Consider the following 57,671-nt stretch of genomic DNA (forward strand, 5'->3'; position numbering starts at 1 on the left):
CTTGTCGTCCCGGCCCTTCTTGTCCTTACCGTCCCAGTCCTTCTTGTCCTTGTCGTCCCGGCCCTTCTTGTCCTTGGCCTCCCAGACCTTCTTGTCCCAGCTCTCCTTCTCCCAGCGAATCTTGGTCCAGTGCTCCTTGACGACGTGCTTGGTGACGTGCTTGTCCTTCGGGCCGTCGTGACCATCGAAGGCCAACGCGCTCGTGGCCGCGGGCCCCGCGGCGACGACCAGAGCCGCCGTCGTGGACAGAGCGACAACTGCGGCTTTTCTCCTTGCGGAACTTCCCATGATTCCCCCATGGCTAATAGAAAATGACCAAATACTGCCGGCGGTGGAGGCCATTTCGGCCAGCGAGAACCGAAATTGGATCACCGGCCGAGCTCGAGCGATCCGCACTCAGGCTGATTTCCGCGGAGAAACGCGCTTCCACGTAAGTGACACAGCCCGCCCCGGGATCCTGGGATCTTCCCCTCCCGGCACCTCCGACTACGGAGAGTAGCGTCGCCGTTGCCAATAGGTGGGAGGCGCGCATGATCGACTCGGGTGAGTCCATCCGGGTGGCTCCAGCGGAGTCCTCGACGGCGACACCACCTGACGGATCATCTGACAGCCCCACGATGGGGCGCCGATCGGGAGGCATCGGCATCAGCCGGCCCGTTCGTGGCGGGGTTACTGTTCGCTGGCTGTTCCGATCGGCATCGAAAAACTGGTAGAAATTGCACCCGCCGACTCGCCGATCATGATCGACCGGTAATTGACCGATATTCCTGGCGGCGGCGCGACAACCTCCCTAGGCTGCCTTCATGACGGGTTACCATCTGGCCCAGGTGAACATCGCCCGACTGCTCGCGCCGCCCGGCTCCTCCGCGCTGACCGACTTCGTCGCCGGTCTCACCCCCACCAACACGCTCGGCGACCGGCAGTCTGGTGTCGTCTGGCGCCCGCGGCCCGAGGATGGCGACACCGCCGTGCGCACGTTCGTGTGGGAGGGCGACGGCGACCATGCGATCATCGTGAACCTGACCGTGTGGGAGTCGGTGGAGGCACTGGCCAACTTCGTCTTCCATAGCGGCCACGGGGCGTTCCTACACCGTCGGCGCGAGTGGTTTCATCCCATCCAGCGGACGACCAACGCCCTGTGGTGGGTACCCGCCGGGCATCGGCCGGGGACGGACGAGGCCGAGGACCGGGTTCGTCACCTGCGGGCCCACGGCCCGACCGCCACCGCCTTCACGTTCCGGCTGACGTTTCCACCGCCGGACCGGCGGATCTCCCTGGTCCCGGGAAACGGCCCGGAGAACACCGCCGAGCAGCCGGGCCGAGCGGCACCGAGAAACGCGGCAGCCGGAGGCTGATCCGGCGCGACAGGCTCCCGTGCCGAGGACGTGAAAAAAATATGTCGGGAAGATATACGGAAAACACGCATGAAACCCTTTTCAGGGGACGGCCGGGTCGGTGTGGTCGATCCAGTCGGACAGAATGGCACCGAAGACGGCCGGATCCTCCGCACGGTTCCAGAACGCGGTGGCGGCCTGGACCGCGGTGGCCCCGGCCAGCAGGTAGTCGGCGACGTCACGACCGCCGGTCACACCCCCAACCCCGATGATGTCCACACTCTCCGGGAGCAGGCGGCGTAGCTGGCGCACCTGACCGAGCCCGACGGGCTTGAGCGCCGGCCCGCTCATACCGGCGAGCTCGACGTCGACGACTGGTCGGTGCGCATCGTCAACGGCGAAGGCGTTGGGGAAGGTGTTCACCGCCGTGACAAACCGCGGGCCACCGGGACGCGCGGCAACCTCATCGATCACCGTTGCGAGCTCCACCAGGGCCGACGGATCGGAGAACGGCGAGATCTTGACTCCGTAGGGGACGCGTCGGGCCGGATCGGCACCAGCCTGCGCCACCAGCGTGTCGCCCACCGCCGTGCAGATCGTCGCGGTGTGCCCGGGATCGAAGCAGGCGATGCGTTTCTGCGTTCCGCCGTCCCAGACGTTCGGGCAGGCCAGGTTCAGTTCGATCAGGTCGACCCCGGTCCGCGCCACGACCGCGGAGATCTCGCGGTACTCGTCAACACCGAACCCGGCGACGCTGACGGTCAACGGCTTGCCCGCCCGGTGAGCGCGCCGCACCATACCGGGCAGATGCGCGGCATAGTAGTCCAGCCCGCGGTTGGGAAGCCCGAGCGCGTTCAACGAGTAGACCCGGCCGGGCCAGTAGACGTTGCCGGAGTTACCTGACCGCGGTTCCCGGGTAATCGAACCAACGACGATCATCGAGACCGCCGACCGGGCGAACGTCTCGACATCCTCGGCGGTCTTGCAGGTGCCAGCCGCGTTCATGATCGGATGTTCCAGGGAGACACCGCACAGACCGCTCATGACCCTACCCTAGGGTTTTCGCCTGGATCAGGTTCGTGACCGGCAATCGATGATCCGGGTCGCTACCCTCATGCCACGGCGGAGGTTTTTCCGTGGCGCGCCCGCAAACGGTCGATGGCCTTCTGGTAGACCTTCTCCCGCAGGGCGGCGATACGCAGCGGCTCGAGCTCGGCGGTGCCGACCCGACCGCGGGCACCCACCGTCTCCGCGAGCTCCGGGTCGGTGAGGAAAGGTTCCAGGGCGTCGGCGAGTGCGGGGGCGTCCTCCGGCGGAACGACCGTGCCGCCCTTCCATTTCGCCACCCAGGTGGCCACCCCGGTCGTCGCGGTCGCGACGACCGGGCGTCCCGAGGCCATTCCTTCGAGACCCGCGATGGAGAAGCTCTCGAACCGGCTCGGCACGACGACCACCCGTGCCTCCTCATAGGCCTTGACCAGCTCGGGACGGGTCAGGTGGCCGGCGAAACGGCAGGTGACGCCGAGTTTGACCGCCTGCTGCTCCAGCCAGGTCCCGGTCGCCACGCCCTCGATCGTGCCCGAGGACTGACCGGCGAAGACCACCGTTACCTCGACACCCCGTTTCTTCAGCAGCGCGGCCGCCTCGATCAGGACGTCCAGCCCCTTGCGCCATTCGAGCCGTCCGACGACGAGCAACGTCGGGTCGGTGTGCCGGGGCGAAGCCACCTCCATGTACGGGGACCGGTCGAACGGGTAAGGAATGACGTCCGCGTCGGTGTCCTTATCCAGCCAGCCGAAACCGCGCAGCGTGGTGACGATCAGCTCGGAGGGAGCGGTGCGCGCGTCGGCGCGCAGCGCGGAGAACCGGTCGATCCGGTCGGCCACCGCGCCCCTGCCGTGCAGCCGGCCGTCCCGCAGACGCACGTCCATCATCGTCGGGGTGTGCAGGTGGATCACGAGGGGAATATCGCGGCGCAGGGCGGTACGCAGGCCCCGGGTCTCGCCGTCCTGAGTCTCGATCACGTCGGGACGCAGACCGAGACGACGCAGCCAAAAAGCATAGGAGACCGCGAGAACGAACCGCAGGGAGAGCGAATCGCGAGGATGGTTCTCCCCCTGAAACGACCGGCCGAGCGGACCGAGAAACCTGGTGACGGGCAACCGCAGGAGCGGCCGCCGGTGCACCATCACTCCGTCATGATCTTCGTCCGTGCGGTAGCGCCCCTGGGCGCAAAGGATATGAACCCGATGACCGAGCGCGACCAGGGCGTGAGCGATGTCGTGTGTGTAGACTCCCGCCCCGTCCCAGATGATCGGCGGATACTGCTCGCACAAGAAGACGATCTCCATACCCAATCCCCCACCGCGAGCGAACTTCGGTCGGCTCACCTTATCGCTACGATAACCGGTCGCTGCGGGGGGTTTTGGATTTGCGGCCACTCGCGCCACGTCGACCCACATATAGGGGCATAGCGGTCCCCCTCACGGCCCGGCTCGCGAGGGAGATCGCCGGGATACCTGCTCCGGGGCGTGGGCTACGGGGAGGACTGACCGCTCAGCCGCGCAGCGGCATGGACCGACCGGTCCTGGAACCGTGCGCCGGGGGAACCCCGGTGCCATACAGCCGCGGACCCGACAACCCTCCCGAACCCGAACCCGGACCAGTGGCCGGCCCTGGCCCGGCACCCGTCGGCCGGGTGACCTTCGGTTCGATCCGGCGCAGCATGACGGCAGTGAGGATCAGTGCCACGACACCGATCAGCACGCAGATCACGATGTCGAGGACCCAGATCGTCACGCTGTGCTTCCACAGCCCGTCGGTCGGGTCGGTCCGCAGGGTCTCGTTACCGAACTTGCTGACGTCGTTGAGATCGTCCGTGGACGCCAGGGCCGCGAACCCCCAGCGAGCCGGGACGAGCAGGCTGATCTGCGCCAGCACGGGACGCCCGACCAGCGAGGTCAGTCCCCCGGAGAACACCAGCTGACCCATCGTGACCAGGACCAGGATCGGCATGGTCTTGTCCGCGTTGTCGATCAGCGTCGAGACCAGCAGACCGATCATCATCGAGGCGAGCGCCGCGACCCCCACCGCAATCAGACACTCCAGCACCGGCGAGCCGAGCACGACCGCCCTCGGCGGGGTCCGGCCCACCAGCCCGATCAGGGTGAAGACAAGACACTGGGCGGTGGTGATCCCGGTCAGCAGAATGATCTTCGATCCAAGGTAGGCGGTGCGGGACAGCCCGATCGTGCGTTCCCGCCGGTAGATCGGCCGCTCCTTGACGATCTCCCGGACCGAGTTGGCCATGCCCATGAAACAGGCACACAGCACCAGAACGAGGAGGACCTTCGTCGCGTCGGTGTTCGGTGCCTGGGGTAACGCACGCAGCCCGTCCGGGGCGCGGATCACCTGCGGGACGACGCCGAGCAGGAACGGGAAGGCGATGATCAGCCGTAAGTACGACCGGTCGGCGAGCACGACCCGCCAGTACCGTCGAGTCAGCGTCGCGAGCTGGGCCCGGACCGGCTGCTGGCGCACGCTGGGCAGCTCCGGCGGTGCCTTGCGCACCGCGGGCGCCACGATCGCGGAGGGTACGAAGAACTCCGAGTCCCGGAACCGCTCCGCCATCTCCTCGCCCGGAGTGGCCTCGAGCTCGCGGAACACCGCCGCGAACTCGCGGAAGTCCTCCTTGCCGAAGAAGCGCAGCGCCCCATCCGCCGGCCCGAAGTAGGCCACGTGCCCGCCGGGCGCGAGCACGAGGATGAAGTCGCACAGGTCCAGGAACAGCACACTGTGGGTGACGACGATGACGGTCCGGCCGGTCTCGTCGCCGGAGCCGGCGCCGCCGCCCTTCGCCAGGCCCCGCAGGGTTTCCATCACGGACTGGTCATTGGCCGGGTCCAGACCGGAGGTCGGCTCGTCCAGGAACAGCAAAGAGGGCCGGGTGAGCAGCTCCAGCGCGACGCTGGTGCGCTTCTTCTGGCCGCCGGAGAGCCGGGAGACCGGTGTGTCGGCGTGCGCGGTCAGTCCAAGCTGGCCGATGACCTCCTCCACCCGGGCCCGCCGCTCCTTGGCGGTGGTGTCGGCGGGGAAACGCAGTTCCGAGCCGTATACCAGAGCCTCACGCACGGTCAGCTGGTCATGCAGCGGGTCGGCCTGCGGCACGTACCCGATCCGGCGTCGCAACTCGTCGTACTCGGCGTAGAGGTCACGTCCCGCGTAGATCACCGATCCCTGGTCCGCCGGTCGGAAGCCGGTGAGAGCGTTGAGCAGCGTGGACTTGCCGGCCCCGCTCGGTCCGACGACACCGAGCAGGGAACGGCCCGGCAGCCGGAAGGTCATGTCGTGCATGAGCTGCTTGGTGCCGGCCCACACCGACAGCGCCTGCGCCTCGAAGGCCACGTCACCGGAGTCGACGTATTCGACGAGCGAGTTTCCCTCGAGCTGGAACAGATGATGGCCGATGGCGATGATGTCGCGTTGTATCACCCGTGCCCGGGTGACCCGGTGGCCGTTGACGAAGGTGCCGTTGGCGGAGGCGAGGTCGATGAGCTCGACGCCGGCCACCGAGATATGCAGCTCGGCGTGATGGCGGGAGGCAAGCAGGTCGCCCACGTTGATGTCGTTGTCGCGGGAGCGGCCCATCCGCACCCGTCCGATCGTCAGCGGATACACGCGCCGCCGGTCGTGCACCATCGTCGCCTGCCCCACGGCCGGGTCGGGCCCGCCCGACTGCGCGGGCGCCGACGGGACGGGCGCCGACGCAGCGCCCGGCGCCGGTTCGGACCACCATTCCATGCCCGGCACCGCCGCGCCCGGCGGCGATGGCAGCGACGGCGACGGCCAAGACGAGGGCGACGGGCCGGCAAGGGGGATGGGCGCCCCGCCCGGGCTGTGGGTCGGCGCGGTCGGCGGGATCATCGGCGGGGCCGGACGCGGAACGAGCACCACCTCGGGTCCGTCCACCGCGCCGAGCCGGAGCCGAAGCTCCCCGGAGACGGCGAGACCGCCCACACGGCAGCCATCCCGCCACAGACCGTTGGCGCTGATGTCCTCGATCCGCCATCCGCCGACGTCGGGATGCAGCACCAGATGCCGGCGCGACACCCGGCCATCGTTGATCACAATGTCGGCCGCACGGGCCCGCCCCACCACGACCGGCTTGTCTCCGGTGAGCGTCACCTCCCCCGCGGGGGTGGTGACATGAAGCGGGGTCGGAACCACCAGCACTCTCCCTCGCTCCTTCGATCGCCAGACGCACCATAGTGTGCCTGTACAGAGGGAATTTTCCTGCCCCTTCCGCAACATGTCCGAAAGCTGACGGCCATGAGACGGGCCACGACGGGTTGGAGCGTGCTGGACCCGGACACCGACCGGTCCGGGGAACGAGGAAATGTGGTGGGCGGGTGGTGGAAATCGAATCAGTTCCAGCGGGCCGCACGGGTGCCGCCGTCGGGCAGGCGGGCGGAACCGACGGCCTGACCGCGGTTGTTGACCGCCGTCGCCAGGCTGCCGCGGCCGCCCAGCGTCCCAAGATCGATGATCCTCCGACCCCGCCAGACGACCGCGTGCATCGTCCGATCGGCGGCCTGGGCCCAGCCGACGACGTCCCCGCGATGGGGGCGAAAGCCTGCCACCTGGCCGGCGTTGCTGATCCGCGCCGGCCCGGAAGCGATCGAGCCGCCGGACCACGGCGCTTAGTGAGACGTCGGTGCCAGATACCGAAGAAAAACCACATCGTCGAGTTGTCGGACCTCGGCAAGGCGAAGGGGCGAGTGGACGTCGTTGGGGAAGACCCCCGGTCCCACGAAGGTCGGCGCATCGCGCTCGCCGACGAAGAACGGGGCGACGGTGAGATGCAGCTCGTCGACCAGGCCGGCGGTGAGGAAGGCCGTATGCAGCGAGGTACCACCCTCCACCAGCAGCCGACGGACGCCACGCCGGGCGAGATCGGTCAGGATGGCGGCGACCTCGACCCGGGGCCGACCGGGGAGTTCGACCAGGATGACGCGCGCGGCGCGGGTAGCGGGCGCGGTGCGGATCGCAGCCGGCGCCGATTGCGGCGTCGACGGCTCGGGAGACGAGGTCGGCTCGGGAGACGAGGTCGGCTCGGCGATCGCCAACGATGATCCAGCCCGACGGTAGATGATCGTCTCGACCGGGTCGGCGGTGAACAGCCGAGCGCTCGGATCGAGGTCTCCCCCGCCGGACAGCACGACCTTGATCGGCGTGGGCGGGCGTCCGGCCGCCTCTCGCGCCACCCGACGGTGCTGCGCGCGCACGGCGAGACGGGGATTGTCCCGCCGGACAGTGGCCGCGCCGACGAGGATCGCGTCACAGCCGGCACGCACCTCGTCCACCCGGTCGAGATCGGCGGCACTGGAGAGGATCATCCGCTCAGCCGAGCTGTCGTCGATGTGCCCATCCAACGACATCGCGCAGCTGCAGATGACGTACGGCCGGCCAGCAACAGCGCCTTGGCCCACAGTGTCATTGTCGACGATGACACTGTCGACAGTGTCATCGTCGACACGCCGGCTCATTCCCATGACGACCATCATCCCAGACCCGACATGCCCGGCAGACCTGTCGGACCGTGGGACTACCGTCAACAGATGTGCGGATCGCAACGTGGAACATCAACTCTGCGAAGGCTCGGCAGGCCCGCCTGATCGAATGGCTCGACCGGGCCGAGCCGGATGTGGTGTGCCTGCAGGAGACGAAGCTGGCGGACGACGCCTTCCTGGAGCTGTTCGACGAGGATCTGTTTCGCCGGGGCTACCGGGTCGCCCATCACGGCGACGGCCGGTGGAACGGCGTGGCGATTCTGTCGCGGGATACCCTCGACGACGTCGCGCGGGGTCTTCCGGGCGATCCGGGCTTTCCCGGTCCCGAGCCTCGCGCCATCGCCGCGACCTGCGGCGGCATCCGGATCTGGTCGCTGTACGTGCCCAACGGCCGGACCATCGACGACCCTCATTACGCCTACAAGCTGGCCTGGCTCGCCGCGCTGCGCGAGGTGGTGGCCGAGGCCACGACCCAGGGCGCGGTGATGACGTTGGGTGATTTCAACATCGCGCCAACGGACGTTGACGTCTGGGACATCACCCAGTTCGAGGGCGCCACCCACGTCACCCCGGCGGAACGCGCGGCACTCGCGGAACTCGTCGACGCCGGGCTCATCGATGTGCTGCGGGCCCGCTGGCCCGACGACGTCGTCTACACCTACTGGGACTACCGCCAGCTGTGTTTCCCGAAGAACCTCGGGATGCGCATCGACCTGGCTCTGGCGACCGCCGACGTGGCGGGCCGCGTGCGCGCGGTCTGGGTGGACCGGGCGGCCCGCAAAGGTGTCGGGACGAGCGACCACGCTCCCGTCATCGTCGATCTGGACACCGCGCCGGACGGCGACATCGGGCCGATGGTGCCGCCTCCGTCGAGTGGCAGCTCGGCCGGACAGTCCGCCCCGGGACGGACCTCCTCCACCGGCACCGGACCGCGCCGCCGCTGAGCCGGGCGGTCCCGGCAGGATCGACCGGTCCAGCGGGGTAGGCCGCCCGGCGCGAGGGAACCGCTGCCCGGCGTGCGGACGTCGGCGTCCGCACGCCGGGTGCGGTCCTCAGGCGGTGGAACCGGCTGCGGCCGGCGTGGCCGGCTCGGCGGACCGCGGCGTCGCGGACTCCGCTGATTCCGCCGGCAGCCCCGGGGAGCCCCCCTCGACGACCTCGGCCGGCCGGGCGTCGCCGACGACTGGGGTGATCTCGATCCGGGTCGCCTTGGGCTCCGCCGCCGCGCCGACGAGACGGACCGTCAGGATGCCCCGGTCGTAAGTGGCCGAGATCCGCTGCGCCTCCACGCCCTCGGGAAGCCTGAACTCCCGGCGGAAGGAACCGTGCCAGCGCTCGCGGTGTACGCGACCGGCGTGCTCACTCTCGCTGCCGGCCGCACGCTTCCCGCGGACGACCAGGCGGCCCCGGTCGATCTCGACCGCGACGTCCCGCTCGACATCGACCCCGGGCAGCTCGAGGTTGATCAGTACATCCGCTCCCTCAGTAACCACATCAGCCGACGGGACGGCGAACTCGGTGACCGACGACCGTCCGGTAAGCACCGGACGCCGCGGGCCCCAGACACGCCGAACGATCTCGTCGAACTCCCGGTCCATACGCCCCAGCGAGGCAAACGGGTCCCACAGGTAGGTGCTCACGATGCTCCCCCTCCAAAAGATTGATCTTTCTAGGGCCGATCTCTGTACATCGATGCCGATCGGGACGCTCCCGCGCCTCAGGCGCTCCCTGGGTGGATCACCTTCGGTTCGATTGCCTCCCGCTCTCACAGTTCATGAGTCTAAGGCGCTCAACCTTGCTGTTGCAAGCGGGGGTAAGGAATTTGTTGGATGTGAGGCAGAACACCGAAACGGCGAACGGTCGCAGCGGCCGACCCCGGGCGGCCGGGCGGCGGGGCCCCGGCTCCGGCCCGCCGCGGGCGCCGGGCCGCCGCGGGCTCCGGGCCGCCGTGACGCCGTGACACCGCGGAATGGCGGCACCGGATCCGGGCACCATCAGCCGAACCGCCGACCCGGGATCAAATTAGTCCGGGATCACGGCAAATCGTTTGCGCCGTACATACCCGAAGCCCGATTACCACCGACAAACTACCCCTTGAGTGAGGGTTACCGGGAGTGACCACAAGATAGCCACAGCACCGTGGTATAAAGTCGCACGCGCCATACCGGACTGCGTGTTGGGGAGGCTGTTCGTGTACCACGAGCGAACGGTTGCAGCACCGTACGAGGCAGCACCGTACGAGATTGTTGGACGGAGTTACCACAAACGGCCCGTCCCATCGCGCAGCCACCCGGCACCGGCCCCGGCCCCGGCGCATCCGTGACCATACGGGATTCGAGGTCCGCCCCCCGATCAGGGGTAACCAGCCGCATCCGGTTGACGAGATGAGGACCGGCGAGGATACAAGATCATCGTCATCCGCTGTGAGCCGATGACGCCGAGAGAGGACAGGACGAGGGAGTGGCTTTGAACGAAAGCGGTCGGCGCGCGTCCCTTGCGGTCGCGACGCCTGAAGGTGGCGCGTTCTTCCCGGCGTTGCACTTCGACGACCTGCCGGCCTCGGTGGTCAGCCGGTTCCGGGAGGTCGCCACGCACCTGCCCGATACACCCGCGCTGGTCTCGCCCGGCGTCGTCATGACCTTCGCCGAGGCTGATCGCCGGACCGATGACATCGCGATGGCGGTCCTCGGCCGCCTCGACGCGAACGAGGACGGTCCGGTCGCGACCCTGCTGCCGCACAGCGTGGCCGGCCTGCTGGGCGTACTGGGCGTACTGAAAACCGGACGCCCGGTCGTCCCGCTGGATCCGATGGTGCCCGCCGAGCGGATGGCGCAGATCGTTCGGCAGGCCGGCTGCGTGGCCCTGCTGACCGACCTGGGCGACAGTTCCGTGGCCCGCTCGACGGTGGGCCTGCGGCCGGTGGGGACCAACGGTTCGAACGCCACGGCCGAATCCAGCGTGAATCCGGACGCCCTGCTCGCCGCGCTGGCCGGGGGCGGCCCCCGCCACGTCCTGGACCTCGCCGCGGCGGCCGCGGACGGCGCCCGGTGGATCGCGGCAAACGGCGCGGACGCGGTCTGGTGGCCGCAGCCGCTGGTCGACGATCCGGCCTGCATCGTGTTCACCTCCGGTTCGACCGGCGCGCCCAAGGGCGTGGTGTGGACAAACGGCACGTTCCTGTGCGACGCCTACGCCGGCGCCGAACGTCTCGGTTTCGCGCCGGGCGACCGGCTGGCCCTCGTGCTGCCGTACTCGTTCGCCGCCGGCATCACCGTGGTGGTGTTCGGTCTACTCAACGGGGCCGGGGTGTATGCCTATGATCCACGGGCGGCGGGCCTGAGCGGCCTCGCCGACTGGATCTCCTCGCAGCACCTGACCGCGCTGCAGACCACTCCGTCTCTGCTGCGCTCCCTCGTCGGCTCGCTCGAACCGGACCAGGTCCTCGCCGACCTGCGGATCGTGACCACGTGCGGGGAGGCCGTCTACGGACGCGACATCACGGCGCTGCGGCCGCACGTGCCACCGGCGTGTACCTACGTGAACTGGTCCGGTGCCTCCGAGATCGCATCCCTCGGCTTCTTCGAGGTCCCGCCGGGCACGCAGCCGCCCGCGGGCACGGTACCCGCCGGCCTGCCGGCGACCGGCAAGGAGGTGGTACTGCGTCGCGAGGACGGCACGCCCGCCGATCCCGGCGAGGTAGGCGACGTGGAGGTCACCTCGGCCTACCTGTCGGCCGGGTACTGGGGGAACGCGGAGATGACGACGTCCCGCTTCACCCCGCTCACCGATGGCCGGACCACCTGCCGGACCGGCGACGTCGGCCGGTTCGAACCCAACGGCACGCTGATCCTGCTCGGCCGCCGGGACGCGGCGGTGAAGATCCGCGGCTATCTCGTCGAACCGAGCGAGGTGGAGGCGGCGCTGCTGAGCTCCGCGGAGATCGCCGAGGCGGTCGTCACCGCCGTCGCGCATCCTTCGGCGCGGAACCGGCTGGTCGCCTATGTCGTGCCGGCGGTACACGGCAACACCCTGTCCCCGGTCCGAATCCGGCGGAGGCTACGCGAGAAGCTGCCGGTCTGGATGGTCCCGACGACGATCATCCCCCTGGCGGAACTGCCCCGCAACGAACGCGGCAAGGTGGACCGGGGCGCGCTGCCGCCCCCGCCGGAGGCCCCGGCCGTCTCCGCCCGGCCGAGAACGCAGTGGGAGATCGTCGTCGCCGACATCTGGACGCGGGTCCTCGATCTCGAGGAGGTCGGCATCGGGGACGACTTCATGGAGCTCGGCGGCGACTCCCTGGCCGCGAACGAGCTGCTCACCCTGGTCGCGGAGAAGCTCGGGATCACCATGCCGTCATCGGCGCTGGTCGACGCGCCGACGCTGGGCGAGTTCGCCCGCGCGCTGTCACTCGCGCAGCAGTCGGGTCCGCGACACCCCACCGTCGTCCCCCTGCGCACCACCGGCTCGCGGCCGCCGCTGTTCTGCTTCGCCGGGGCCGGCGCGCTCGCCCTCGGCTTCCACTCACTGGCCCGCCGCCTCGGCGACGACCAGCCGGTCTACGCCTTCCAGGCGCATGGGCTGGAGCGGCGGGGCGTCCCGGACTGGAGCGTCGCGCGGACCGCCCGCCGCCACCTGGAGATCATCCGCGTCCTGGCTCCCCGGGGTCCCTACCTGCTCGCCGGGCACTCGCTGGGTGGCCTGATCGCCATGGAGATCGCCCAGCAGCTCGCCGCCGCGGGAGAGGAGGTCGGTTTCCTGTCCATCATGGACACCTACCTGCCGGCCTCGCTGCGGATCGAGTCGGCCGGGTCGGGTAGCGCCGCCGGGTCGGGCGGCGCCGCCGGGTCGTCGAAGGCAGCCGAGGACCACGCGCGCGGTTACCGCGGCCGGCTGGCGCGGTTCACCCAGAAGCTGCTACCGGAACAGCGGGCGAACTTCACCAGCAAGGCGACCCTCAAGAAAATGGTGCAGATTCCGCTCACCGGGGTCGTACAGTTCGGCGGGCTCGAGCAGTTCGACGTCTTCTTCAACCACGGGCGGCTTCTCGAACGTTTCTACCGACCGCGGCCATGGCCCGGCCGGACCCTCGTGTACCGATCGGCGGAGAATCCGGACCCGGAGGACGCATGGTCGGCATTCCTCACCGGGAGCCATGACACCCATTTCGTTCCGTGTGAGCATTTCTACCTGCTCCGCGAACCGCACATCATCAAGATCTCGGAGCATTTCCGGGCCGAGATCGACCGGGTGGTCGCCGGGCTGACGAAGACAGGTCGCCGGGCTGACGAAGGCAGGCTGACCGCGACGGACTGAGCACTCCGTTCGCCTAGCGGCGGTCGGCTGCGTAGGTCACCCTGACGTCGGTAAAGCCCAGCGCGCCGAGTAGACCGCGCAGCATGGCGGTGGTGTTCTTCCTGCCCAGCTCGAGCACCTGACCGTCCGTCTTCGCCGCGTCGGTCATCCGCGCCGACGCGGTCCGGTAGAGCTCCTGGTCGGTGCCGACCCCACCGAACAACCCGCCGACGCGGTTCAGCGCGCCGCGCTGGCGGGCCACCACGTAGCTGTGGTCGAGATCCAGCTCGGGCCTGGACAGCGTCGGGTTCGGCAACTCGATGGTGACCGCACGACGGTCCGGGGAGACGGTGACCGCGTCCTTGCCGAGCGCACCAAAATTGATCACCGAGTCGACGGTACCGACCCCGACGAACAGGGTGCGCTCGCCGCGCAGCGCATCAGGGATCCACTTGCTGTCCTTCTCGAGGTCGACCACCACCTCGAAGTGGGCGCTGGCGGCGTGATAGTCGCTCAGCTCTTCCAGGGAACGCAGCACCGCCGGGGAACTGCGGTCGACCGTCCTCTCCTCGAACAGGTTCGGCAGGCTCGGCCGCCATCCCGCCACCAGGGCGATGCCGGCGAGGACGAGCACGACGACGGCGACGACGGCGATCAACCGCAGTGGGCTGAGCCGGGACGACGGAGACCGCAAAGATCGCGGAGACCGGGTCGAGCGGGTGGGCCGGTCCAGGCCGGACTCGTCGTTCATGGGCGTCTTCTACCCGAAATGGCCGGCAACCACGCCGATGTCGCCGCTATGACTCTCCGGGCGCGATCGTGGAGCCACGCTGGGCGGTACGGGCGAGGATGATCGCCGTACGGTCGTCGCCCTGCCGTCCGGGCGCGTACCGGCGAACCGCGTCGAAGGCGTCGTCGAGCAGCGCCACCGGCGTGCGCGTGGGATCGCGCAGGATCTCGGCGATCAGCCGGTGCAGCCCGAACTGCCGCCCGGCCTCGTCACGTGCCTCCACCAGTCCGTCGGTGTAGGCGAAGAGCACGTCGCCCGGTTCGAGCCGCAGCGTCTGGATTCCCCACGCCCCGGGCTCCGCGAGCAGGCTCGACATCAACGGGCCCGTCGGAGGCAGCCGAACGACCTGCGCCGTTCCCAGCCGGGAACCGACGATGGAACCGGCTCCCGGCACCCGACCGGACCCGGGGCCGGCACCGTTCGCCCCATCCCCCGGCCCGCAGGCCGATCCGACGGCCTGCGCGGATCCGACGGCCTGCGCGGATCCAACAGCAGCCGCCATGACGGATCCGCCCGCCCCGTCACCGGGGCCGCATCCCGGCCGGGCGGGATCGCGGGGTCCGACCAGGTGAGCGGTCGGAGCGGGTACCTGGGGTGAGGATGCCTCGTCGGGAAGCACCGCGTCCGCAGGTACCTTGCCTGTGGGCAGCTCACCCACCCACACCTCGCCCACGGGCGACTCGCCCGCCGACGCCATGTTCCCGGGGTTCCCGGGCACCGCCCGGCGCAGCAGGAGCGCGTCGGGATGACCGGCGTTGACGTAGTACAGGTCCCCGGTCCGCGGGTCGACGACGGCAATGATCGCGGTCGCGAACATCTCCTCGATCTCGCCGAGGTTGTCCACCGTCCACTCCAGGGCCCGACCGGGATCGATCTCCGTCGACAGAGCCGCGTCGAGCAGTTGCTTGAGCCGCAACGCGAAGACCCCGGCCGCGGCTCCATGACCGGAGACGTCACCGACCACGACGGCGACCCGCCCGTCGGGCAGCTCGAAGGCGTCGTACCAGTCCCCGGCAAGTTCGCCCTCGGCCGGATCGACCCGGCCGTGCAGGACCAGGCCGCGGGCCCGCAGAAGCGAGGGCGTGAGCGCGTCCCGCAGTGCGATCACGGCGGGTCCCTGCTGGGCCAGGGCCTCCCACGACCGCTCGTTCTGGCGGACGAGCCGCACCAGCTGGGCGCGCATCGTCTCGACGTCGGCGGCCAGCTCCACGATCTCCTTGGGGCCGACGGAGGGGATCCGGGTGTCGTAGCGACCGGCGGCCACCGCGTTGACGGATCGCTGCAACGCTCCGATCGGGCGGAGCAGCCATCGCCGCGAGATGATCATAATGGTCAGCAGGAAGCCGAGGATGACAAACATCGCGCTGGCCAGCGAGCTCAGCAGCAGCACGGAGGCACTCTCCACCCGCCCGGACGCCTCGACCTGCTCACGGTCGATCGCCGCGGCGAGCTCCGCGACCTCGCGGCGCAGCAGGTCGAAGTCCTGGCGCGCTTTGGTGCGCACGATATCCTGGGCGGTGGCGGTGTCTCCTCTCGCCATCGCGACCAGTTCCGGCTGGACAACCTCGCGACGCCAGTCCCGGTACGCCTGGCCGACTTCCCCGTGCTGTGCGCGCAGCGCAGGGAAGTCGGCCAGCAATGCGTCCAGCCGTGCCGTCAGGACCGGGATGGACCTGGCGGACTCGTTGTAGGGGACCAGGAAACCCCGGTCCCGGGTGATGATGTAGCCACGCAGAGCATTCTCCTGGTCGACAAAGTCGGCCAGGAGCATCGCGGTGGTGGTCGCAGCCGGGTCCAGATGCCTGCTCCGCTCCGTCGCGGCATGACGTGACCGCAGGGCGGAGACCACGGCCAACACCAGCATCACGATGATCGAGATGCTGGCGAGCAGCGTCAGCACCCGGATGCCACGCCGAAGGCCAGCCGTCTCACCCATGTGAAGATTGTCGTCCAGCCGTCGGGCGCCGGTTGTGTCGGGTGACGTGTGGGGTCCCCCGGGGGGCTCGTACGACAGCTACCCCATCTCGCGGCTGGAACGATGAGCGCCGCACTGACTGTGCCGCGCCGGATGATCGCAAACCTCGGCGACGACGCGGACCTGCCCTGGCCCCGGACTTTCGCCAATGATCGTTTGATGACATGTCGGAAATGAGCGAAAATGACGATACGTCGTCACTCTTTCGGACGAGGCGGAAACCTCCGGGTTCCCACGGCACCGAGCGCTCCGGAGTGCCGGGAGCTGGAACGGTGCCCGTGGTCCGCTCGTTAGGCCTGCTGAGCTCGGCGGATCCCGAGCCGGGGACTGGCCCGGCCGCTGCGGTGCCCGGTGCCGACGGCGCCCAGTGCGTACCGCCGGTCGGCGCGGGAGTTCGGTCAGCCTCCGTGCTGGTGCCGACCCCGCCAGCGGCCGCGCATGTGGTCGACCACGACGGCCTCCGCGGGCACGACTCCCATAGAGCACGGTGGATGACGGAGTCACGGTGGAGGGTAACGGATCGACCGATCTCGGGAGTTGAACGCATGATCTGGGAGGCTGTCAGACGATGACTTCGGGTTCGGTCACCGAACCGACGCACGCATCGAACGTGGCTGGTCGCCCCCGCGGCGCGGCGCGGCCCCCGCGGCTGGCCGGGCGATCGCCCGAGGGCCCGACCGAGGCGGCAATCTGGACCCACGGGCTCGGCAAGCGGTACGGCGACCGGGTGGCGGTGGACCATCTCGACCTCCAGGTGCCGCGCGGGACGCTGTCCGGTTTCGTCGGCCCGAACGGGGCCGGGAAGTCCAGCACGCTGCGCATGCTGCTGGGGTTGATCCGCCCCACGGCGGGCCAGGGGTCCGTGCTGGGCGCGTCGATCTCCCATCCGGCCCGCTACCTGGGCCGGGTCGGGGCGATGATCGAGGGCCCGACGTTCCATCCCGGGCTGTCCGGCCGGCGCAATCTGGACCAGCTCGCCCTGCTGCGTGGGATCGGCGGGCGGCGCCGCGCCGATCGCGCGCGGCGGGTCGGGGAAGTCCTCGCACAGGTGGGCCTGACCGAGCGAGCCGACGACCGGTTCACCGCCTACTCCCTCGGGATGAAGCAGCGCCTGGGCATCGCCGCCGCTCTGCTGCCCGATCCCAGCCTGCTCATCCTGGACGAGCCGACGAACGGCCTCGACCCGGCGGGCATCCGGGAGATCCGCGCGCTGCTGGGTCAGCTGGCCAGCAGCGGCATGACGGTCTTCATGTCGAGCCATCTACTGACCGAGGTCGAGCAGATCTGCGATCATCTGGTGATGATCAATGGCGGGCGGATGCTGTTCCAGGGGCACGTCACCGACCTGCTCTCCGCCGAGGATCCCCGGATCCTCATGGTGCCCGAGCGGGACGACGACGCCCGCCGCCTGGCCGGGCTCCTCGGTGAGACCGGCCTTCGGGTCGAGATCGACCTCTGCCCCGGGCCGTCGTGCGACGCGGGAGTCGGCGAACGCCATCCGGTGGTGACCGCCCACGCCCGCGAGGGAGTGGCCGCGGACCTCAACCGACTGGCGATGCGCGCCGGCATCACCCTGCGCTCGCTGCGCACCCATCGGCCGAACCTGGAGGAGACCTTCCTGCGCGTCACCGGCGAAATCGACGGCGACCTCGTCCGTTTCGGTCGCACCCCGGACGGCAGTGTGCCCGCCGTGGGAGCCGGGCTCGACCCGGCCCAGAGCCGTGGAGGTGCCACATGATCACGGCTTTCCGCGCCGAATGGGTGCCGCTGTTGCGGACCCGGTTCCTGCTCGGGACGCTGGGGGCGGTCATCGCCTCGGCCCTGCTCGGCACCGTTCTGACCTTCGTCTCGGTGGGGCACAACGACTTCGATGGCGACCCCGTCACGGCCAGCGGGCTGTCCGCCGCGAACGGCGTCGCGCAGGGGGTGCAGGCGGTCAGCATCCTGCTCGGCGTGGTGGCCCTGTCCGTCGTCGCCGCGTCGCTCGCAGGCGACCATGCGCACGGGGCCCTGCGCAACCAGCTCGTCGCCCAGCCGCACCGGCTCCGGCTTCTCGCCGGCAAACTGCTGGCTCTGGCGGCGTTCGTGGTCCTCGTCATCGCCGTGGCGACCGTGGTTTCGGTCGCGCTGTCCTTCGCGCTCGCGCCGCTGAAGGGGGTGTCGACGGCCGCCTGGAGCAGCGCGGCGGGGCTGGCCGAACTGAGCAAGAGCTTTGTCAACCTGTGCGCCGGATCGCTCGGCTACGCCGCGCTCGGCGCCCTGGCCGCGATCGTCTTCCGCGCGCCTGCCGCGGCGATCGCGGTCGCGGTCGCCTACGCGCTGCCGGTGGAGATGCTGGTCACGCGCATCTACGGTCCCGCCCGGGCCTGGCTGCCGGTGCAGCTGATGGAGGCGATCGCCACCGGTGGCTTCGCCGTCGCCACGCCCTACGCCGACGCGCTGCTGCGCGGGCTGGTCTACTGCACCGCGATGGTGCTGGTCGCCGTCGTCCTCTTCTGGCGCCGGGACATGACCTCATAAGGAAACGTTATAAGGGAGCGTTATAAAGGAAGGTTGCGTCAGGGAGCCCAGCGCAGGTGCTGGGTCCGTTCCGGGTCGAGCTGTTCGGCCCGGGGAAGCCAGCGCAGCGGCTGGGTCAGCTCGGAGTCCGCCGTGCCGGCCGCTGTGGTCAGGGGCCCGGCCGCGGGCCGGCCGGTGCCGCGGCGGCCGTCGACCGGGAATTTCCCGTTGAAGATCTTGCGGAGGAAGGGTGACCGCAAGATGACGAAATGGTGGATGGCCAGGGTCACGCCGAAGGTGAGGGCGGTGACCAGGAGCATCTGCGGCCAGCGGAGGCTCGGGTCCAGCGAGAGCAGCGTCGCGATGGCGTAGATCCAGAAATAGTGGAAGAGGTAGACCGTGTAGGAGGCGTCGGAGAGGTAGCGGACGGCGGGCCGCGGACCGGGGACGAGCCGGCTGGCAAGGGCGAAGAGCGTGGCGGTGATCGCGATGGTGAAGAGGGTCCTGCTGAGCACCAGACCGGTGGATGAGGTCAGCACTCCACCCCAGTCCTGATTGGCCGCCAGCAGCAGGACGCCGGCCACGGCGAGCAGGATCGGCGCGGGCCGCTGAAAGGACGGCAGGATTCGCCGCCGATCCAGGTAGAGGAGCACGCCGAGGAGGAAGAACGGCAGGAAGTCCAGCGTCTCCTCGACCGGGAGGTCGAGGGGATCGGAACCGATGACGGGAGTCACCGCGGCCCGGTACCCGCCGCGGATGAGGATGGTGGTCACGATGACGAGTGAGATGATCGTGGCCATGACGCGCAGCCGACCGGTGGTGGCCCGCCGGTAGAGGGAGCTGGCCACAAGGCGGGATATGACGCTCACGGCCGCCGGGGTGCACAGCGCGTAGGCGAGCAGCACCATGAGGAACCACAGCTGCAGAGGCCAGCGCAGCTCGCCCACCGGCTCGGGGACGATGTTTCCACGCAGGAAGTCCAGGAACGAGACGTCCGGGTTGTGGAAGTTGTAGCTCAACCAGAGCGCGGTGGGATTGAACAGGACCAGGGTGCACAGGAATGGGATTCCCACGCTGGCGAGCCTGCGATGCACGGTGCGCGACGGCCCATACTTCCCGACGAGCATCGCGGAGAGGAACCCGGAGATCAGGAAGAAGTCCGCCATCCGGAAGAGGCCGGAGGCGTAGGCGATCCCGTGGAAGAACGGGTCGTCACCGAGCGTCGAGGCATGCACGAAGACGCCGCCCAGCATGAAGACGGCGCGCAACGCGTCCAGGTGGTGGTAGTGCCCGCCCGGAGCGGACGGCGCCGCCTTTCGCCCCACGATTCCTCCACCAAGGCTGCCGGACCGCTCCGAGCCCCTACGGGCGACGCCCTCCGGTGAAGACGTGGCAGGCTTACATCGTACGTATCATGAATGATACGAAACGAGAGGATTGCCCCGAGCTCCCAGGGACCCCGAACTCCCGGAGCTCAGTGCCCGAACACGTCGGAGTCGAGGGCGTCCGCCTCCCCCGCGGCGCCCCGGTCCAGTCCGGAGATCGCGGCAATCTCCTCAGCGGAAAGCGTGAAGTCGAAGACGTCGATGTTCTCTGCCATGCGCCTGGGGCTGGCCGACTTCGGCACCACCACGATGCCCAGCTCGATGTGCCAGCGCAGGGCGACCTGCGCGGGGGTGCGCTCGTGCGCGGCGGCGATCCGCGTGATCACGGGTTCGTCGAGCAGCCCGGTGCCGGCGCCCAGCGGGCTCCACGCCTCCGTCACGATCCCCTGCTCCGCGTGGTAGGCGCGGATCGCGGACCGGCCGAGTCGGGGATCGAGCTGGATCTGGTTCACGTCCGGCGCGACACCGGTCTGGGCCAGCAGCCGGTCGAGGTGGGTCGTCTTGAAGTTCGACACCCCGATCGCGCGCACCTGGCCGTCCTTCAACAGCTCGACGAGCCCCTTCCAGGCCTCGACGTACCGATCCCGCCACGGGTTCGGCCAGTGGATGAGGAGCAGATCGAGGTAGTCCAGCCCCATCCGGCGGGTACTCTCCACGGCGGCCCTGCGCACGCCGCGGACGCTGTGCGAGCGTTTGTTGAACTTCGTGGTGACGAACAGCTCCTCGCGGGGCACGCCGGCGGCGCGTAGTCCGGCGCCCACTCCCTTCTCGTTGCCGTAGTTGTGCGCGGTGTCAATCAATCGGTAGCCCAGCCCGAGCGCCTGTTCCACCACCCCCTGGACCTCCCGGTCGTTCAGCGGCCAGGTTCCGAGCCCGAGCCTGGGCATCCGGGCACCGTGCGCGAGCGGGACGGTGGGGACAGGCGAAAGCACCACGGGCGTAGGACCTCTCTGGTACGAAGATCTGGTACGAAGAGATGCCGGGCACCCGACCGGATCCGCGCTCCGGCCGGCCTTCGAGTATCCGGGCGACACGGCCGCGATGGATGTGGTACCCACGTCGGCGAGCGAGACCCGGGGAAACGGGTCCGAAGACCCGGAGGGCAGACTGCCAGCATGAGCACCGCCAGGGACGACAGACTCGCGGTACGGCTACCCGAGGATGAAGCCGAGATCATCCGCTCGGCCGCGGAGGGTGAGGGCCTGTCCCTTGAGGACTTCGCCGCCGAGGCCATGAAGCGATACGCGCGAGAGGTTCTCGCCGACCGCCGCCTGTTCCGCGTCCCGGATGCCGACTGGAGCAAGCTCGAGGCGCTGCTCGACGCGCCGCCGCCGGACTCCCCCCGGCTGCGCCGGCTCCTCGACGAGGAACCGGGCTCGGAGCAGCAGGAGTAGCCGGAGTACCCCGCCACCTCTGCCCGCCTCCCGATCGGCCGACCAGTCGACCGGCGATCCCGACGCGGTCCGACGCGGCCCCAAGAAAGGATCCTACGCAGTGCCCCTCGCCAAGCCCGCGGCCCTGTCCGAGGGCCCGGACCGGCTCACCTTCAACAGCGGTGACGACCTGCTCGACGGCTGGCTGCGCCACCACGCCCTCGAACACCAGCAGGACCGGACGACAAACACGTTCGTGATCGTCGACGGTACCCGGATCGCCGGCTACTACTGCCTGGCCACCGCGGCCCTGGAACGGATCCCCGGTTCACGCCGGTGGTCGCGCCGGTCCACCGAACCCGTTCCGGCGATGTTCGTGGGGCGGCTCGCGGTCGATGTCCGGTACCAGGGCCGCGGGCTCGGCGCCCAACTCGTGCGGGACGCCGTGATGCGGTCGCTGACCGTCCATCGCATGGTCGGAGTGCCGCTCCTGCTCGCCCACGCGATACGGCAACCCGGCCGGGCGTTCTACCGCCATCTCGGCTTCCTCGGCACCCACGTCGACCCCTACCTGCTCGCGCTGCCGCTACACGCCGCCGCCGGCGGGGGCTAAGCATCGCCGGCCGCCGCAGGCCCCGCCGAACGCCGCTGGCCCCCGCTGGCCCCCGCTGGCCGCCCGTCACCTACCCGTCACCGAGCAGCACATCCAGGTTGACGCGCAGCAACCACTGATCGAGCTTGAACGGGGGGTACGGCCAGGGCAGGCCGTCGAGCAGCAGCTGGTTCACCGGGAGCCACAGGCTGCGACGGCGGGCGTCGACCGCGCCGCGGCGCACCCCGACATACCGGGTCGCGGGGCCCCGCAGCCTGCTCAGCCCCACGTCGATCGGCCGGTCGGTGCGGAAGGTCATCCGCGTGCCGCGCCCCGCCGGCCGCACGACCTGCACCAGGCCGTCGAGCCCGGCGAGCAGCACCGCGCCGGTGGCCGGATCGAGGGTGATGCTGCGCACCAGCCCACCCCGGTCGGTGCCCGCGACCAGGTAGTCGGGGCGGTTGGCGATGCCCCAGGTGTCGACCGGCCAGTTGCCCGTGGCGGGGGCCCGGGTCACCAGGCCGCGCTCCCCATCGATCTTCGGGTAGACGGCGAGGGTCTCCGCCCGCAGCCCGTCGGCCTTGGTGCGGGCCACATACAGGGTGCCGTCCGCGCCGAACACGGCCGACTCCATCCGGGAGCCGTCCTGAACGGCGCGCACCGCCGTGCTCTTCGGGCTGATGGTGCCCCGCGACGCCGAGTAGGAGAACTCCTGCACGGGGAAGGGCTGGGCCCGGAAGTCCAGCCCGCGCACGTCGCTGATCAGCACGAACCGTTCGTCATCGGGTTCGCTGGTGGGATCGGCGACGACCTCCCGCGGGTTCACGACCAGTTCGAGGCCCAGCGGGCGGACCTGCGGGTACTGCCAGTGCGCCCGCACCCGGCCGGCAAGGTCGACGACGAGCAGGGCGCCGTTGTCGGTGCCGCCGACCCCGGTCCCCAGGTACTGGGCGATGACCAGGTGCCCGCTGCGGGGCAGCCGGGCGATCGAGGACGGCCCGCGCGGTGAGCGCGGCTCCAGCGGCGCGAGCACCGGGAAGGCCAGCGCCGCCACGTGCGGCGGGGCGGTCCCGGCGAGCTGGGCCGCCGTCCTGGACGCCGTCCGGTCGTAGGCCCACCGTCCGCCCGGGGAATCCCGCCGGAGCTGACCGATGCTCGGCAACTCGCCATCGATGGAGGTGTTCCAGCCGAAGAAGGGCATCAGCGAGACGAAGACCACCCGCTCGGTGCCGTCCGGACCGGGCACGACGATCACGTCCGAGATGTCCCCGCCGCCCACACCATGGTAGTTCGGGTCGGCCCGGGGCAGGCTTGTCCGGCCCTTCGTTGAGGGGATCACCAGGCGGGTGAACCGTTCGGCGGCCGGCTCGAAGATCTCTATCTCCATGCCCGTGCCGGTCAGTTTCGCCTGGTCGTCGGTGAACGGAGTCGTCGCGAGGAAGACGGTGCCGTCCGCGGCGACCGCGGACAGAAAGGCGGCCTGACCGGGGCCGAAGCCCCAGCCCGGCACCCCGGCAATCTCGATGGCCGACCGGTCGTCGAGGTTTCCGAAGGTGCCGGGTGCGCCGTAAATGGTCAGCAGATTCCCGGGCAGGCCCGCCACCGCCCCGGCCGGCATCGACGGCCCCACGGTGACCCCGCCGACTGGTGCCGAGGGTCGGCTCAGCGGCAGGTCACCGGAGGATGTCGGACCCGAGGACGAGGAGAGCAGGCGCGCGGCGACGAGGGCACCGGCGGATGTCGCGCCGAGGCCCACGGCCGTCGCAAGCAGGCGGCGGCGAGTGACGGCGAGCGGCGAACGCACCGACCCCGACGACCCGGGAGAAACGGGAGAACCGGGCTCACCGCCGTCCGCGTTCGGACGGGTCTGGGCTGGCATCAGCGGTGGCCTCTCCGCGCGGGGTGGGCTGGGACTCGTCGGGCAGAGGAGCTCCTCACACCCGGGCCGGGACCCCCTCGCCGGGTTGGGGGTTGGGTAGCCCCATATCCCCCGCCGGCCGCCGGTGCGTCTCGGCGACCCGCGCCACCCGGCGGTCGGCGTGATGCAGCTGGACCACGAGCAGGCCGACCGCGAGTGCGGTCACCGACTCGGCGGCGAGCGCGGCGGTGGCCGTGGCCATCGATCCGCCGCCGGCCGAGACAAGCGCCCCAGCCGTCGCCACCGTGGCGACGGCGAGCACGCCGACGACCCGGCGCACCCCGGCGCCGAGCAGGTACGTGGTGAACATCAGGGTGACGGCCAGCAGGGTCATGCTCAGCGCGAGCACCGACAGCGCGGAGGCGGCGGCGGTGAGATGCGCCCCGAAGACGAGTCCGATCAACCACTTCGCCGCGAACAGACCGAGCCCGGCAAGGAAGAGCCCGGGAGCGACGACGAAGACCAGCGCCACGACCAACGTGCCCCCGGCGGGGCGTCCCTCCTTGCGCCGTCGTGCCGCCTCGGGCAGCAGGAAGTTCGCGACCGCCAGCCCGATGAAGACCGGTACCTTGCAGGCCGTCGAGATCGCCGCGTAGCCGCCGACCCCGGAGGAGCCCAGCCAGCCGACGATGACGACGTCCATGTTCTGCAGCAGGGCGAGGGGGATCAGCGCGCCGAGGGCGACGGTGGTGTCGGCAATGACGCTCTGCCGGGCGCTGGCGCGTGGCGCCGGGATCGGCAGCGGAATCGGCCCGGTGGCCGGCGGTGTGCCGTCGTCAGGCAGCACGGGCGCCCCGCGCTGGGACACGGGCGCCCCGCGCTGGGACGCGGGCGCCCCGCGCTGGGACGCGGGCGGGCGCGGCAGCCGCGGGGTGCGCGTGACGGCCCACCGGGCGTGCTCGGCGCCGACGACGACGCCGAGCACGATGCCCAGGCCCGCGCCGTTCACCCCGAGCCCGCCCAGCACGAGCACGATCACCAGGCCGATCCGGACGAAGCCCTCGACCACGAAGTTGACGGCGAGACGCGGATAGGCCCCCCTGGCCTGCAGCAGGCCGCGTTCGACGCACAGCAGCGTCCACAGCGCGGCACCGATGGTCGCCTCGGCGATCGCGAGCGGATGCGGATAGGACATCAGCGCGGCCACCGGCCGGCACAGCACCACCGCGACGATCGCGGAGATCGCGATGCCGACGCCGCAGGCGCCCCGCAGCCGCCGGATCCAGGACCACTGCTCGCGCCGGGTGCCCCCCGGGCCGGACGTCTCGTGCTGCACCACGGCGATCAGCAGCGCGTTACCCGCGACCGAGAGGATCAGGAAGATGCTGACCTGCACCGACACGGCGCCGTAGGAGTCCGGGTCCAGCGACCGGGCGACGATCAGGTTCATCAGCAGGTTGCACCCGTTGACGAGCATGCCGGCGACGGCCAGTGCTGCCGGACCGGCCAGCAGGCCCGTCACAGCCTCACGCGAGGGCTTCGCCATCAGTCTCCCCACCGGGAACGGGACACGTCGAAATCACCCACAGCGGAACACCGGCCATGGTAGGTGGTCGACGATTTTCCGACATCGGTAGGTTGCAGGCGAACCTTGCAGACGAACATGGTAAGCCCTGGCGAGCGGAACGAAATGGAAGGAATGCCACCGGTGACGGGAAGTCCCAGCGTGACGCCCCCGGGAGGATCGACACACCTCGGAGGGTCCCGGGAGCGCCGGTACCTGCCCACCCTCGCCGGCCGGCACGTGGTGTTCCTCAACTGGCGGGACCGGGAGCATCCGCAGGCCGGCGGGGCGGAGTTGTTCTGCCAGTCGATCGCCGAGCGGTTCGCCGCGGCCGGTGCCCGGGTCACCCTGCTGACCTCGCGGGCCACGGAAGGTGAACGCCCTGGTCCGCCCGTCGCCGAGTCCGTTGGCGGCGTCGAGGTGCGCCGCGGGGGCGGTACCTTCGGCGTCTATCCATCGGTGCTCGCCCGGCTGGCCAGCCTGGGCCGGGCCGGGCACCGCGTCGACGCCGTCGTCGACTGCCAGAACGGGATCCCGTTCTTCAGCCCCCTGGTGCTGCCGGCGAGCACCCCCGTCGTGCAGGTGCTCCACCACGTTCATCAGAAACAGTTTCCGTTGTACTTCCCCGGGCCGGTCGCCCGGGTGGGGCAACTGCTGGAGGCGCCGGGCAGCCGGTGGGTCTACCGGCGCCGGCCGGTGGTGGTCGTCTCCCCCTCGACCCGCGCCGAGGCCCGTGACATCCTCGGCCTGCCCGGCCCGCGCTTCCTGGTCCCCAACGGGGTGACCACCTCGGCCGCCGGGGCCGCCGGGGCCGCCGGGGCCGCCGGGGCCGCCGGGGCCACTACGTTCACGGGCCCGGCTGGCGGTGGGCCCGCAGGCTCGGATGGCGGCCCCGCGACGGCACCCACCATCGTGTGCGTCGGCCGGCTCGTGCCGCACAAGCGGCTCCACCTGCTCCTCGACGCGCTGCCCGCGCTGGTCGGGGCGCATCCCGGGCTCACCGTCCACATCGTCGGCGACGGCCCGGACCGCGAACGGCTGACCGCCCGCGCGGTCGCCCTCGGGCTGACCACTACCGGTGCGGTGACCACTACCGACCCGGGGGCGGCTCCGGGCTCGGGAGGCACGACCGACCGGGACGGTGACGCCGTGCGCTGGCACGGCTACACCGATGCCGCCACCCGCGACCGGCTGCTTTCCTCGGCCTGGCTGACAGTCAACCCCTCGCATGGTGAGGGCTGGGGGCTGTCGGTCCTGGAGGCCGCTGCCCTCGGGGTGCCCGCGGTGGCGTTCCGGGTCCCGGGGCTGCGCGACGCGGTCCGGGACGGGACTACGGGATGGCTGGTCGACGAGGGCGAGCCGCTGGAGAAGACCCTCGACGCGGCGCTAAGGCTACTGGCCGAGCCGCCCGCGGCGGCCGAGCTGCGCGCGGCGGCCCGCGCCTGGGCGGCCGGGTTCACCTGGGACGCCAGCGCCGAACTGCTGGCCCGGGTGGTCACCGCCGAGATCGACCGACTGGCCGACCCGGCGGCGAAGCGGGCCGAAGCAGGAGAACAAGGCCGCGCGCCGCAGCGGGGTCGGGGACCGGATCGGGGCCTGGAGCGCCGGCGCCGGGACGATGACCTCACGCACGCCCGTTTCACCCTGCCGGTCGGCACCTCCCGCCCGGCGTTGCGCCGCACGGACCTGGTGTACCGGCCGGATCCGACCGGCCCGGAGATGATCGCGCTCCTCTACGGCGCCGGCCCCGCCGCCGCACGCACCGCCCTGACCCGGGCCGGAGTCGGGGTCGGCGCGCTCGCCGACCTGCGGCTACGCCCGGCGACCGGCGAGGACCTGCTGTTCGCGGCCAGCCGTGACCTGGCGGCATCTCCCCCGGATCCGGGTCCCGGTCCGATCCCGACCGACAACCGGGGCGATCAGGCGAAGGCCGGAGCGCGACGAGCAGCCTCGAACATGCTTTCCACGGAGCTAGCGGGAAAACCAGGTGACCGTTGATCGGGACGGTACCCAGGGGGCTGACACGAAAATAAGGTGACCGGTGCGCTCAGGCTGCGGAGGTCTTCGGGGTCATCGGCGGACAGCGGCAATGCGCCGACGATCGTCGCGGCCGTCAGCCGCTCACCGGATAGCCGCCTCGGCCGCGGGTCGCCGGGTGATGCACAGATCGGCCCGGGCCAGAACGGCCGGCATGTTCCGGATCGCGTCGCGGTCCCGATCACGGTCCTCTTCGGTCAGCTCCTCCCAGTCCACCATCGACGGGTGACGCTTGTCCGGGCCGAGGTCCTCGCGCACCGGACCGTAGGAGTAACCCTGCCGCTCCTTGTGCTGCCGCCACCGGTCGTGCTCGGCCCGGGCGAGCTCCTCGACCTCGGCGGCGGACAGCGAAAACGGATCGACAGCCGGATCGACGTCCTGCTCGGCCGGTGTGCACACCCAGCCACGGTTACGCAGCACCGTCTCGTAATGAACCGCCTGATCACGGTTGGCTTCCCGCAGCGCCTCGGAGAGCTCCGCCCAGGGCCGCAGTCCGGGCCTCGATCCAGCCGCGTGCCGTTTACCGAGCTCATGCTCCAGATAGCGGTCGTGGATCGCCCGCGCCAGCTGCTCCACCAACTCCCCGTCGCCCAGGACCGACGGCGTGCCGCCGACGCCGCCATCCCCGCCCACCGCATCGGCCCAGGCCGGGCGCGAGGCCCCGATCGGCCGTAGAGCATCCACGCGGACTCCACGCACGGCACGCCTGGCTGTGATCATGACCGGATGTCTCCCTCAGGAACAGACGGTGGACGACGTCCGAACAATCGGCGCCACGAAAACGCTAACCGAGTCCCTTGCTGTCGGTATAGGGATTGCGAGTCCTATGCCCGACATCGGACCCGGCTCGGGCGCCGAAGTGGGCGCCGGCGCCCGAGCCGGCGGGACGGTCCCAGGCCCGCCCGGCCAACGCGGCCAGCACCGCCGCCAAGGCCAAGGCGCCGAACACCTGGACCAGCGGCCCGAACGCCCCCTGCCCGGATCCGGGCTGGCTGCCGGGCTGCGCCGCCACCCCGATTCCCGCGCCAATCATGGCGACCGCGGCGCAGCGGCCCCCCGCCGCGGGCCAGCGCCGACCGACCAGGACGAACACCGGTACGGCCAGCGCCACCGGGCCCGCCACCAGCGCCACCGCCAGCATGGCGAGCACCGTCCACCCCGCACCGGCCACCGGCGGGGACACCGTCGCCCGGCCCAGCCGGCCCAGCCGGCGCGGCCTCAGCAGCGCCGGATAGCCGTTCTCGTCGGATCGTGGCCGTAGCCGGAACCGGGCGGGCAGCACGGCGAGCACGACCAGCACCACGACCAGCAACAGCCCCACCACGAGGTTGCGGCGGTATTCCGCACCGGGCGCGTTGTCGATGACGATCGTGCCGCCGGTGCCGGCCGGGACGATCCAGCCCTGCTGCCAGCCGTCGAGGCGCAGCGGGGTCAACGCCACGCCGTTCAGCTTCGCCGTCCACGAGGAGTTGGCGTTCTCCCGGACGGCGAGGAAGGCGCGGTCACCGGCGCCGATCTGGACCGTCCGGTGCTCCGCTGTCCACTCGTGCACCGTCGTCGCCCGCGGCGTGGCCGCGCTCACCTGGGCGCCCGATCCGACCAGCGCGATCGCGTCGACGAGGATGGAGGTCGCTCCCTGGTCGACGCCGAGCAGGTGCGGCCCCGCCGAGAGCCGCAGCGTGCCGCCGTCGGTGCACAGCGACACCCGCACCGGCCGCACCGAGGTGACGTCGCTGTCCCGGCCGGAGATCCGCAGGGGGTAACGGGTCCCGTCGACGACCAGGGTGGGGCCCTGGCCGCAGTCGACCAGCAACGGAGTGTCACCCGCTGGGGGTGTCCCCCGCGGCGGGGGGATGAAGCTCGCCGAGCCGCTCATCGTGAAGGTCATGTCCCGGGGCACCTCGAAGCGCCGGGACAGCGCCAGCTCCTCCGAGCCGCCGAACGGCTGTGCCGGGTCGACCCGCTCCCGGGCCATCGAGAAGGCGACCAGCCCCCCGTCCGGCGCGGCGAAGCGCCGGGCCACGTCGGTGGGGAGCTGCGCGTAGTGGCGGAAGGTGACCCCGGGGATGGTGATCTCCCGAATACCGGCGCCGAGGGTGTCGTCGGTCTCCTGGCCGACCCGCGCGAACGTGATGCGGTACCAGCGGCTCGGCCCCGCTGGGACGGCGAGGCGCTGGATGTCCTCCACCGGACGCACCTCGGTGACCACCGAGCCCGCCTCGCTGGACACCCGCAGCGCCTCGACGGCCGGCCGCCACGAACCCTCGGACAGCAGCCGCACGTCGAGGTAGGGCACGGTCATCCGCCGGCCGGCATCGAGCTGGATCCACTGCCCGGCCGACGTCGTGCCCTTCGTGCGCTGTGCCGTCCACGCGGTCGCGGCGAAGCCGTCGACGGCCGCCGGTGGCGCGAGGTCCGGCGCGGCGAGTAGGTCGTAGCCGTAGGAGGACGCGGTGACGGACATGCCGCCGACGTAGCCCGCGACCGTCTGGTGGCCGGCGACGTCGGCCTCGGCCCACTGGTGGGGCTCCCCCGTCTTGCCGACCGCGGTGCCGGTGGGCCCGAGGAGGTACGAAGCGGCGTCGTGGACGAGTCCGAAGGTGCTGTCGCGCCGGGTCAGGGTGTCCGTGTCGACCCAGGCGGTCGTCGGGCCGATCACCTCCCCCGGCGCAACCTTGATCGCCGCCGGGCTCGTCGAAGACGCCACGGCGGCGGACGGATCGGTGCGATCCGCGGCGAGGTCCGCGGCGAGCACGGCGGCCCGGTCGCTGCTCAGCAGGCCCTGCCCGGCGAGCTGCACCGTCGCCTCGGGGCCGCCGGAGACGACGACGGCGGTGTCCGCCGGGTAGGAGCCGACAAGCTTCGCGCCGCCCGGGACGGTCCAGACCTCCAGCGCGGGTACCCGCGCGGTCGGGTTACGCAGCTCCGGGACGAGCCTCTCCTTCGCCGAGGCGCGCGCCGGCACCTGCGGGCCAAACGCGGCGGTCAGGGTGAGACCGGAGGAACGCAACGCCCGGTGGAGCTCGTCGGTGGACGGGGGGACGTCCCAGTTCTTCTGTTCCAGGTCGTTGCGGAGCAGGATCTGGCCGATCCCGGCCCGGGCCAGCGCCGGGGCGAGGCCCGCGGCGGACCCGGTGGCGAGCTGGTGCTCGATGCCGTCCATCAGCCGGGTCACGCCCGTGCCACCGAGCGGGATCAGGCCGCGGACCCCCCACGGCGTGCGGGCCAGCCACTGCAGCGGCTCGTCGAGCGGCCGGCCCCACTCGTACTCGGCGAACGGCGAGCCGGGCAGCACCAGTGCCCGGCCGTCCTGGGGATGGGCGGCCAGCCAGTCCGCGGCGGCCACCCAGTAGTCGGGCACCCGGGCGAACGGCCGGGGCTGCAGCGCCCTGCCGGCGAGCGCTGGCGTCATGCCGCAGACCAGCGCGGCCACGGTCAGCACGACGGGGACGTTCACCGCGACGGTCACGATCATGTCCGCGGTCCTGCCGTGCCGGCGGGAAGCCCCGCGGGTCGTCCATCTCCGCACACGGGCGGTGAGACTGACAGGTCGGACCGTCAGGGCGTGCGCGATCCCCAGGGCTATCGGCAGGCGCACCACCGGCTGGAACTTGTAGACGTTGCGCAGAAAGCCCAGCTGGTCACCGAGCAGGTCCCGCACCACGCCCGCCAGCGGGCTGCCCGGATGCCCCGGATAGGCCGCAGCCACCGAGACCGTGCCGGCGGCCAACGTCACCAGCAGGAACCGGCGGGCGGGCAGATCGGCCCGGGACAGCCCCCACAGCCCGATCGCCGCCACGGCTGCCGATCCGATGATAGGCACCGGCCGGGACACGTACTCGGTGGCGGCCGGCAGCCAGGGCCTGGGTAACTGGACATACGCCAGCCAGTCCGTCGCGCCGCGCAGGGCTTCCGCCACCGACGTCGTCGCCGTGGTCGTCTGGGCGGTCTCGGTGAACGCGAGGAAGTTCAGCCCGTAGCGGCCCTGCACCATCAGCGCCAGCAGCCACCAGGCCGAGGCGAGGATGACGGCGACGACCCACCAGGCCCGCAGCGCCCAGGCCCGGCGGGTGCCGCCGGCGAACACAAGGACCGCCGCCGGACAGAGCAGGACGCACAGCGTGACCGTCGCGTTGATTCCGCCGGTGCCCAGGATGGCGAGTCCGGACAGGGCAGCCGCCCGTCGCGGGGACAGCCGCCGGCCCGGGTCCAGGGCGGGATCGTCAGCGGCATCGACATCATCGACGGCCGTGGTACTGGTGGTGGCGGCCGTACCGGTGTCGGCGCCGAAGGCGCCGTCCGGACGCAGCGCGAGGATGAGCGGCAGGGTGATCCACGGGAGCATGGCGGCGCCCGCGAGCGCCACGGAAGTCGCCCCGATCTTGCCGAGGAACATCGGGGACAGGGTGTAGGCGAGTCCGGCCAGCACCCGGGTGCGCGGTACGCCGAGCCGCAGGGCCTCGGCCAGCCGCACGACCCCCCAGGCGGAGACGGTGAGGAGCAGCGCGATCCACAGCCGCTGGGTGACCCAGGCGGGTATCCCGAGCAGGTCACCGGCACCGAAGAACGGTCCCATCGGGAACAGGTAGCCGACGTACTGGTTGGGCAGGTAGCCGAACTCGGCGAGGGAGTTCCACAGGTGGGTGGCCCGCCCCATGAAGCCCCACGGGTCAAGGGGGACGTCCAGCTTGGTGTCGGCGGTCAGGTTGCCGGGGGCCTGGAGCAGAAAGAGCACCATAAAGCCGGCGGCCATGCCGAACAGGGGCCGCCGTGACGTCCGCGTGTCGCGGCGACGCGGCGACGCGGCGACGGCCGGGGCTGCGACGGCCGGGGCGGGTGACGGCGCGCCGAGGCCCTGCGCCGTCGTGGGGGTGCCGGCGGCGGGGGAAGGGATCGCTTACTCCAAAGGATAAGGATGGGGTCCGGTTCGCCGGACCTTCATACAGCCTTCCGAGGCAGCGGAGTCACACCACCCAGGTCCGCGGGCAGGCGCAGGGGCTTCTCGACGCCCCCCACGGCCGCCGTGAGGACGGCGGGCGGCGGCCCGGCGGTCACCGGTTCCGCGGGGGCCGGGACGCTCACGGCAGAAGGCGGGACTCGGACCTGCGCGGCGGGGGACGCCCCGTCGCCCGGACGAACCGGCGCTGCCGCGGCGGCGGGCGACTGCACCGTGGGACGCGTCACTACGAGGCCGGGAGCGGAGCGGTTCAGGTACCGCCGGGCGCGCATCACGTCGACGAGCATCGCGGGGGTGTGCCGGGTCACCCGGAACGTGCCACCGGGTATCTCCGCCCATCGGACCGGGACCTCGGCGATCCGGTAGCCGATCGACCGGGCGATCGAGAGCACCTCCACGTCGAAGCCAAATCCGGAGGAGCGCGCAAGGCTGAACAGCAGCTTGGCCTCGGGGCCGCGGAAAGCCTTGAACCCGCATTGGGTGTCGGCGACGTCCAGGCTGGTCAGGGACCGGGTGATCTGGTTGAAGGCCCAGCTGCCGACCCGCCGGCCACTGCTGCGGACCGCACCCGCCCCAACCCGGCGCGATCCGAGCGCCACTTCGGCGTGCTCCAGCGCGGCGAGGAGCAGAGGAAGATCATTGACGTCGGAGGCGCCGTCGGCGTCCAGGAAGGCGATCGACTCACCGTGCGCGGCCGACACCCCCATGCGGACCGCGGCGCCCTTGCCCGAGTTCCACGGCAGCCGCAGGACCCGACCACCGGGCAGATCCGCGAGCAACTCCTCGGCGATCGCAGCGGTGCCGTCCGTACTGCCGTCGTCAACCACAATCACCTCGGCACCGGGGATCCTGTGCATGACCGAGATCAGCGGGGGTAGCGAGCCGGGCAGGCGCATCGCCTCGTTGTAGGCGGGGATGACAACGCTCACAGGCACGCGGTCCAAGACTCACTCCTAGGCCGCGACGACGGAGCCGATGACTGAAGCCACCGAGGCGCAGCGGTTGGTGACGGCCGATCGAGATCAGCAAACAGTTTTAGGCGTTCTACCGAAACGCGGCAAAGTATGCATGCTAGAGTTTCCTTTTGTTTCATTTACTGGCAATGTGACACAATGGGCATCTCTTGAGTACAGGTGGACATCTATTGAGCGTACGTTGGACTATCAGACGTTCATCTGGCGATGTGTAGCATACGGATGAGGCAGAACAGCTCGGACAGGGGGTGGCCGATCCCCCGGAGCGCCTCGGATCATCCTGGATCGGACGGTCGGCCAGGTCGCGGTGCGGCGACCCGGCGCCCGCGGGCGTGCACGCTGCGGAGCAGAAAAACGCGGCAGGCGGGCCGGCGGGGGACCAACCGCCGACACCGGGTACGGATTTGCGAACCGTGGATCGGCGACGCCACGACGATTCCGGGGCCCGGCGTCGACCGGACCGGACCGGAAACGGTCGGGCTGTCGCTGTCGGGCGACCCGCCGGTAGCACCCGGGACGGTGAACTTCCGGAGACCTTCGGAAATGGAAGGATGGAGATCAACCTGTCGCGGGGGATAACCGCGCACCGGCGGATTTCCGACGTCCACCCGCGTCACGAGGCCTCCCCGAGCGGCCCGCTTCTGGGATGATCCACCAAGGGTTCCGGCCAGGGCGGATGGAGGAGCCATGCCACGACCCGAGCGCGCAGGTCGGGCCCGGTCGCATGCGGCCAGGGCGGGCGAGGCGGACGCGCAGCTGCGCGGTCTCATCGATGCGGGTCGCAGCAAGCTGCCCCCGAGAACGGCGATGCGGGCCCGCGACGCCGCCCGGCCCACCGACGCCGACCTCGCCGAGGCCGAGCGATCGGTGGTACTGCATCGCGGATCACGCCCCGCACCGGCGACCCCGTCGACCAGCCCCACCGACCCGGTCCGCCGCGGCGGCCCCAGCAGCGCCGGAGCCGGTCGTGCCGAAGCCAGCAGCGCCGGAGCCGAGAGCGCCACGACCGACCGCCGCGGCCGGGGTGCCCGCAGGACCCGCCGACGCTCCGACCGCGGATCCGCCGGACCGCATGAGAGCGGCCCTGCCGAGACCGGGTCCTCGAAGAACAGGTCTCAGGAAGCCGACGAGGCCGACCCGGGCACCGACGGTACGTCCCCGGTCCGCTCGTAGGCCGAGAGCATCCGAAGCCGCCGCACGTGTCGTTGCTCCCCGCTGAACGGCGTGGTGAGGAAGACCTCGGCGAACGTCAGGGCCGCCGTGACGGTGTACATGCGCGCGCCGAGGCTCAGCACGTTGGCATCGTTGTGCTGGCGGGCCAGCGTCGCCGTCTGCTCGCTCCATGCCAGGGCCGCGCGCACCCCGGCGACCTTGTTCGCCGCGATGGCCTCCCCGTTGCCCGATCCCCCGATGACGATGCCCATGCTGCCCGGTTCGACAGCGGTGGCGGCGGCGGCGGCGAGGACGAACGGAGGGTAGTCATCGTCGGGGTCGTACTCGACAGGACCATGGTCGACGGGCGCGTGGCCCAGCTCCACCAGACGCTCGGCGAGCGCCTCCTTCAGGTGGAAGCCCGCATGGTCAGATCCCAGATGGACACGCATGATGTGTCATCATGCCCGATCACGTGAGGATCGGGTCCTGGTCCCAGGTCCGTTTGAGCTCGTGGAAGCCGGGGGTAGCAGCGACGAGCAGAACTCCGTCCCAGAAGACCGCTTCGGTCGCGTCCGCGGGCAAGGGTACGGACGTGGGTGTGGGTGTGGGTGTGGGTACGAACGTGGCCGCGGGGGTGTCGAGAGTTTCGGCGCTCATGTGGTCTCCTCGGTCGACGGCACCGTTCGACCGGGATCAACCCGTCGGGGTGGTGGTCACTTCCCGCTCACGGCGAGATAACCGGCGACCCTGTTCACCATGGCAGCGAACGGAACGGCGGCGATGGCACCGGGGATGCCGGCCAACACGCCACCGGCCGACAGCGCGATGACAATCGCGAGCGGATGCAACCGCACCGCCCGCCGCATGACCAGCGGCTGCAACAGGTGCCCCTCGACCTGCTGCACGGCCAACACGACACCCAGAATGATCAACGCATCCGGCACGCCATTCGAGACCAGGGTCACCAGTACCGCCGCGGCGCCGGCCACCGTCGCCCCGACAATCGGGACGAACCCGCCGAAGAACGTCAGCAGGGCCAGCGGCGCGACGAGCGGGACACCCACGCCGACCAGGCCGATGGTGATACCGATCGCGTCGACCGCCGCGACAAAGACCGTCCCACGAATGTAGCCGGTCAACGTGTTCCACGCCTCCCGACCGGCGCCACGCACCCGCTCCTCCGCTCCGTCCGGGAAGCGGGTGACGATCCAGTTCCAGATACGATCCCCGTCGTACAGGAAGAAGAAGGTCGAGAACAGGGTGACGAGCAGGCCGGTGAGCACCTCGGCGGCCACCGAGGCGCCGGAGATCACCCCGGAGACCAGGCGCCCCCGGTTGTTCGCCAGGCTCTTGCGGATGTCGTCGACCAGATTGTCGATCTGGCTCTGTGACAGGTGGAGCGGACCGTTTCTCAGATAGCCGCGGATCTGCTCGACGCCCTCGCTGACCTGATCGCTGACCGTGGGGATCTCGTTCGCTGCGTTGAAGCCCACCGCCACCCCGGCACCCACGAACACCGCGAAGAACACGAACAACGCGGTGAAGGCAGCGCCCAGCCGGTTCATACCGAGCCGCTGCAGCCGGTGCGCGAGCGGATGGATGAGAGCGGCGATGAGCAGCCCGGCGATGAGCGGAATCACCACGATCCGGACCCGTCCCACGACCATCAGCAGGATGTAGATGGCCGCGCCCGTGACGATCAGACGCCACGACCAGCCCGCCGAGACCCGCAGCGCGACCGGGATGTGATAGTCGGCCCGCCGAGCCGGGGACTCCCCCCCGCCGGCGGCCCGCGGCCCGCCTGGTGGCTCGGATGCCGCCGCCTCGGGCATCGGCGCGGTGGGCATCGGCGCGGTGGACGACCCACCGCCGGCCGGAACGGCTGAGGCCCGGCGAGCCCGGTGAGGGCGCCCGGGGACGCGACCGAGCCCCGCCACCCGTCTCACCGGCGGCTCCCTTCCTGTCCTGCCCTCTTCCTGCCTTCCCGCGACCGCGCGGACATCCCGATCCTCCCGCAGGCTGGTCACGCGGAAGATGTCGCCATCGTGCCGCATCGGCGACCAGCGAGAGCGGGCACCCCGCGCCAATCACCACAATCCACCATCTCCGGCACCGGTACCACGGCCGACGGCCCGACCACCACGTCCCCGACCACCACGTCCCCCGGCGGCGACCGTTCCCCTCATCGGCGTGGGAGACTGGGAACACGGTGATGACCGTGTGCAGTCCTGCAAGTCCGTGCCGTCCGAAAGGAACCGGGTGCCCAACAACCTCACCCGCGACGAGGCGCGCGAGCGCGCCCGCCTGCTCAACGTTGCCTCCTATGACGTCGAACTCGACCTGACGACCGGCCACGAGACCTTCCGCACGTCAACCGCGGTCATCTTCACCTGCGTCGAGCCTGGGGCGTCGACGTTCATCGAGCTCGCCGCCGCGAAGGTCGACGAGGTCGTTCTCAACGGAGCGCCGCTCGACCCCGCCGCGGTGTTCGACGGCGAGCGGATCCGGCTCGATAACCTCGCGGAGTCGAACCGGCTCACGGTGGTGGCGGACGGCGTCTACTCCCGCACCGGTGAAGGCCTGCACCGCTTCGTCGACCCGGTGGACGAGGCCGTTTACCTCTACACCCAGTTCGAGACGTACGACGCGCACCGGATGTACGCCTGCTTCGACCAGCCCGACCTCAAGGCGACGTTCACCCTCACGGTCACCGTCCCGGCGGACTGGAAGGCGATCTCCAACAGCGCGGTCGCCGCGGTGGCGGAGGCCGCGATCGGGGTGCGCACCATCCGCTTCCTGACCACCCCGGTGATGTCGACGTACATCACCGCGCTCGTCGCCGGCCCGTACCACGAGGTCCGCGACCACCACGACGGCATCGACCTGGGCCTCTACTGCCGCCGATCGCTGGCCGAGTTCCTCGACCCCGCCGAGCTCTTCGAGATCACCAAAGCCGGGTTCGACTTCTACCACCGGGTGTTCGACTACCGGTACCCGTTCGGCAAGTACGACCAGTTGTTCGTGCCCGAGTTCAACGCCGGGGCGATGGAGAACGCCGGCTGCGTGACCTTCCTGGAGGAGTATGTCTTCCGGGCGAAGGTGACCGAGGCCCGCCGCGAGCGGCGCGCCGAGACGATCCTGCACGAGATGGCGCACATGTGGTTCGGTGACCTGGTCACCATGCGCTGGTGGGACGACCTGTGGCTGAACGAGTCGTTCGCCACCTACATGTCGGTCCTCGCCCAGGTGAACGCGACCCGCTTCACCAACGGCTGGACGACCTTCGCCAACGCGGAGAAGGGCTGGGCCTACCGCCAGGACCAGCTCTCCTCCACGCACCCGATCGTCGCCGACGCCCCGGACATGGACGCGGTACGGACGAACTTCGACGGCATCACCTACGCCAAGGGCGCCTCGGTGCTCAAGCAGCTCGTGGCCTGGGTCGGCCAAGAGGAGTTCCTCGCCGGGCTGCGGGCGTACTTCCGCCGCTACGAGTACGCGAACACGTCGCTGCGCGACCTGCTCGACGAGTTGGAGAACGCCAGCGGGCGGAACCTTACCGCCTGGTCCGCGGACTGGCTGGAGACCACCGGCGCGAACACCCTGCGGCCGCGCTTCTTCACCGACTCCTCGGGCCTGTTCACCTCGTTCGACGTGGTGCAGGAGCCGGCGTCGGCGCCGCCGACCGCCTCGCGCACGCTGCGCCCGCACCGGCTCGCGATCGGCCTTTACGATCGGGACGCCACCGGCGCGCTGGTCCGGCGGGAACGGGTCGAGCTCGACGTGACGGGCAAGCTCACCGAGGTCGCCAAGCTCGTCGGTGCCCGCCAGCCGGATCTGATCCTGCTCAACGACGACGACCTCACGTACGCGAAGGTGCGCCTCGACGAGCGGTCGCTGGCCACGCTCGTCGAGGCGATCGGCGCCATCTCCCAGTCACTGCCCCGGACGCTGTGCTGGGCGGCGGCCTGGGACATGACCCGCGACGCCGAACTCGCCGCCCGGGACTACGTCCGGCTCGTGCTGTCCGGGGTGACCGCTGAGGACGACATCGGCGTGGTGCAGTCGCTGCTGGCCAAGGCGGACCTGACGATCGACACCTACGGCGACCCGGCAAACCGGAAGCCCGCGCTGCGCGCGCTGACGGAACGCGCCGAGGAGCTGGCGCGCGCCGCGGCCCCCGGCAGCGACCTGCAGCTCGTCTACACCACCTCCTTCGCCCAGGCCGAGGAGGCCGACCAGGTGGCGCGGATCCGGGCGCTGTTCGAGGGCACCGACGTCATCGAGGGGCTCGTGCTCGACACCGAGCTGCGCTGGACCCTGCTGACCCAACTCGTCGCCCGGGGCGTTTACGCCGACGCCGAGATCGACACGGAGCTCGCCCGCGACCGCACCGCCACCGGCGAGAAGCGAGCTGCGACCGCGCGGGCGGCACGGCCGACCGCGGCGGCGAAGGCCGCAGCCTGGTCGGCGGTCATGGACTCGGACACCCTGTCGAACCACTTGGCCGCCGCGACGATGGGCGGTTTCTGGATCTCCGACCAGCTCGAGCTGACCCGGCCCTACGTGGACCGTTTCTTCGACGAGATCGCTGGGATCTGGGAGACCCGCAGCTTCGACATGGCCTCCACCATCACCCAGATGCTGTTCCCGGCGTCGGTGATCGAACCGGAGACGGTGGCGAAGGTCGACGCCTACCTGGCCGAGCACAACCCGGTCCCGCCCCTGCGGCGGGCCCTGCTGGAAGGCCGCGACGGGCTCGTCCGGGCGCTGGCCGCACGCAAGAAGGACATCGAGGCGGCGGCGTAGCGTACCCGCATCAGGCCGGTCGGAGCCGGCCGGGCCGGGAGGAGCCGGCCGGGCCGGCTCCTCCGGGATCAGCGGGGTCAGGGCGTCGGGCTGACCGCCAACGAAGGCTGCGTCGGGGGGAGGGTCCCGGCGGCTGCGCCGCCCGCGCCACCTGCCGCGTCCGCGAGCTGGCGGATGCCGGTGATCAGGCCGCCGACCAGATCGCCCAGCGCGAAGCTGGAGGCCATCGTCAACGCGGCGAGCCCGGTGGCCGAGTCGCTGATCCGCTTCCTGGCGGCCGGGGTCGTGGCGATCCGTACGAACCGCTGCCCGGGCGAGACGAGGATCAGCACGGCGGCATCCCGCCCCGCGTCGTTGACGAGGTTCGCGAGGATCCGCTCGGCGGCGAGCCGGACGTCGCCGCGCACCGCGCCGATCCGGATGCTGACGTGGATGCCGGTACGCGTCTCGGCAAGCTCCCGGGCCCGGTTCAGCCGGTCGAGCTGCTCGTGGGTGAACGGCTCACCAGTTGCCACTGGCACCACCCGCGCCGGGAAGGGCGGTCTTCGTCTGCTCGCCCTCGATCTCCTCCGGCTTGGAGCCGATCCAGATCTCGTCGTGCTCCCAGGGCTGCCCCGGGCGGTAGCGCACCGGCCCGCTCTTGCGGCTCGACCACGCGGCCAGCAGGATCGCGATGACGAACCCACCGACGATGGTGCCGCCGTAGATCGCCCATGACTGCACGGCCGTGAGCGGATCGGGGTTGTAGGGGGTTCCGATCTCCCCGGCCGAGGCGCTCACCGCGAACACCGGCACCGCGAACAGCGCGAGGCCGACAACGGTGAGAACCCGGCGCGGCGCGATCCTGGATCGCGACCCCGGCGCGGGGTGTGCCCCCGGCCACGGGCGGGAGGTGCCGGCGAACGGCAGCCATCGGGTCTGGCGCGGTCGACGTCGAGTCACGCAGCGAAGATTACCGGGAAATGGGGTTACGGTCCTCGTCTGGGGATGCCGCACCGGTGGACGACACGCCCCGGACCTGGGCAACCCGGACCTGGGCGAGGAACTCGCCAAGCCGGCGCACGTCCGGATCGGTCAGCAGACGTTCCACCGTAACCGGCCGACCGGCGGAGTCGGTCACCGGGAGCCGCCAGTTCGGATAGGCGTCGGTCGTGCCCGGCAGGTTCGGCTGATGCCGGTCGCCCAGCGCGTCACCCGGCGACCCGAGCACGATGCGGCACGAAGACCGCACCAGCAGCCGGTGCAGCGCGAAAACGATCTCCTGCCGAACGGCGGGGTCGAACTCCGGCCGGCCGCGCCCGCCGGGGTTCCCCCGTCCGTCGAGGCCCGCCGCCGCGCCCGCCGGATCCACCAGCCCCTCGGATCGCACCAGCTCGACCAACGCGTCCCGCTCGGCTCGCCAGCCGGCCGCCTCGGCCTCCTCCGAACGCCCGAGCAGCCCCAACCGGGCGCGGGTGCGCACGTGCTCGCCCTCGAGGTAGCCGGCGGCGGTGGGCAGGTCGTGCGTGGTGAGGCTGGCCATCGTCGCCGCCCGGTACGCCGTCGGCGGCAACGGGCGGCCCTCGGCGTCCTGCTCGAACCACAGCACCGTCGAACCCAGCACGTTCATGCGGGCGAGCGTCGTCGCCACCGATGCCTCGACGGTACCCAGATCCTCCCCGACGACGACGGCGCCGGCACGGGCGGCCTCCAACGCGAGCAGGCCGAGCATCGCCTCGGCGTCGTAACGCACGTATGTCCCGTGAGCGGCGCCCGCCCCAGCCGGAATCCACCACAGCCGGAACAGGCCGAGGATGTGGTCGACCCGCAGCCCGCCGCCGCGGCGCAGCACCGAGGCGACCATCTGACGCAACGGCGCGTACCCGGCCTCGGCCAGGGCGTCCGGCCGCCACGGCGGCAGCCCCCAGTCCTGGCCCTGCTGGTTGAAGGTGTCCGGTGGGGCCCCCACGCTCGCGCCGACGGCGAGAACGTCCTGCAGCGCCCAGGCGTCCGCACCGCCCGGATCGACGCCGACGGCCAGGTCGTGCACGATCCCGGCGGCCATCCCGGCGGCCCGGGCGGCGGCCTGCGCCGCGGCGAGCTGCTGGTCGCAGCGCTGCTGGAGCCACACGTGGAAGGCGACACGGTCGGCCAGCTGCGCCCTCGCCTCGGCGACGGCGGGCGCGCCCGGATGAGCGAGACGCGCCGGCCAGGTCCGCCAGTCCGGGCCGTACCGCTCGGCGAGCGCGCTCCAGGTCGCGAAATCGATCAGGTCGGACCCGGCCGGCTCGGCGGCGGGCTCGGAAGCGGCGGACCCGGCGGATGCCACCTGCTCGCCGCCACGCCGGAAGACCTCGAAGAGCAGTTCCAGCGCGGCCAGCTTCGCCCGCCACACCGCGTCCCGATCGAGCAGACCGTCCCGCCGCCCGTCGCGACGGGCGCCGCGGGCGAGCTTGTCAACGGCAGCCCGGGTGGCGGGATCGGCCCGGGCGTACTCGGGCGTCCGCTCCGGTCGCAGGTAGAGCGGGGAGACGAAACGGCGGCTTGCGGGCGAGTAGGGGGACGCCGCGACGGGCAGGGTCGGCGCACCCGCATGCAGCGGATTCACCAGCAGCACGTCGGCACCCGCCCGGCCCGACCAGTCGGCGAGCGTCGCGAGATCGCCATAGTCCCCCATCCCCCAGGACGACGTCGAGGTGAGCGCGTAGAGCTGGATCATCCAGCCCCAGGCGCGGGCCGGCGGGGCGAGGGCGGCGGGGCCGGGCACCGCGGCCGGCACGGCAACGACCTGGCAGCGATGCCGCTCGGTTCCGGCGTCGATGTGCAGCACGTGGTCCCCCAAGGGCAGACCCGCCGGGAGCCCTATCGGCCGGGCGACCCAGGGCACGCCGTCGAGCACCCGCTCGGCCAGGGGGGCGCCAGGGGGATCGAGGACGATTCGGCCGCCGGTGCCGAGCTCCAGCTCAGCGTGTGGAATGATCTCCACGGGCGTGTGAACGACCACCGGGCGCGGTGCTGCGGCGACGACGACGGCGCAGGCCGGCACCCGGCGTCGCCAAGGCCGCTCCAGCGCCGCCGCGAGCGCTGCGGCGGGATCCGTCGGATCGACCCCCGCCAGCCGCAGGACGGCCCGGACGGTGTCCGGCGCGACCTGTACCGGGACACCGTCGGCCCCGAGGTAGGACGTCGCCACGCCGGACACTGCGGCGAGTTCGGCGAGGACCGGGTCGATGGTGGGGTCCACCACCGGCGTCCCAGCGGGCTGCGGTCCCGCCGGGGCGGTGGGACCGGCGGGGGACGCGGGGGACGCGGGGGACGCGGAGGACGCAGACGCGGATGCGGTGGGCACGGCGGGGCAGTCGGAAGTCACGGCCTGGGATTCTCGCCCGCGCGGTCCGGAGGCGAAGCAGCGCCGTCCGGCGGGTTCGGCGCCGGACCCGGTGTGGTGGCCGGGCCCAGCGGACCGGGGTCGTCAACGACCGGCAGCCGCATCCGCAGCAACGCCCCGCCACTCGGGGAACTCTCCGCGGTGACGGTACCCCGGTGGGTGTGCACGGCATCCGCGACGATCGCGAGGCCGAGCCCGGATCCGGGCAGGCCCCGCGCGGAGGTGGCCCGGTAGAAGCGGTCGAACACCTGCACGCGGTCCTCCGGCGCGATGCCCGGTCCGTCATCCGCGACGGTTACCTCGCCGTCCCGGGAGCCGACCCGGACGACGGAGGCGGGCGGCGAGAACTTCACGGCGTTGTCGAGCAGGTTGGTGATCGCCCGTTCGAGCATGTTCGCCCGCCCGTCGACCGTCGAGGGAGTCGCGTCGAGCTCGATGCTGATGCTCTTGCCGGTGGCGCGGCGCCGGGCCCGTTCGGCCGCGGCTCGCACGATCTCCGCGAGATCGAGCCGTTCCACCTCCTCGGTGGGCGCCTCGTCCCGGGCGAGCTCAACCAGTTCGCTGACGAGGCCGGACAGTTCGCGCATCTGCGCGTCCACGTCGCGTAGCAGTGCCTCATGGTCGGCCGCGGGCAGCGCGCGATGCGGGTTCGCCTCGGCGCGCAGCAACAGTTCGATGTTCGTACGCAGGCTCGTCAACGGGGTGCGCAGCTCGTGGCTGGCATCGTCGACGAGCTGGCGCTGGCGGGCCCGAGATGCCTCCAGCGCGCGCAGCATGCTGTTGAGGCTCTCCGCCAGCCGGGTGATCTCGTCGGATCCGGTCACCGGGATGAGCGCCGACAAATTCTGGGTACGAGCGACCTCCTCGGCGGCCGCGGCCGCGGCGTCAACGGGTTTGAGCGCGGCACGTGCCACGATCTGTCCGGCGAGCACCGAGCCGACCACCCCGACGATCCCGACGACAAGCAGCACCAGCGCGAGGTCGCGCAGGGTCCGGTCGACGTCGGTGGTCGGCCGGGCGAGCTGCAATGCACCGCCGGACGCGGGACGTTGCAGCGGAACCGTGACAAGCCGGTAGGACTGCCCGTCAACGGCGATCGTGCGCAGGTTCTGGGCCCGCTCCCGCCGGGCCACCTCGGCGTCGGCGGAGTCGACCGGGATCCGCACGCTGTTCCAGGACGAGACGGCGTTCTCCAGCGGATTGCCGGCGGCGTCGAGGAACTGGCCCTCCAGCCCGAAGCTGAACGCCTGCAGTTCCAGCCCCAGCGGGCTGGTCTGGATGGTGCGCGCCGACGCCTCAGCCTGCTCTACGAGCTGGTCGTCGATGGCCTGGTTCAGCACGATGCTGGTCGCCCCCAGCGACACCCCGGCGACGACCGTCACGGCGGCAGCCACCGCCATCCCGACGAGCAGGGCGAGCCGGGCCCGCAACGTCAGCTGACCGAGCGGGGAGGAAAACCGGATCCTGGGGTGACGTCCCGGGTGGACCCGCCGCGCGAACCCGTCCAACCGGCCGGCGCGCCCGTTCACCGCCGCATGCCCCGCTACCGGCTGCCCCACCGCCGGACGACCCGCTACCGGCTGCCCCACCGCCGCATGCCCCGCTGCCGGCTGCGGCCACCACGGCGAGGGCGCGGCCCCCTGGTCGGGGGCACTGCTCACGCCCGGTCCCCCGACGGCTCACGCAGCACGTAGCCAACTCCGCGCACGGTGTGCAACAGCCTGGGCTCGCCGTTCGCCTCGAGCTTGCGGCGCAGGTAGCTCACGAAGACCTCCAGCGAGTTCGACGTCGGGCCGAAGTCATACCCCCAAACCCGCTCCATGATCATGGAGCGGGAGAGCACCTGACGCGGATGAGCGAGAAACAACTCCAGCAGCTCGAACTCGGTCTTGGTCAGAATCAGCTCCCGATCACCGCGGGTCACCTGGCGGCTGACCTGATCCAGACAGACCCCGCCGTAGCGAAGCGTCGAGTCGGGGATCCCTCTGGACCCGGCCGCCCGCACCCGCGCGGCCAACGCCGCCCGGCGGATCAGTGCCCGCAACCGGGCGAACAGCTCCTCCAGGGCGAACGGTTTGACCAGGTAGTCGTCGGCACCGACGTCCAAGCCGCTGACCCGGTCGGCCAAGCCGTCCCGAGCGGTCAGCATGAGCACCGGGACGTCGTCGCCCTGGGCCCGCAGCCGACGGCAGGTCTCCAGCCCGTCCACCCGGGGCATCATCACGTCCAGCACGACGATGTCCGGCCGCTCGCGGCCGATGACATCGAGCGCGTCCGCCCCGTCCACCGCCGTGGCCACCTCGTACCCCTCGAACCGCAGTGAGCGTTCCAGGGACTCCCGGACAGCCGCGTCGTCGTCCACCACCAGTACCCGCACGCCCCCAGTCTGCCTTCACCCGACGCGGTGATGGTGCTGCGCGGGGCCGGTCTCAGGAAGACGTACCGCGATCCTCAGGACGGTTTCAGCCACCGCAAGCCCGGACAGACCGACCGGCACGCCCAGGCCGACCAGATCAACCCCTCAGGTGCGACGGGCCGGGGGCGGGCGGGTCGATCCGTGCCCGCGGCAGATCCGTCCCCTGAGCGTCCGCGTCACCCCCGCCGACCCCGGCATCCGGATCCGCGTCGTCCTCCTCACGGCTCCCGGCGGTCTCCTCGTCGTCGTCGACCATGGTCACCTCACTGCGTTGCACGGAACCGAGCTCGATGCCAGCCGCGCCAAGCGAGGTCCGGACCCGCTCACGCAGCTCACGCGCGACCTCCCACTGCTTGAGCGGCTGGGTCTTGATGGCGACACGCAGGGTGTAACCGTCCGAGGTCATGGTCTCCATGCCCCAGACCTCGGGCTCGGCGAGGATGAGGCTGCTCCACTTCGCGTCCGCCCAGAGCTCGTTCGCCGTCCGGGCCAGCACCCGTTTGGCGGTGGCGACCTCGGTGTCGTAGTCGAGCGGAACGTCGAGCACGGTCCGTGCCCATTGCTGGCTCTTGTTACCGACCCTGGTGATCTCGCCGTTCCGGACGTACCAGACGGTGCCCTCGACGTCGCGCAGTCTGGTCGTCCGGAGACTGACCGCCTCCACGGCGCCGGAGACCGGACCGAGATCGATCACGTCTCCCACCCCGTACTGGTCCTCCAGCAGCATGAACATCCCCGACAGGAAGTCCCGGACGAGGTTCTGCGCACCGAAACCGACCGCGACTCCCAGCACACCGGCGCTGGCGACGATGGGGGCGAGATTGATGCCCAGCTCACCCAGGATGCTGAGGAATGCCAGGCCGAAGATGAAGATGGACGTCACGCTGCGCAGCAGCGAACCGACCGTCGCCGCACGCTGACGGCGCCTTTCCATCAGCACTGCCGGGTCGCCGAACGCGCCCAGCAGAGAGCCGGCCCGGGAACTCCGGAACAACCCGCCCCAACTGCCGGAACCAGTCCGTTCGGTGGCGTGTCCGATGTCGGTGGTGCGCCGGATGAAGCGGTGCAGCAGCGCCCGCACCACGAACGCGATCACTAAAATGAGCGCGATGCGGATCGGGGTACCGAGGAACACCTCAGCCCCGGAGGCGAGATAGTTACTGTGGGTCGTGTTGTAGACGGTGCGACACAGCAGCCCCGGATCGGTCCCGCAGGCGTCCCGCAGCGCGGTCGCGACGCCCTCCAGGGACACCAGCGGGTCGGAGGTCACCGACGGGCTCGGCGAGGGCAGCGGGGTGGGCGTCGTCAGCCCGGACGTCGGGCCCGGCGATCCGGTGGGTGACGGCGAGGCGGACAGCAGCATTCCCAGCGACGGGATGAGAGGCTGAGCCAGCAGGGACGGGGCGGGCGTCACGGCGTCGATCGTCCTTCCGGTAGATTGCGATCATTCGGAGTTCCCCGAGCCGGCCGAGGTCACCGGCCCTCCCGCGCTCGCGGCGGCCGGGGCGGCGGCCGCAGGTCAGTCTCACCCATGCCGGTGGCCCGGCGGTGGGGGCCCCGATCCGGTCGACGGACGGCCACGCTCCGGCCCAACCACTCTCCAACCCAACCCGGCCAGGTCTCCCACTACACTCAAAAAAGCACTTTCCGTATTGATATGGTCACAGAATGGTCGCCCACATGTGACAAAGGCCACGAGATATGTGCAGCGCCACGGCACGAAAGGCGATGACCATGCAAACAGGCTCGCGTTCTGCCGCGGAAGAAGGTTGACTATCCATTGTCACCGGAGACGCTGGGCAGAACGGCCCGCAAAGGGCCCTCGGTGGGCAGGAGGTCGGCGCGTGGCAGAGGCGCTGGTTCTCAATGCCACGTACGAGCCTCTGTGCGTGGTGTCGCAAAGGCGCGCGCTGGTGCTGGTCCTGACCGACAAGGCCGTCATGGTCGAATCGGCCGGGCAGGTTCTTCGGTCCGCGACGGCATCCATCGATGTCCCGATCGTGGTCCGGTTAGCGCGTTTCGTCCGGGTGCCGTACCGCTCGCAGGTCCCGCTAACCCGTAAGGGTGTGCTGGCCCGCGACCATCATCGCTGCGTGTACTGCAATGCTCCGGCAACATCACTGGATCATGTCATTCCACGCTCCCGTGGGGGCCCGCATGCGTGGGAGAACGTCGTGGCGGCCTGTGGCCGCTGCAACCATCTGAAAGCCGACCGGGCCGTCGCTGATCTCGGCTGGCGGCTCCGCACGGCGCCACGGGCGCCGAGCGGAGCCGCTTGGCGCATTCTGGGCTCCCGTCGGATGGATCCACGCTGGTCGGCCTACCTGAGTACCGACGTGACCGAGGCCGCCTCGGCCTGACGGCGCCCGCCCGGGGCGTCCCTGCCCGCCCGGGGCGTTCCCCGCCTGTTCGAGGCGTTCCCCGGCACGGCGACGGCGGATCGGCCGGGTGCCAGGGTACGGCGGGGCCTACCGGGGCAGGTAACCAGCGTGCGCATCCTCGTCACCGGGGCGACCGGGTACATCGGCGGCCGGCTGGCTCCCCGCCTGCTCGACCGTGGCCACCACGTCCGGGTCATGACCCGGGATCCCGTCCGGCTGCGGGACATCCCGTGGGCCGTCCGGGCGGAGGTCGTCCGCGCCGACGCCCGGGATCCGGAGTCGTTGCGGTCCGCACTCGACGGGATCGAGGTCGCCTACTACCTCATCCACTCGATCGACAGTGGTGGTGACTTCTCCGCGGTCGACCGGCGGGCGGCGAACGCCTTCGCCGCCGCGGCCCGGGCGGCCGATGTCCGCAGGATCGTCTACCTCGGCGGGCTGGGCCCGGCGACGACGGGTGGCACGTCCGCCCATCTGAGCTCCCGCCAGGAGGTCGGGAGGATCCTGCTCGGCTCGGGGGTTCCGACGATCGTGCTGCGTGCGGCGGTCGTCATCGGCAGCGGCAGCGCCTCGTTCGAGATGCTGCGCTACCTGACGGAGCGCCTGCCGGTGATGCTGACGCCGCGCTGGGTGCGGACCAGGATCCAGCCAATCGCCGTCCGGGACGTGCTGCACTATCTGATCGGCGCTCTGGACGTCCCCGACGAGGTCGAGGGCACCTTCGACGTGGGCGGCCCGGACATCCTGACCTATGCGGAGATGATGCAGCGCTTCGCCGCCATCGAGGGGCTGCGGCGCCGGATCATCGTCCCGGTTCCGATCCTGTCCCCCGAACTGTCCTCGCTGTGGGTCGGGCTCGTCACCCCGGTGCCGGGCGGCATCGCGAGGCCGCTCATCCGTTCCTTGCGCAACGAGGTGGTGGTCCACGACCACCAGGTCGCCCGCTGGATCCCCGATCCTGCCGAGGGACTGCTGCCCTTCGACGCCGCGGTGGCCCTCGCGCTGGCCCGGGTGCGGGCGCGTTCGGTGAAGACCCGATGGTCGACGGCGGTGTGGCCGGGTTCGGGAGGCGCATCGGACGACGGGGACGGCGCCGGTGCCACGCACCCCCCGAACGAGCCCCTGCCGACCGACCCGCAGTGGGCCGGGGGATCCCTCTACGTCGACGAGCGCAGCATGGCCGTGGCGGCGCCGCCGGCCTGTCTGTGGCACGTCATCGAGGGCATCGGGGGCGACAACGGCTGGTACTCGTGGCCCCTGGCCTGGTCCGCCCGCGGCTGGCTGGACACCGCCCTCGGTGGCGTCGGTCTGCGCCGGGGTCGGCGTGATCCGCAGCGGGTGCACGTCGGGGAGGCGCTGGACTTCTGGCGGGTCGAGGAGATCGAACCGGGCCACCTGCTCCGGCTGCGTGCCGAGATGAAGCTGCCTGGCGAGGCATGGCTGGAACTACGCTCGATGGTGGACTCCGAGGGCACCACGACCTACTCGCAGCGCGCGAGTTTCCTGCCCCGCGGACTTCCCGGGCAGCTCTACTGGTGGTCGGTCAGCCCGTTCCACGCGGCCGTCTTCGGTGGAATGCTGCGCAACATCGTGCGCAAGGCCGAGGACGAATGGGCCGCCCGCGCCGTCGCCACCGCCTGATCACGCGGCCTTGGCCCGGCTCGTCAGGTGGCCCGGCCCGTCAGGTGGCCCGGCCCCGGATGCTATCCCCAGCACCGGCCCTGGATCGGCGGGTCGAGAGGAGGCTTCCGGGACGGGCCCGCCGAGGGAGACGGATCGGGTCCAACGATCGGTCTCGTCGGGCCGGCAGCACCCGGCTCCTGGTCGGGTATCTCGATGTCGAACCAGACACGCTTGCCCCCGGGGGTCATCTCCACGCCCCAGGCCAGCGCCAGCGCCTCGACCAGCAGCAGGCCCCACCCCGACTCGGGCTCGGGTTTGTTCTCCGCGGCCGCGCCGGGCCGGGGCAGACGCGCGCCTTCCCGGTCCTCGACACTGATCCGCAGCCGACCGGGTTCCATCGACGCCCGCAGTACCAGATCACTGCGGGCGTGCAGCACCGCGTTCGTCACCACCTCGCTGACCAGCAGCGTCGCGTCCTCGACGGAGGTGATCCCGCATTCGGCGAGGACCGAACGCATCGCTGTCCGGGCCTCGCCTGCCGACGCGGCCACCGCGGGCAACGCGAGTTCGAGCAATGGCGGGTTCACGGCCTGCGTGGTGAGCACCACCATGGCGGTGTCGTCGTCGGTCCGGGCCGGGAGATCGGCGGCGATCAGGCACCGTTCGAGCAGCGTGCGGGCGGTCTCCTCGACGGGGCCCTCGCCGGGGCCGTTGACGGTGTCCGGACCGAACCAGCTACGCGCCGCGAAGTTCACCCTGCGCGCCCGGCGCCGCCGGTCCGCCCAGGAGCGGCGTTCCGGCACCCCGGGGGGTGGGCCGAGCGACGGGCCGGGGGCCCGCCGATCCGTCCCCGCCTTCCCGGTCCGTTCCGCCTTCTCGGTCCGTTCCGCCTTCTCGGTCCGTTCCGCGCTCATGCCCTCGCCCTCGCCTCCGGCCGCCACGTCGGCACCCGCTGCGACTTCGACCGCCTCGAGGCCTACCGCGGCAGCCCGGGCCCGCTGTGTGGTAAGACCGCGTCGAAGATTGTCCAGGCCGTCCACGAGCGGTCGGCGTCGCGACTCCACCAGGCCGTCGGTGAACATCACCAACGCCGATCCGGGTGGAAGCGCGACGGTCGTCTCGCTGAACATCGCCCCCTCGCAGACTCCCAGCGGGAGCCCGGGGTCGAGCACCAGATAGTCGGGGTCCTCGTCGGGAAGGATCACCAACGGCGCGAGATGGCCGGCACTCGCGATCGTCGCCCGGCCGGTGTTCCGGTCATAGACGGCGTACATACAGGTCGCGAGCTGGAGACCGGGCAGCAGGCCGACGACCCGGTCGAGCCGAGTCAGCACCTCGACGGGGCTCCAATCCTCCAGGGCGTAGGCGCGCAGCGCCGCCCGCAGCTGGCCCATCACCGCCGCGGCATGCAGGCCGCGGCCCATCACGTCACCGATGGCCACCCCGACCCGTCCCCCGGCGAGCGGTATGACATCGTAGAGATCGCCTCCCACCTCCGTGCCTGCCGTCCCCGGCCGGTACTCCATCGCGATCTCGACCCCGTCGAGTGCGGGGGGATGCGCCGGCAGGAGCGACCGTTGCAGGGTCAGCGCGGACTCCTGTGCCTCGCGGAAGCGTTGTGCGTTCTCCAGCGCGACGGCCCCCCGCCGGGCGAAGTCCTCCAGCAGGTTCACCTCCGCTCCGGAGTAGAAGCCGGTGCTGCGCCCGACGGTGATCGCGCCGAGGATCCGGCCGTGCGCCGGCAACGGGACGGTGACGGTTGGACCGCTCTGGATCCGGCGGAACTGCTGGTAGGCGAGCTCGTACGGGAACAGCGGCACCGGGCGCAGCTCGTCGAAGTCCGGCAGACAGTACGTCTGGCCCTCACGCATGACGACGCCCGGCGGGAATTCGTCCGCGAGCTGGGGCGGCCGCGTGGCGACAATCGCCCGCATAATCTTGCCGACTTTCGGGTCGTGGAAGACCGAGGCACCGAGCCTGACCTGGTCACCCTCGCGCAGCCACACCAGGGCGCCCGTGCCGAGGCGGGGCACGGCGAGTCCGGCGATCAGATCGACGACCCGATCGGGGTCGAGGGAGGTGCCGAGGACGAGACCGGCATCGGCCAGGAAGGACGGATCGGAGCCGCCCGATCCGTCGTCATGGTCCCCCCGAGCACCGTGACACAGCGCGCGGACGGCCTCCCGCGCGGCCCGCAGACCTGCGGACGCCGACCGCCGCACCTGATCGGACCTCCGCGACTCACTGACGAACCCTGATATACCGGGCGCTTGGGGCGAACTCCCGGTGGATGGTTCCGACGTCACGGGCACACCATCACATCCCCGACCGAATCCGATTCCCGGTACCGCTCCGTAACAGCCAGTCACCCGGTCCATCTGCGGAAGTCTAGTTCGGATATCGGATATCACGCATCGGGGGAACGTCGACCCGAGCCGCAACCAGCACCCCATCGCCCTACCTTCGCCCCCACCGACCGAGTTTGATGCTGGACAGGCATCGCCCGACCGAGGAACACGCGCTCCGCCGCGCCGTCCCGACGCGGCGGAGCGGTCCCTGGATAGGCGCACAACAGGGAGCATCTGTCCTAAAAGGACCAGAAAAGCCAGAAGGAGCCAGATGAGGACACATCATTCTGTTGAGGGCCACTCCACAAAGGCACCCTCATCTACCAAGAGAGATAAAATATCTTATTTCTGCCCTCGATCTAGTGTCCAGCGCGGCCACCGAAGCGACGCGGGCGAGGGCAATGAGAACACCGAGGGGAACGAGGGCGCCGAGGCCAGCAAGGACAACAGCGCGGGAGCCGGCGACGCCGGGGAACTGGATCGCCCGAATGGCGCCGACGGCCGGGGGCGGTCGCCCGGCCAGGACGGGACGTGGTGGCGCCGGGCCGTCCTGTACGAGGTGTACCTTCGCAGTTTCGCCGATTCCGATGGCGACGGGATCGGCGATCTGGAGGGGCTACGGCGGCATCTGCCCGTGCTGGCGGAACTCGGCGTCGACGCGATCTGGATCACGCCCTTCTACTCGTCCCCCATGGCCGATCACGGGTACGACGTCGCCGACCATCGCGGCGTGGATCCGCTCTTCGGTGACCTCGCGGACCTCGACGCCGTGCTCGCCGACGCCGCCGAGACCGGGCTCGCCGTGCTGATCGATCTCGTGCCGAACCACTCGAGCTCGGCGCATCCGGCGTTCCAGGCGGCGCTCGCGTCCGCGCCGGGCAGTCCCGAGCGGGGGCTCTACATCTTCCGCGACGGCCGAGGCCCCGGCGGCGAGCAGCCTCCGAACAACTGGGAATCGGTGTTCGGTGGATCGGCCTGGACGCGGGTGGCGGACGGCCAGTGGTACCTGCACCTGTTCGACGCCGAGCAGCCCGACTGGAACTGGGATCATCCCGCCGTCCGCGCGGACCATGCCGCGACGCTGCGGTTCTGGCTCGATCGAGGGGTCGACGGGTTCCGGATCGACGTGACCCACGGGCTGGTGAAGGACACCGAGCTACGGGACAACCCGCCCGGCGCCCGGTTGGCTCCGGACAGCGGGTTCCGCGAGGAGCACGAGCCCCGGGTCTGGGACCAGGACGGGGTGCACGAGATCTACCGCGAGTGGCGCGCGATCACCGACGAGTACACCGCCCGCGACGGGCGTCCCAGGGTCCTGATCGGGGAGACCTGGGTGCGCGACCCGGCCCGGCTCGCCCGCTACGTGCGACCGGACGAGCTGCACCTGACGTTCTCGTTCTCCCTGCTGAGCATCCCCTGGTCGGCGGCGGCCTGGCGGGCCGCCATCGACGCCGAACGCGCCGCGCTGACGGCGGTCGGCGCGCCGGGCACCTGGGTGCTCGCCAACCACGACGTGGTGCGGCCGGCGACCCGTTACGGCGGCGGTCCCACGGGGACCCGCCGCGCGCGCGCCGCTCTGCTCACGCTGCTCGCGCTGCCCGGCACCGCGGTGCTGTACCAGGGCGACGAGCTGGCGCTGCCGCAGGCCGAGGTGCCGCCTGCCGCCCGTCGCGACCCGATCTGGACGCGGTCCGGGGGGACGTCGCCGGGCCGGGACGGCGCCCGGATCCCCCTGCCGTGGTCGGGGGACGCGCCCCCCTACGGATTCACCTCGGCCGGCGCCGACCCGTGGTTGCCGCAACCCGCCGACTGGGCGGACCTCGCGGTCCTCGCGCAGGCGGCCGACCCGATGTCGACCTGGCTGCTTGTGCGCAGCGCGCTCGCCCTGCGCCGCGCCCTCCCCCACCTGCGTGGCGACGACCTGCGCTGGCGGAACGACTCCCCGGCCGGATGCCTGGCCTTCGACCGCCCCGCGCCGGCAGGCTCGTCGGTGCCCCCGACCCCGCCCACCTCGGTGGGGTCGGCCAGTATGACATGCGTGACGACGACCGAGGGGGAGGCGACGATTCCGCTGCCCGGACGGCTGGTGCTCGCCAGCGGACCGGTGGGGTACGACGGCGCGACCCTGACGCTGCCCCCCGACACGACGGCGTGGATCGCACCCCGCGACGGCTGAGAACACCCGTCGCCCGGATCGGACCGCACCGTCGTGCCGCAGAATGGACGGGTGAACCAGTCTCCTCCGCGCACTCTCCCGATCAGCTCCTTCTACGACGCCGCCGGCGGCGAACCGACGTTCCGGAAGCTGGTCGCCCGGTTCTACCAGGGTGTGGCGAACGATCCGGTACTGCGCCCGCTCTACCCGGAAGAGGATCTGACCGGCGCTGAGGAGCGCCTGCGCATGTTCCTCATCCAGTACTGGGGTGGCCCGACCGACTACCAGGAGCAGCGCGGGCATCCTCGGCTGCGGAGGCGGCACGCCCCGTTCGCGATCGGCCCGACGCAGCGGGACGCCTGGCTGAAGATCATGCGGGCCGCGGTCGACTCCCTGGACCTGCCGCCCGATCTCGACAGGCAGCTCTGGGACTATCTGTCGATGGCGGCGAATTCGCTGCAGAACCGACCCGACTGACCGCTCGGTGCCCGCGGGCACCGGCCGGCCCGGGTGCGCCCTCAGTCCCGGGTGAGCTTGCGGTGGGTGACGCGGTGCGGGCGGGCCGCCTCCTGCCCGAGACGGTCGATCTTGTTGGTCTCGTAGTCGGCGAAGTTCCCCTCGAACCAGAACCAGCGCGCCGGGTCCTCGTCGGTTCCTTCCCAGGCCAGGATGTGGGTGGCGACCCGGTCGAGGAACCAGCGGTCGTGGGAGATGACCACGGCGCAGCCGGCGAACTCCAGCAGCGCGTCCTCCAGGGAGCGCAGCGTCTCCACGTCGAGGTCGTTGGTGGGCTCGTCGAGAAGCAGGACGTTGCCGCCACGCTTGAGGGTGAGCGCGAGGTTCAGCCGGTTACGCTCCCCACCGGACAGCACACCGACGGGCTTCTGCTGGTCCGGCCCCTTGAACCCGAATGACGACACGTACGCCCGGCTCGGGAAGTCGACCTTGCCGACGACGATGTGGTCGAGGCCGTCGGAGACGACCTGCCAGACGTTCTTCTTCGGGTCCAGGCCCGAGCGGGTCTGGTCGACATAGGCGATGTCGACGGTGTCGCCGATGACGAGCTCTCCGGCGTCCGGCGCCTCCTGGCCGGTCAACATCTTGAACAGGGTCGTCTTACCGATGCCGTTGGGGCCGATCACGCCGATGATGCCGCCGCGCGGCAGGGTGAACGACAGGTTGTCGATGAGAAGCCGGTCATCGAAGCCCTTGGTGAGCCCCTTGGCCTCGATGACCTGGTTGCCGAGCCGGGGGCCGGGCGGGATCTGGATGTCCTCGAAGTCGCGCGGGCGCGCCCGGTCCGCCTCGGCGGCCAGCTCCTCGTAGCGGGCGAGACGCGACTTGCTCTTGGTCTGGCGGGCCTTCGGGTTGGACCGGACCCACTCGAGTTCCTGGGCGAGCACCCGGCGCCGCTTGGCGTCCTTCTGGCCTTCGACCTTCAGCCGGGCCGCCTTGTTCTCCAGGTAGGTGGTGTAGTTGCCCTCGTAGGGCAAGGCACGGCCCCGGTCGAGCTCGAGGATCCAGCCGGCGACGTTGTCCAGGAAGTACCGGTCGTGGGTGACGGCCAGCACGGCGCCCGCATAGCGGGCGAGGTGCTGCTCCAGCCAGGCGACGCTCTCGGCGTCGAGGTGGTTGGTCGGCTCGTCGAGCAGGAGTAGGTCGGGAGCCTCAAGCAGGAGCTTGCACAGCGCGACCCGGCGGCGCTCACCGCCGGAGAGCAGGGTGACGTCGGCATCGCCGGGCGGCAGCCGCAGCGCGTCCATGGCCTGGTCGAGCTGGCTGTCGAGCTCCCAGGCGTTCGCGGCCTCGATCTTGTCGATAAGCTCGGCCTGCTCGGCGAGGAGGGAGTCGAAGTCCGCGTCGGGCGCGGACATCTTCTCGTTGATCTCCTCGTAGCGGGCGAGCACCCGGCGGATCTCGCGCACGCTGTCCTCGACGTTGCCGCGGACGTCCTTGGTCTCGTCCAGCGGGGGTTCCTGGGCGAGCATGCCGACCGTGTAGCCGGGGCTCAGGGTCGCCTCGCCGTTACTCGGCTGATCGAGGCCGGCCATGATCTTGAGCAGGGACGACTTCCCCGCGCCGTTCGGGCCGACTACCCCGATCTTGGCTCCGGGGAGGAACGACAGGGTCACATCATCGAGGATGACCTTGTCGCCATGGGCCTTGCGCGCTTTGCGCATCTGGAAGACGTACTGCGCCATGCCATCAACCCTAGGGCATCGCGCCCGCGTTCCTCACAGCGGTGATCGGTGGCCCGTCGGCCGACGTCGGGGACCGGCGGATCATCGGATGCCGTCCGGCCCCCGGACGGCATCCGGTGGGTACCACACCACAAAGAAGGGCACGGACTGTGGAGGCGGCCACTGTGGGGGGCGACCACTGCGTGGGGGGCGACCACTGAAACGTGGGGGCGTGGAGGCGACCACTGAAACGGAGATGACGAGCACGGGGAGGACGGCATGCTCGCGAGTGACCATCGGCTCGGGCTGGCGGCCGAGGCGTTCATCTTCGGATATCCCCTGGTCAGCAACGTCCGGCTGAGCGTACGGACGGCGGCTGAGGGAATCGGGCCAATCCGGCCCGCCGGGTACAACGCCTTCGCTCACGAGACGGAACCGCCCGCGCCACTGTCCTGCTTCGTCAGCGTCGACAACGACGCCCTGTGCTCGGTGGCCGAGGTCGACCTCACGCCGGGTCCGCTGGTCCTGCGGATCCCCGACACGCCGGATCGTTACAGCGTTATGATCTTCATGGACGCCTGGCGGAACAACTTCGCCTACGTGGGACGGCGAACCACCGGCGGACGAGGTGGGCGCTATCTGCTCGTCCCGCCGGGCTGGACGGGCAGCGCGCCCGCGTCGCTGGCCCGCATCGAGGCACCGACCCGGCTGCTGACGCTGATCAACCGGTTCGGCTTCGACGGCCCGGCGGACATCGCGGCGGTGTCCCGGCTGCAGGAGGAACTGGACCTGAGCCCGCTGGATTCCGAGGCCCGCCGCGCGGAGGGACCGCCGGAACACTCGAAGAGGGTCTGTGACGACCTCCGGTTCTGGGAGGAGCTACGCATCTGGCTGCGCGCCTATCCTCCGTCGCGGGCCGAGGCCGAGTACGCCCGCCACTTCACCTCACTCGGGATCCTCGACGATCCTTCGCCGTACGTCGACCCCAACCCGGGCCTCGCCTGGTCCCTGCGCACCGGGCTGCGCGCCGGCCGCGACAAGCTCGAACGGGTGGCGCACGCCGGCCGGGCGCTGACGAACGGCTGGGTGAGCACCCCGCATGCCCTCGACTTCAACCTGGACCGACTCGGACCGGGCACGATCGACGATCCGGCCTGGCGGATAAGCGATCGGGCACAGGCCCGTCTCGCCCGGGCGATGGCCGCCCGACTGCCGCGGGGTGCGACACACGGCTATGAGGAGATCCAGGCGAGCCGTGCCATCGACACGGACGGCCGCCAGCTGAGCGGGGCCCACCGGTACCTGCTGGAGCTGGTGCCGCCGCCGCAGGCCGCGTTCTGGTCGCTGACGATGTACGACGCGCCCGAGTACTACCTCGTCGAGAATCCCCTGCACCGGTATTCCCTGCGGAGCGGCGACCGCGATCTGCGCCGCGGTCCGGACGGCTCGGTGCGCATCCTGCTCCAGAGTGATCCCCCGGAGGACGGCGGGCCGCTTGACAACTGGCTGCCCGCGGCGGTCGGCGATTTCCGGCCCGTCCTACGGATCTACGAGCCGGGGGCCGACGTCCTCGACGGAACGTACGTGCTCCCTCCCATCCGCCGCATCGACCGATCACCGGGCCAGCCGATCATCAGGACGACCGTTCACCGGGGCGTCGGGGCGCCGGGGCAGGCAGGTCACCCGGGCGGGCAGGTCAGCCTCGACGATCATCGATGATGATGCGCAGCGGCGGCCGACGTCCCTCGCCGACCTCATCGACCTCCCCGAGGGATCCGAGCACGGTGACCGGCGGGCCGGCAGCCGGCCGGGAACCGTCCGGCCGGGAACCGTCCCGTGCGGCCAGCCGCACGGGCAACACCTGCTGATCGAGGAAATGTTCCCGTCCGGAAGGGCTCGTCGCGTAGTAGGCCACGGTGATGGAGGTGCCCCGACCGTCCCGCACGGTGCTTGCCGACGGACGGCCGAGGGATCCGGAATGCACCCGGGACCGACCGGAGTCGTTGCGGTCAGTCACGATTCCGGTGCTGTCCATGCC

41 protein-coding genes and 2 pseudogenes (1 of these 43 running past the window's edge) are annotated in these 57,671 nt (G+C 71.0%); 15 read left to right on the forward strand and 28 right to left on the reverse strand.

The window, feature by feature from the left end; all coding sequences use genetic code 11:
* Positions 1–288 (reverse strand): annotated as a pseudogene (locus BMG523DRAFT_RS10160) (hypothetical protein); the annotation flags it as partial.
* Between the two features lie 515 nt (positions 289–803).
* On the opposite strand from BMG523DRAFT_RS10160, the gene BMG523DRAFT_RS10165 reads away from it, so the two are divergent.
* The gene (locus tag BMG523DRAFT_RS10165; protein ID WP_011435632.1) at positions 804–1,355 is read left to right on the forward strand and encodes a DUF3291 domain-containing protein; all 552 of its coding nucleotides are present in this window, start codon (positions 804–806) and stop codon (positions 1,353–1,355) included.
* 81 nt (positions 1,356–1,436) lie between these two features.
* On the opposite strand, the gene BMG523DRAFT_RS10170 is transcribed toward BMG523DRAFT_RS10165, so the two are convergent.
* From BMG523DRAFT_RS10170 to BMG523DRAFT_RS10190, 5 genes are all read right to left on the reverse strand, one after another.
* A complete protein-coding gene (locus BMG523DRAFT_RS10170; protein WP_043590998.1) occupies positions 1,437–2,378 on the reverse strand; it encodes a dihydroorotate oxidase in 942 nt (313 codons plus the stop codon).
* 68 nt (positions 2,379–2,446) lie between these two features.
* A complete protein-coding gene (locus BMG523DRAFT_RS10175) occupies positions 2,447–3,685 on the reverse strand; it encodes a glycosyltransferase family 4 protein (protein ID WP_011435630.1) in 1,239 nt (412 codons plus the stop codon).
* Between the two features lie 205 nt (positions 3,686–3,890).
* Positions 3,891–6,560: an ATP-binding cassette domain-containing protein gene (locus tag BMG523DRAFT_RS10180; RefSeq protein ID WP_134350965.1), complete on the reverse strand. Its 2,670-nt coding sequence runs from the start codon at positions 6,558–6,560 to the stop codon at positions 3,891–3,893.
* A gap of 197 nt (positions 6,561–6,757) precedes the next feature.
* A complete protein-coding gene (locus tag BMG523DRAFT_RS10185; protein WP_011435628.1) occupies positions 6,758–6,973 on the reverse strand; it encodes a hypothetical protein in 216 nt (71 codons plus the stop codon).
* A gap of 60 nt (positions 6,974–7,033) precedes the next feature.
* Complete coding sequence (locus tag BMG523DRAFT_RS10190; RefSeq protein ID WP_011435627.1) at positions 7,034–7,885, reverse strand: dihydrofolate reductase family protein; 852 nt, start codon at positions 7,883–7,885, stop codon at positions 7,034–7,036.
* A gap of 68 nt (positions 7,886–7,953) precedes the next feature.
* On the opposite strand from BMG523DRAFT_RS10190, the gene BMG523DRAFT_RS10195 reads away from it, so the two are divergent.
* Positions 7,954–8,847, forward strand: a complete 894-nt coding sequence (locus BMG523DRAFT_RS10195; RefSeq protein ID WP_035959179.1) for an exodeoxyribonuclease III — start codon at positions 7,954–7,956, stop codon at positions 8,845–8,847.
* Positions 8,848–8,955: 108 nt separating this feature from the next.
* Here the strand turns inward: BMG523DRAFT_RS10195 and BMG523DRAFT_RS10200 are convergent, their stop codons facing one another.
* Entirely contained in the window at positions 8,956–9,543 is a 588-nt protein-coding gene (locus tag BMG523DRAFT_RS10200; protein ID WP_011435625.1) for an Hsp20/alpha crystallin family protein, read from the reverse strand.
* Between the two features lie 820 nt (positions 9,544–10,363).
* On the opposite strand from BMG523DRAFT_RS10200, the gene BMG523DRAFT_RS10205 reads away from it, so the two are divergent.
* Positions 10,364–13,216, forward strand: a complete 2,853-nt coding sequence (locus BMG523DRAFT_RS10205; protein WP_011435624.1) for a non-ribosomal peptide synthetase — start codon at positions 10,364–10,366, stop codon at positions 13,214–13,216.
* 13 nt (positions 13,217–13,229) lie between these two features.
* Here the strand turns inward: BMG523DRAFT_RS10205 and BMG523DRAFT_RS10210 are convergent, their stop codons facing one another.
* Together BMG523DRAFT_RS10210 and BMG523DRAFT_RS10215 are read right to left on the reverse strand one after the other, a co-directional pair.
* Complete coding sequence (locus BMG523DRAFT_RS10210) at positions 13,230–13,946, reverse strand: DUF4230 domain-containing protein (RefSeq protein WP_011435623.1); 717 nt, start codon at positions 13,944–13,946, stop codon at positions 13,230–13,232.
* Between the two features lie 46 nt (positions 13,947–13,992).
* A complete protein-coding gene (locus BMG523DRAFT_RS10215) occupies positions 13,993–15,921 on the reverse strand; it encodes a PP2C family protein-serine/threonine phosphatase (protein ID WP_043591003.1) in 1,929 nt (642 codons plus the stop codon).
* Positions 15,922–16,528: 607 nt separating this feature from the next.
* Between BMG523DRAFT_RS10215 and BMG523DRAFT_RS10220 the strand changes: the two genes are divergently transcribed.
* Entirely contained in the window at positions 16,529–17,698 is a 1,170-nt protein-coding gene (locus BMG523DRAFT_RS10220; RefSeq protein WP_051623814.1) for an ABC transporter ATP-binding protein, read from the forward strand.
* A complete protein-coding gene (locus BMG523DRAFT_RS10225; protein ID WP_011435620.1) occupies positions 17,695–18,480 on the forward strand; it encodes an ABC transporter permease subunit in 786 nt (261 codons plus the stop codon). The genes BMG523DRAFT_RS10220 and BMG523DRAFT_RS10225 overlap by 4 nt, the downstream gene beginning before the upstream one ends.
* A gap of 38 nt (positions 18,481–18,518) precedes the next feature.
* Here BMG523DRAFT_RS10225 and mdoC read toward each other — a convergent pair whose 3' ends face one another.
* Together mdoC and BMG523DRAFT_RS10235 are read right to left on the reverse strand one after the other, a co-directional pair.
* The gene (gene mdoC / locus BMG523DRAFT_RS10230; protein ID WP_011435619.1) at positions 18,519–19,784 is read right to left on the reverse strand and encodes a glucans biosynthesis protein MdoC; all 1,266 of its coding nucleotides are present in this window, start codon (positions 19,782–19,784) and stop codon (positions 18,519–18,521) included.
* 149 nt (positions 19,785–19,933) lie between these two features.
* The gene (locus BMG523DRAFT_RS10235) at positions 19,934–20,779 is read right to left on the reverse strand and encodes an aldo/keto reductase (RefSeq protein ID WP_011435618.1); all 846 of its coding nucleotides are present in this window, start codon (positions 20,777–20,779) and stop codon (positions 19,934–19,936) included.
* Between the two features lie 180 nt (positions 20,780–20,959).
* On the opposite strand from BMG523DRAFT_RS10235, the gene BMG523DRAFT_RS10240 reads away from it, so the two are divergent.
* Together BMG523DRAFT_RS10240 and BMG523DRAFT_RS10245 are read left to right on the forward strand one after the other, a co-directional pair.
* On the forward strand, positions 20,960–21,238 hold the full coding sequence (locus BMG523DRAFT_RS10240; RefSeq protein ID WP_011435617.1) for a DUF1778 domain-containing protein: 279 nt from the start codon (positions 20,960–20,962) through the stop codon (positions 21,236–21,238).
* Between the two features lie 100 nt (positions 21,239–21,338).
* Positions 21,339–21,830: a GNAT family N-acetyltransferase gene (locus tag BMG523DRAFT_RS10245; protein WP_023840460.1), complete on the forward strand. Its 492-nt coding sequence runs from the start codon at positions 21,339–21,341 to the stop codon at positions 21,828–21,830.
* A gap of 70 nt (positions 21,831–21,900) precedes the next feature.
* Here BMG523DRAFT_RS10245 and BMG523DRAFT_RS10250 read toward each other — a convergent pair whose 3' ends face one another.
* Entirely contained in the window at positions 21,901–23,688 is a 1,788-nt protein-coding gene (locus BMG523DRAFT_RS10250) for a hypothetical protein (RefSeq protein ID WP_023840459.1), read from the reverse strand.
* A 55-nt stretch (positions 23,689–23,743) separates the two neighbouring features.
* Positions 23,744–25,213: a polysaccharide biosynthesis protein gene (locus BMG523DRAFT_RS10255; protein ID WP_043591005.1), complete on the reverse strand. Its 1,470-nt coding sequence runs from the start codon at positions 25,211–25,213 to the stop codon at positions 23,744–23,746.
* A gap of 180 nt (positions 25,214–25,393) precedes the next feature.
* Between BMG523DRAFT_RS10255 and BMG523DRAFT_RS10260 the strand changes: the two genes are divergently transcribed.
* Positions 25,394–27,229 carry a glycosyltransferase family 4 protein gene (locus BMG523DRAFT_RS10260; RefSeq protein ID WP_043591028.1) on the forward strand — a complete coding sequence of 612 codons (1,836 nt, stop codon included), beginning with the start codon at positions 25,394–25,396 and terminating at the stop codon, positions 27,227–27,229.
* Positions 27,230–27,352: 123 nt separating this feature from the next.
* Here the strand turns inward: BMG523DRAFT_RS10260 and BMG523DRAFT_RS10265 are convergent, their stop codons facing one another.
* From BMG523DRAFT_RS10265 to BMG523DRAFT_RS10275, 3 genes are all read right to left on the reverse strand, one after another.
* Complete coding sequence (locus tag BMG523DRAFT_RS10265) at positions 27,353–27,952, reverse strand: RyR domain-containing protein (RefSeq protein WP_232234888.1); 600 nt, start codon at positions 27,950–27,952, stop codon at positions 27,353–27,355.
* Positions 27,953–28,052: 100 nt separating this feature from the next.
* Positions 28,053–32,021, reverse strand: a complete 3,969-nt coding sequence (locus BMG523DRAFT_RS10270) for a DUF3367 domain-containing protein (RefSeq protein ID WP_043591007.1) — start codon at positions 32,019–32,021, stop codon at positions 28,053–28,055.
* Between the two features lie 185 nt (positions 32,022–32,206).
* Complete coding sequence (locus BMG523DRAFT_RS10275; RefSeq protein WP_235463053.1) at positions 32,207–33,160, reverse strand: dolichyl-phosphate beta-glucosyltransferase; 954 nt, start codon at positions 33,158–33,160, stop codon at positions 32,207–32,209.
* 726 nt (positions 33,161–33,886) lie between these two features.
* On the opposite strand from BMG523DRAFT_RS10275, the gene BMG523DRAFT_RS10280 reads away from it, so the two are divergent.
* Entirely contained in the window at positions 33,887–34,372 is a 486-nt protein-coding gene (locus tag BMG523DRAFT_RS10280; RefSeq protein ID WP_043591009.1) for a hypothetical protein, read from the forward strand.
* Here BMG523DRAFT_RS10280 and BMG523DRAFT_RS10285 read toward each other — a convergent pair.
* From BMG523DRAFT_RS10285 to BMG523DRAFT_RS10295, 3 genes and pseudogenes are all read right to left on the reverse strand, one after another.
* Entirely contained in the window at positions 34,315–34,803 is a 489-nt protein-coding gene (locus BMG523DRAFT_RS10285; RefSeq protein WP_011435608.1) for a ribose-5-phosphate isomerase, read from the reverse strand. The two genes, BMG523DRAFT_RS10280 and BMG523DRAFT_RS10285, sit on opposite strands and share 58 nt — an antisense overlap.
* 19 nt (positions 34,804–34,822) lie before the next feature.
* Positions 34,823–34,906 (reverse strand): annotated as a pseudogene (locus BMG523DRAFT_RS27325) (disulfide bond formation protein DsbA); the annotation flags it as partial.
* 161 nt (positions 34,907–35,067) lie between these two features.
* Positions 35,068–36,201, reverse strand: a complete 1,134-nt coding sequence (locus BMG523DRAFT_RS10295) for an AI-2E family transporter (RefSeq protein WP_108913754.1) — start codon at positions 36,199–36,201, stop codon at positions 35,068–35,070.
* Between the two features lie 412 nt (positions 36,202–36,613).
* Here BMG523DRAFT_RS10295 and pepN point away from each other — a divergent pair, with 412 nt between their 5' ends.
* Positions 36,614–39,163, forward strand: a complete 2,550-nt coding sequence (gene pepN, locus BMG523DRAFT_RS10300; protein WP_023840454.1) for an aminopeptidase N — start codon at positions 36,614–36,616, stop codon at positions 39,161–39,163.
* 77 nt (positions 39,164–39,240) lie between these two features.
* Here pepN and BMG523DRAFT_RS10305 read toward each other — a convergent pair whose 3' ends face one another.
* The 6 genes from BMG523DRAFT_RS10305 to BMG523DRAFT_RS10330 all read right to left on the reverse strand — a co-directional run bounded on the left by BMG523DRAFT_RS10305 (position 39,241) and on the right by BMG523DRAFT_RS10330 (position 46,309).
* On the reverse strand, positions 39,241–39,678 hold the full coding sequence (locus BMG523DRAFT_RS10305) for a DUF5130 family protein (RefSeq protein WP_011435605.1): 438 nt from the start codon (positions 39,676–39,678) through the stop codon (positions 39,241–39,243).
* Entirely contained in the window at positions 39,665–40,105 is a 441-nt protein-coding gene (locus BMG523DRAFT_RS10310; protein WP_232234886.1) for a hypothetical protein, read from the reverse strand. Before BMG523DRAFT_RS10310 ends, BMG523DRAFT_RS10305 begins: the two co-directional genes overlap by 14 nt.
* A 10-nt stretch (positions 40,106–40,115) precedes the next feature.
* Positions 40,116–42,389: a 4-alpha-glucanotransferase gene (malQ, locus tag BMG523DRAFT_RS10315; RefSeq protein ID WP_043591010.1), complete on the reverse strand. Its 2,274-nt coding sequence runs from the start codon at positions 42,387–42,389 to the stop codon at positions 40,116–40,118.
* Between the two features lie 119 nt (positions 42,390–42,508).
* The gene (locus tag BMG523DRAFT_RS10320) at positions 42,509–44,191 is read right to left on the reverse strand and encodes a HAMP domain-containing sensor histidine kinase (protein ID WP_023840452.1); all 1,683 of its coding nucleotides are present in this window, start codon (positions 44,189–44,191) and stop codon (positions 42,509–42,511) included.
* Complete coding sequence (locus tag BMG523DRAFT_RS10325) at positions 44,188–44,907, reverse strand: response regulator transcription factor (protein ID WP_023840451.1); 720 nt, start codon at positions 44,905–44,907, stop codon at positions 44,188–44,190. The genes BMG523DRAFT_RS10320 and BMG523DRAFT_RS10325 overlap by 4 nt, the downstream gene beginning before the upstream one ends.
* A gap of 136 nt (positions 44,908–45,043) precedes the next feature.
* On the reverse strand, positions 45,044–46,309 hold the full coding sequence (locus tag BMG523DRAFT_RS10330; protein WP_082456646.1) for a mechanosensitive ion channel family protein: 1,266 nt from the start codon (positions 46,307–46,309) through the stop codon (positions 45,044–45,046).
* 481 nt (positions 46,310–46,790) lie between these two features.
* Here BMG523DRAFT_RS10330 and BMG523DRAFT_RS10335 point away from each other — a divergent pair, with 481 nt between their 5' ends.
* Both BMG523DRAFT_RS10335 and BMG523DRAFT_RS10340 read left to right on the forward strand, forming a co-directional pair.
* Positions 46,791–47,306, forward strand: a complete 516-nt coding sequence (locus tag BMG523DRAFT_RS10335) for an HNH endonuclease (RefSeq protein ID WP_011435599.1) — start codon at positions 46,791–46,793, stop codon at positions 47,304–47,306.
* Positions 47,307–47,435: 129 nt separating this feature from the next.
* Entirely contained in the window at positions 47,436–48,968 is a 1,533-nt protein-coding gene (locus BMG523DRAFT_RS10340) for an SDR family oxidoreductase (RefSeq protein WP_023840449.1), read from the forward strand.
* 62 nt (positions 48,969–49,030) lie between these two features.
* On the opposite strand, the gene BMG523DRAFT_RS10345 is transcribed toward BMG523DRAFT_RS10340, so the two are convergent.
* Positions 49,031–51,172 carry a SpoIIE family protein phosphatase gene (locus tag BMG523DRAFT_RS10345; protein ID WP_011435597.1) on the reverse strand — a complete coding sequence of 714 codons (2,142 nt, stop codon included), beginning with the start codon at positions 51,170–51,172 and terminating at the stop codon, positions 49,031–49,033.
* A 397-nt stretch (positions 51,173–51,569) separates the two neighbouring features.
* Between BMG523DRAFT_RS10345 and BMG523DRAFT_RS10350 the strand changes: the two genes are divergently transcribed.
* Together BMG523DRAFT_RS10350 and BMG523DRAFT_RS10355 are read left to right on the forward strand one after the other, a co-directional pair.
* The gene (locus BMG523DRAFT_RS10350) at positions 51,570–53,474 is read left to right on the forward strand and encodes a glycoside hydrolase family 13 protein (protein ID WP_011435596.1); all 1,905 of its coding nucleotides are present in this window, start codon (positions 51,570–51,572) and stop codon (positions 53,472–53,474) included.
* A 33-nt stretch (positions 53,475–53,507) separates the two neighbouring features.
* Positions 53,508–53,930 carry a globin gene (locus tag BMG523DRAFT_RS10355; protein ID WP_011435595.1) on the forward strand — a complete coding sequence of 141 codons (423 nt, stop codon included), beginning with the start codon at positions 53,508–53,510 and terminating at the stop codon, positions 53,928–53,930.
* 41 nt (positions 53,931–53,971) lie between these two features.
* On the opposite strand, the gene ettA is transcribed toward BMG523DRAFT_RS10355, so the two are convergent.
* Positions 53,972–55,654, reverse strand: coding sequence for an energy-dependent translational throttle protein EttA (ettA, locus tag BMG523DRAFT_RS10360; protein ID WP_043591012.1), 1,683 nt, complete (start codon positions 55,652–55,654; stop codon positions 53,972–53,974).
* 258 nt (positions 55,655–55,912) lie between these two features.
* Here ettA and BMG523DRAFT_RS10365 point away from each other — a divergent pair, with 258 nt between their 5' ends.
* A complete protein-coding gene (locus tag BMG523DRAFT_RS10365) occupies positions 55,913–57,352 on the forward strand; it encodes a DUF1254 domain-containing protein (protein ID WP_011435593.1) in 1,440 nt (479 codons plus the stop codon).
* Here BMG523DRAFT_RS10365 and BMG523DRAFT_RS10370 read toward each other — a convergent pair.
* Positions 57,330–57,671, reverse strand: partial view of a glycosyltransferase family 39 protein gene (locus tag BMG523DRAFT_RS10370; RefSeq protein ID WP_035958528.1) — the 3' end only. It continues 2,154 nt past the right edge of the window; only the last 342 of its 2,496 coding nucleotides appear in the window; its start codon lies off the right edge, out of view; its stop codon occupies positions 57,330–57,332. The two genes, BMG523DRAFT_RS10365 and BMG523DRAFT_RS10370, sit on opposite strands and share 23 nt — an antisense overlap.

This window comes from Frankia sp. BMG5.23 (genome assembly GCF_000685765.2).
GTDB classification, from domain to species: Bacteria; Actinomycetota; Actinomycetes; order Frankiales; family Frankiaceae; genus Frankia; species Frankia casuarinae.

Coding starts and splice junctions, on each gene's coding strand:
- ettA (WP_043591012.1), bottom strand. CDS start 55,654: ATGGCGCAGTACGTCTTCCAGATGCGCAAAGCGCGCAAGGCCCATGGC.
- BMG523DRAFT_RS10285 (WP_011435608.1), bottom strand. CDS start 34,803: ATGCGTGTCCATCTGGGATCTGACCATGCGGGCTTCCACCTGAAGGAG.
- BMG523DRAFT_RS10270 (WP_043591007.1), bottom strand. CDS start 32,021: ATGGCCGCCGGCTTTATGGTGCTCTTTCTGCTCCAGGCCCCCGGCAAC.
- BMG523DRAFT_RS10295 (WP_108913754.1), bottom strand. CDS start 36,201: ATGCCCACCGCGCCGATGCCCGAGGCGGCGGCATCCGAGCCACCAGGC.
- BMG523DRAFT_RS10280 (WP_043591009.1), top strand. CDS start 33,887: ATGCCACGACCCGAGCGCGCAGGTCGGGCCCGGTCGCATGCGGCCAGG.
- BMG523DRAFT_RS10220 (WP_051623814.1), top strand. CDS start 16,529: ATGACTTCGGGTTCGGTCACCGAACCGACGCACGCATCGAACGTGGCT.
- BMG523DRAFT_RS10190 (WP_011435627.1), bottom strand. CDS start 7,885: ATGGGAATGAGCCGGCGTGTCGACGATGACACTGTCGACAGTGTCATC.
- BMG523DRAFT_RS10240 (WP_011435617.1), top strand. CDS start 20,960: ATGAGCACCGCCAGGGACGACAGACTCGCGGTACGGCTACCCGAGGAT.
- BMG523DRAFT_RS10350 (WP_011435596.1), top strand. CDS start 51,570: ATGAGGACACATCATTCTGTTGAGGGCCACTCCACAAAGGCACCCTCA.
- BMG523DRAFT_RS10225 (WP_011435620.1), top strand. CDS start 17,695: ATGATCACGGCTTTCCGCGCCGAATGGGTGCCGCTGTTGCGGACCCGG.
- BMG523DRAFT_RS10210 (WP_011435623.1), bottom strand. CDS start 13,946: ATGAACGACGAGTCCGGCCTGGACCGGCCCACCCGCTCGACCCGGTCT.
- BMG523DRAFT_RS10250 (WP_023840459.1), bottom strand. CDS start 23,688: ATGCCAGCCCAGACCCGTCCGAACGCGGACGGCGGTGAGCCCGGTTCT.
- BMG523DRAFT_RS10170 (WP_043590998.1), bottom strand. CDS start 2,378: ATGAGCGGTCTGTGCGGTGTCTCCCTGGAACATCCGATCATGAACGCG.
- BMG523DRAFT_RS10255 (WP_043591005.1), bottom strand. CDS start 25,213: ATGGCGAAGCCCTCGCGTGAGGCTGTGACGGGCCTGCTGGCCGGTCCG.
- BMG523DRAFT_RS10165 (WP_011435632.1), top strand. CDS start 804: ATGACGGGTTACCATCTGGCCCAGGTGAACATCGCCCGACTGCTCGCG.
- BMG523DRAFT_RS10175 (WP_011435630.1), bottom strand. CDS start 3,685: ATGGAGATCGTCTTCTTGTGCGAGCAGTATCCGCCGATCATCTGGGAC.
- BMG523DRAFT_RS10330 (WP_082456646.1), bottom strand. CDS start 46,309: ATGCTGCTGTCCGCCTCGCCGTCACCCACCGGATCGCCGGGCCCGACG.
- BMG523DRAFT_RS10365 (WP_011435593.1), top strand. CDS start 55,913: ATGCTCGCGAGTGACCATCGGCTCGGGCTGGCGGCCGAGGCGTTCATC.
- BMG523DRAFT_RS10215 (WP_043591003.1), bottom strand. CDS start 15,921: ATGGGTGAGACGGCTGGCCTTCGGCGTGGCATCCGGGTGCTGACGCTG.